Origin of the sequence: Rhodococcus sp. YH3-3, from assembly GCF_001653035.1 — a bacterium.
Lineage (GTDB): Bacteria > Actinomycetota > Actinomycetes > Mycobacteriales > Mycobacteriaceae > Rhodococcus_F > Rhodococcus_F qingshengii.
Map to the genome: position 1 here is coordinate 56,706 of NZ_BCWH01000002.1, position 56,979 is coordinate 113,684.

56 protein-coding genes (2 of these 56 running past the window's edge) are annotated in these 56,979 nt (G+C 61.8%); 27 read left to right on the top strand and 29 right to left on the bottom strand.

Going from position 1 to position 56,979, the window contains the following annotated elements:
* Positions 1 to 639 carry the 5' portion of a 2-keto-4-pentenoate hydratase gene (locus YH3_RS12930; protein ID WP_007735684.1) on the bottom strand. The gene continues 189 nt to the left of window position 1, outside the view, so only the first 639 of its 828 coding nucleotides appear in the window; it begins with the start codon at positions 637 to 639; its stop codon lies off the left edge, out of view.
* Positions 640 to 708: 69 nt separating this feature from the next.
* On the opposite strand from YH3_RS12930, the gene YH3_RS12935 reads away from it, so the two are divergent.
* Entirely contained in the window at positions 709 to 1,470 is a 762-nt protein-coding gene (locus tag YH3_RS12935) for an IclR family transcriptional regulator (protein WP_003942865.1), read from the top strand.
* Here the strand turns inward: YH3_RS12935 and helR are convergent.
* Positions 1,432 to 3,654 carry an RNA polymerase recycling motor ATPase HelR gene (gene helR / locus YH3_RS12940; RefSeq protein ID WP_082920585.1) on the bottom strand — a complete coding sequence of 741 codons (2,223 nt, stop codon included), beginning with the start codon at positions 3,652 to 3,654 and terminating at the stop codon, positions 1,432 to 1,434. The two genes, YH3_RS12935 and helR, sit on opposite strands and share 39 nt — an antisense overlap.
* 282 nt (positions 3,655 to 3,936) lie before the next feature.
* Between helR and YH3_RS12945 the strand changes: the two genes are divergently transcribed.
* The 4 genes from YH3_RS12945 to YH3_RS12960 all read left to right on the top strand — a co-directional run bounded on the left by YH3_RS12945 (position 3,937) and on the right by YH3_RS12960 (position 7,609).
* Positions 3,937 to 4,401: a hypothetical protein gene (locus tag YH3_RS12945; RefSeq protein ID WP_225320190.1), complete on the top strand. Its 465-nt coding sequence runs from the start codon at positions 3,937 to 3,939 to the stop codon at positions 4,399 to 4,401.
* 303 nt (positions 4,402 to 4,704) lie between these two features.
* Positions 4,705 to 4,941 carry a CsbD family protein gene (locus YH3_RS12950; protein ID WP_064443542.1) on the top strand — a complete coding sequence of 79 codons (237 nt, stop codon included), beginning with the start codon at positions 4,705 to 4,707 and terminating at the stop codon, positions 4,939 to 4,941.
* A 142-nt stretch (positions 4,942 to 5,083) separates the two neighbouring features.
* A complete protein-coding gene (locus tag YH3_RS12955; RefSeq protein WP_003943216.1) occupies positions 5,084 to 7,252 on the top strand; it encodes a catalase in 2,169 nt (722 codons plus the stop codon).
* An 87-nt stretch (positions 7,253 to 7,339) separates the two neighbouring features.
* On the top strand, positions 7,340 to 7,609 hold the full coding sequence (locus YH3_RS12960; RefSeq protein WP_003943161.1) for a Rho termination factor N-terminal domain-containing protein: 270 nt from the start codon (positions 7,340 to 7,342) through the stop codon (positions 7,607 to 7,609).
* 57 nt (positions 7,610 to 7,666) lie between these two features.
* Here the strand turns inward: YH3_RS12960 and YH3_RS12965 are convergent, their stop codons facing one another.
* Positions 7,667 to 7,972 (bottom strand): hypothetical protein, encoded by a 306-nt coding sequence (locus YH3_RS12965; protein WP_007735689.1) that lies wholly within the window; start codon positions 7,970 to 7,972, stop codon positions 7,667 to 7,669.
* 160 nt (positions 7,973 to 8,132) lie between these two features.
* Here YH3_RS12965 and YH3_RS12970 point away from each other — a divergent pair, with 160 nt between their 5' ends.
* Positions 8,133 to 9,281: a glutamate--cysteine ligase gene (locus tag YH3_RS12970; RefSeq protein ID WP_064443543.1), complete on the top strand. Its 1,149-nt coding sequence runs from the start codon at positions 8,133 to 8,135 to the stop codon at positions 9,279 to 9,281.
* Between the two features lie 77 nt (positions 9,282 to 9,358).
* Positions 9,359 to 9,886, top strand: a complete 528-nt coding sequence (locus YH3_RS12975; RefSeq protein ID WP_054826758.1) for a CinA family protein — start codon at positions 9,359 to 9,361, stop codon at positions 9,884 to 9,886.
* Between the two features lie 298 nt (positions 9,887 to 10,184).
* Here the strand turns inward: YH3_RS12975 and YH3_RS12985 are convergent, their stop codons facing one another.
* Both YH3_RS12985 and YH3_RS12990 read right to left on the bottom strand, forming a co-directional pair.
* Positions 10,185 to 10,805 (bottom strand): hypothetical protein, encoded by a 621-nt coding sequence (locus tag YH3_RS12985; RefSeq protein WP_238592610.1) that lies wholly within the window; start codon positions 10,803 to 10,805, stop codon positions 10,185 to 10,187.
* Positions 10,806 to 10,943: 138 nt separating this feature from the next.
* The gene (locus YH3_RS12990) at positions 10,944 to 11,642 is read right to left on the bottom strand and encodes a TetR/AcrR family transcriptional regulator (protein ID WP_225320187.1); all 699 of its coding nucleotides are present in this window, start codon (positions 11,640 to 11,642) and stop codon (positions 10,944 to 10,946) included.
* A gap of 219 nt (positions 11,643 to 11,861) precedes the next feature.
* On the opposite strand from YH3_RS12990, the gene YH3_RS12995 reads away from it, so the two are divergent.
* The 3 genes from YH3_RS12995 to YH3_RS13005 are packed head-to-tail and all read left to right on the top strand — an operon-like array spanning position 11,862 to position 15,363.
* Positions 11,862 to 13,232, top strand: a complete 1,371-nt coding sequence (locus YH3_RS12995) for an MFS transporter (RefSeq protein WP_007735697.1) — start codon at positions 11,862 to 11,864, stop codon at positions 13,230 to 13,232.
* A gap of 14 nt (positions 13,233 to 13,246) precedes the next feature.
* Complete coding sequence (locus YH3_RS13000; RefSeq protein WP_054826722.1) at positions 13,247 to 13,711, top strand: MaoC/PaaZ C-terminal domain-containing protein; 465 nt, start codon at positions 13,247 to 13,249, stop codon at positions 13,709 to 13,711.
* A 14-nt stretch (positions 13,712 to 13,725) separates the two neighbouring features.
* Positions 13,726 to 15,363: an AMP-binding protein gene (locus YH3_RS13005; protein WP_064443544.1), complete on the top strand. Its 1,638-nt coding sequence runs from the start codon at positions 13,726 to 13,728 to the stop codon at positions 15,361 to 15,363.
* Positions 15,364 to 15,370: 7 nt separating this feature from the next.
* Here YH3_RS13005 and YH3_RS13010 read toward each other — a convergent pair whose 3' ends face one another.
* The 3 genes from YH3_RS13010 to YH3_RS13020 form a co-directional block, all read right to left on the bottom strand.
* Entirely contained in the window at positions 15,371 to 15,733 is a 363-nt protein-coding gene (locus tag YH3_RS13010) for a hypothetical protein (RefSeq protein WP_225320185.1), read from the bottom strand.
* An 88-nt stretch (positions 15,734 to 15,821) separates the two neighbouring features.
* Positions 15,822 to 16,259, bottom strand: coding sequence for a hypothetical protein (locus YH3_RS13015; protein ID WP_007735701.1), 438 nt, complete (start codon positions 16,257 to 16,259; stop codon positions 15,822 to 15,824).
* A complete protein-coding gene (locus YH3_RS13020; protein ID WP_054826724.1) occupies positions 16,256 to 16,981 on the bottom strand; it encodes a TetR/AcrR family transcriptional regulator in 726 nt (241 codons plus the stop codon). Before YH3_RS13020 ends, YH3_RS13015 begins: the two co-directional genes overlap by 4 nt.
* A gap of 100 nt (positions 16,982 to 17,081) precedes the next feature.
* Between YH3_RS13020 and YH3_RS13025 the strand changes: the two genes are divergently transcribed.
* Entirely contained in the window at positions 17,082 to 17,459 is a 378-nt protein-coding gene (locus tag YH3_RS13025; RefSeq protein ID WP_054826725.1) for a glyoxalase/bleomycin resistance/extradiol dioxygenase family protein, read from the top strand.
* Here the strand turns inward: YH3_RS13025 and YH3_RS13030 are convergent.
* On the bottom strand, positions 17,447 to 19,063 hold the full coding sequence (locus YH3_RS13030) for an AraC family transcriptional regulator (protein ID WP_064443545.1): 1,617 nt from the start codon (positions 19,061 to 19,063) through the stop codon (positions 17,447 to 17,449). The genes YH3_RS13025 and YH3_RS13030 overlap by 13 nt on opposite strands.
* A gap of 105 nt (positions 19,064 to 19,168) precedes the next feature.
* Here YH3_RS13030 and fepB point away from each other — a divergent pair, with 105 nt between their 5' ends.
* From fepB to YH3_RS13055, 5 genes are read left to right on the top strand one after another with little or no spacing between them, the layout of a single operon-like run.
* On the top strand, positions 19,169 to 20,182 hold the full coding sequence (gene fepB / locus YH3_RS13035; protein WP_007735706.1) for a Fe2+-enterobactin ABC transporter substrate-binding protein: 1,014 nt from the start codon (positions 19,169 to 19,171) through the stop codon (positions 20,180 to 20,182).
* Entirely contained in the window at positions 20,175 to 21,233 is a 1,059-nt protein-coding gene (locus YH3_RS13040) for an iron chelate uptake ABC transporter family permease subunit (RefSeq protein ID WP_064443546.1), read from the top strand. Before fepB ends, YH3_RS13040 begins: the two co-directional genes overlap by 8 nt.
* Positions 21,230 to 22,285, top strand: a complete 1,056-nt coding sequence (locus YH3_RS13045; protein ID WP_082920586.1) for an iron chelate uptake ABC transporter family permease subunit — start codon at positions 21,230 to 21,232, stop codon at positions 22,283 to 22,285. The genes YH3_RS13040 and YH3_RS13045 overlap by 4 nt, the downstream gene beginning before the upstream one ends.
* 24 nt (positions 22,286 to 22,309) lie before the next feature.
* Positions 22,310 to 23,134 carry an ABC transporter ATP-binding protein gene (locus YH3_RS13050; RefSeq protein WP_003943123.1) on the top strand — a complete coding sequence of 275 codons (825 nt, stop codon included), beginning with the start codon at positions 22,310 to 22,312 and terminating at the stop codon, positions 23,132 to 23,134.
* Between the two features lie 21 nt (positions 23,135 to 23,155).
* On the top strand, positions 23,156 to 23,998 hold the full coding sequence (locus YH3_RS13055; protein ID WP_042448187.1) for a siderophore-interacting protein: 843 nt from the start codon (positions 23,156 to 23,158) through the stop codon (positions 23,996 to 23,998).
* Between the two features lie 17 nt (positions 23,999 to 24,015).
* On the opposite strand, the gene YH3_RS13060 is transcribed toward YH3_RS13055, so the two are convergent.
* A complete protein-coding gene (locus tag YH3_RS13060) occupies positions 24,016 to 25,365 on the bottom strand; it encodes a lipase family protein (RefSeq protein WP_064444187.1) in 1,350 nt (449 codons plus the stop codon).
* Between the two features lie 293 nt (positions 25,366 to 25,658).
* On the opposite strand from YH3_RS13060, the gene YH3_RS13065 reads away from it, so the two are divergent.
* Positions 25,659 to 26,300, top strand: a complete 642-nt coding sequence (locus tag YH3_RS13065; protein ID WP_058038428.1) for a TetR/AcrR family transcriptional regulator — start codon at positions 25,659 to 25,661, stop codon at positions 26,298 to 26,300.
* Between the two features lie 82 nt (positions 26,301 to 26,382).
* Here YH3_RS13065 and YH3_RS13070 read toward each other — a convergent pair whose 3' ends face one another.
* The 6 genes from YH3_RS13070 to YH3_RS13100 all read right to left on the bottom strand — a co-directional run bounded on the left by YH3_RS13070 (position 26,383) and on the right by YH3_RS13100 (position 33,307).
* Positions 26,383 to 27,120 (bottom strand): SDR family oxidoreductase, encoded by a 738-nt coding sequence (locus tag YH3_RS13070; protein WP_064443547.1) that lies wholly within the window; start codon positions 27,118 to 27,120, stop codon positions 26,383 to 26,385.
* Entirely contained in the window at positions 27,117 to 28,592 is a 1,476-nt protein-coding gene (locus YH3_RS13075; protein WP_064443548.1) for an aldehyde dehydrogenase, read from the bottom strand. The genes YH3_RS13070 and YH3_RS13075 overlap by 4 nt, the downstream gene beginning before the upstream one ends.
* Positions 28,593 to 28,744: 152 nt before the next feature.
* Positions 28,745 to 29,967, bottom strand: a protein-coding gene (locus YH3_RS13080; protein WP_085989823.1) for an IS3 family transposase whose coding sequence is annotated in 2 segments (ribosomal slippage) — positions 28,745 to 29,661 and positions 29,661 to 29,967 — 1,224 coding nt in all. Because the reading frame shifts where the segments join, the coding sequence is not laid out codon by codon here.
* 93 nt (positions 29,968 to 30,060) lie between these two features.
* Positions 30,061 to 31,245, bottom strand: a complete 1,185-nt coding sequence (locus YH3_RS13090; RefSeq protein WP_064443549.1) for a winged helix DNA-binding domain-containing protein — start codon at positions 31,243 to 31,245, stop codon at positions 30,061 to 30,063.
* Positions 31,245 to 31,886 (bottom strand): histidine phosphatase family protein, encoded by a 642-nt coding sequence (locus tag YH3_RS13095; RefSeq protein WP_064443550.1) that lies wholly within the window; start codon positions 31,884 to 31,886, stop codon positions 31,245 to 31,247. Before YH3_RS13095 ends, YH3_RS13090 begins: the two co-directional genes overlap by 1 nt.
* Positions 31,887 to 31,900: 14 nt before the next feature.
* A complete protein-coding gene (locus tag YH3_RS13100; RefSeq protein WP_064443551.1) occupies positions 31,901 to 33,307 on the bottom strand; it encodes an FAD-binding oxidoreductase in 1,407 nt (468 codons plus the stop codon).
* Positions 33,308 to 33,447: 140 nt separating this feature from the next.
* Here YH3_RS13100 and YH3_RS13105 point away from each other — a divergent pair, with 140 nt between their 5' ends.
* Entirely contained in the window at positions 33,448 to 34,347 is a 900-nt protein-coding gene (locus tag YH3_RS13105; protein WP_064443552.1) for a LysR family transcriptional regulator, read from the top strand.
* A gap of 22 nt (positions 34,348 to 34,369) precedes the next feature.
* On the opposite strand, the gene YH3_RS13110 is transcribed toward YH3_RS13105, so the two are convergent.
* Positions 34,370 to 35,449, bottom strand: a complete 1,080-nt coding sequence (locus YH3_RS13110) for a helix-turn-helix domain-containing protein (protein ID WP_228401475.1) — start codon at positions 35,447 to 35,449, stop codon at positions 34,370 to 34,372.
* 9 nt (positions 35,450 to 35,458) lie between these two features.
* Entirely contained in the window at positions 35,459 to 36,430 is a 972-nt protein-coding gene (locus YH3_RS13115; RefSeq protein WP_007735725.1) for an alpha/beta hydrolase, read from the bottom strand.
* A 93-nt stretch (positions 36,431 to 36,523) separates the two neighbouring features.
* Between YH3_RS13115 and YH3_RS13120 the strand changes: the two genes are divergently transcribed.
* From YH3_RS13120 to YH3_RS13130, 3 genes are all read left to right on the top strand, one after another.
* Entirely contained in the window at positions 36,524 to 37,117 is a 594-nt protein-coding gene (locus YH3_RS13120) for a hypothetical protein (protein ID WP_042448198.1), read from the top strand.
* 161 nt (positions 37,118 to 37,278) lie between these two features.
* Entirely contained in the window at positions 37,279 to 37,707 is a 429-nt protein-coding gene (locus YH3_RS13125) for a YciI family protein (protein ID WP_007735729.1), read from the top strand.
* A 3-nt stretch (positions 37,708 to 37,710) separates the two neighbouring features.
* Positions 37,711 to 38,985, top strand: a complete 1,275-nt coding sequence (locus tag YH3_RS13130; RefSeq protein WP_042922905.1) for an RNA polymerase sigma factor — start codon at positions 37,711 to 37,713, stop codon at positions 38,983 to 38,985.
* A gap of 30 nt (positions 38,986 to 39,015) precedes the next feature.
* On the opposite strand, the gene YH3_RS13135 is transcribed toward YH3_RS13130, so the two are convergent.
* Entirely contained in the window at positions 39,016 to 39,429 is a 414-nt protein-coding gene (locus tag YH3_RS13135) for a hypothetical protein (RefSeq protein ID WP_003942828.1), read from the bottom strand.
* 154 nt (positions 39,430 to 39,583) lie between these two features.
* On the opposite strand from YH3_RS13135, the gene YH3_RS36035 reads away from it, so the two are divergent.
* The 4 genes from YH3_RS36035 (at position 39,584) to YH3_RS13150 (ending at position 42,921) form a co-directional block, all read left to right on the top strand.
* Positions 39,584 to 39,754, top strand: a complete 171-nt coding sequence (locus tag YH3_RS36035; RefSeq protein ID WP_003943130.1) for a hypothetical protein — start codon at positions 39,584 to 39,586, stop codon at positions 39,752 to 39,754.
* 58 nt (positions 39,755 to 39,812) lie between these two features.
* Complete coding sequence (locus tag YH3_RS13140; protein WP_080712795.1) at positions 39,813 to 40,505, top strand: TetR/AcrR family transcriptional regulator; 693 nt, start codon at positions 39,813 to 39,815, stop codon at positions 40,503 to 40,505.
* Positions 40,506 to 40,650: 145 nt separating this feature from the next.
* Complete coding sequence (locus tag YH3_RS13145; protein ID WP_102999526.1) at positions 40,651 to 42,084, top strand: lipase family protein; 1,434 nt, start codon at positions 40,651 to 40,653, stop codon at positions 42,082 to 42,084.
* Between the two features lie 138 nt (positions 42,085 to 42,222).
* Positions 42,223 to 42,921 (top strand): type 1 glutamine amidotransferase domain-containing protein, encoded by a 699-nt coding sequence (locus YH3_RS13150; protein ID WP_030537402.1) that lies wholly within the window; start codon positions 42,223 to 42,225, stop codon positions 42,919 to 42,921.
* Between the two features lie 81 nt (positions 42,922 to 43,002).
* Here the strand turns inward: YH3_RS13150 and YH3_RS13155 are convergent, their stop codons facing one another.
* The 3 genes from YH3_RS13155 to YH3_RS13165 are packed head-to-tail and all read right to left on the bottom strand — an operon-like array spanning position 43,003 to position 45,802.
* Positions 43,003 to 44,307: an HNH endonuclease signature motif containing protein gene (locus YH3_RS13155; protein WP_064443553.1), complete on the bottom strand. Its 1,305-nt coding sequence runs from the start codon at positions 44,305 to 44,307 to the stop codon at positions 43,003 to 43,005.
* A 59-nt stretch (positions 44,308 to 44,366) separates the two neighbouring features.
* Positions 44,367 to 45,221 carry an alpha/beta fold hydrolase gene (locus YH3_RS13160; RefSeq protein ID WP_064443554.1) on the bottom strand — a complete coding sequence of 285 codons (855 nt, stop codon included), beginning with the start codon at positions 45,219 to 45,221 and terminating at the stop codon, positions 44,367 to 44,369.
* On the bottom strand, positions 45,218 to 45,802 hold the full coding sequence (locus YH3_RS13165) for a TetR/AcrR family transcriptional regulator (protein WP_230359246.1): 585 nt from the start codon (positions 45,800 to 45,802) through the stop codon (positions 45,218 to 45,220). The genes YH3_RS13160 and YH3_RS13165 overlap by 4 nt, the downstream gene beginning before the upstream one ends.
* Positions 45,803 to 45,918: 116 nt before the next feature.
* Here YH3_RS13165 and YH3_RS13170 point away from each other — a divergent pair, with 116 nt between their 5' ends.
* Complete coding sequence (locus tag YH3_RS13170; RefSeq protein WP_064443555.1) at positions 45,919 to 47,352, top strand: amidase; 1,434 nt, start codon at positions 45,919 to 45,921, stop codon at positions 47,350 to 47,352.
* On the opposite strand, the gene YH3_RS13175 is transcribed toward YH3_RS13170, so the two are convergent.
* Genes YH3_RS13175 through YH3_RS13190 form a run of 4 tightly spaced genes read right to left on the bottom strand, consistent with a single transcriptional unit; the run spans position 47,349 to position 49,321 of the window.
* Positions 47,349 to 47,984, bottom strand: coding sequence for a DUF5701 family protein (locus YH3_RS13175; RefSeq protein ID WP_064443556.1), 636 nt, complete (start codon positions 47,982 to 47,984; stop codon positions 47,349 to 47,351). The genes YH3_RS13170 and YH3_RS13175 overlap by 4 nt on opposite strands.
* A gap of 10 nt (positions 47,985 to 47,994) precedes the next feature.
* Entirely contained in the window at positions 47,995 to 48,639 is a 645-nt protein-coding gene (locus tag YH3_RS13180; RefSeq protein WP_054188290.1) for a TetR/AcrR family transcriptional regulator, read from the bottom strand.
* On the bottom strand, positions 48,627 to 48,890 hold the full coding sequence (locus YH3_RS13185) for a hypothetical protein (RefSeq protein ID WP_007730221.1): 264 nt from the start codon (positions 48,888 to 48,890) through the stop codon (positions 48,627 to 48,629). Before YH3_RS13185 ends, YH3_RS13180 begins: the two co-directional genes overlap by 13 nt.
* Complete coding sequence (locus YH3_RS13190; protein ID WP_054826733.1) at positions 48,887 to 49,321, bottom strand: hypothetical protein; 435 nt, start codon at positions 49,319 to 49,321, stop codon at positions 48,887 to 48,889. The genes YH3_RS13185 and YH3_RS13190 overlap by 4 nt, the downstream gene beginning before the upstream one ends.
* A 140-nt stretch (positions 49,322 to 49,461) precedes the next feature.
* Between YH3_RS13190 and YH3_RS13195 the strand changes: the two genes are divergently transcribed.
* Positions 49,462 to 50,790 (top strand): diacylglycerol kinase family protein, encoded by a 1,329-nt coding sequence (locus YH3_RS13195; protein WP_064075088.1) that lies wholly within the window; start codon positions 49,462 to 49,464, stop codon positions 50,788 to 50,790.
* On the opposite strand, the gene YH3_RS13200 is transcribed toward YH3_RS13195, so the two are convergent.
* From YH3_RS13200 to YH3_RS13210, 3 genes are all read right to left on the bottom strand, one after another.
* On the bottom strand, positions 50,771 to 52,156 hold the full coding sequence (locus YH3_RS13200) for an FAD-binding oxidoreductase (protein ID WP_064443557.1): 1,386 nt from the start codon (positions 52,154 to 52,156) through the stop codon (positions 50,771 to 50,773). The genes YH3_RS13195 and YH3_RS13200 overlap by 20 nt on opposite strands.
* 118 nt (positions 52,157 to 52,274) lie before the next feature.
* Positions 52,275 to 55,670 carry a BTAD domain-containing putative transcriptional regulator gene (locus tag YH3_RS13205; protein WP_082920587.1) on the bottom strand — a complete coding sequence of 1,132 codons (3,396 nt, stop codon included), beginning with the start codon at positions 55,668 to 55,670 and terminating at the stop codon, positions 52,275 to 52,277.
* A 76-nt stretch (positions 55,671 to 55,746) separates the two neighbouring features.
* Positions 55,747 to 56,979: the 3' portion of an MFS transporter gene (locus YH3_RS13210; protein WP_064443558.1), read on the bottom strand. Its footprint extends 213 nt past the window's final position; the window shows 1,233 of its 1,446 coding nt (coding positions 214-1,446); its start codon lies off the right edge, out of view; it ends in the stop codon at positions 55,747 to 55,749.

Genomic DNA, 56,979 nt, shown 5'->3' on the forward strand with positions numbered 1-56,979 from the left:
CGGATCGCCCAGGCAGGCGGTTCCGACGCCGGTGGACACCTCGGTGCCGTCGACGGACATCGACATGACGACGCCGGCGGGTTCCACCTCGTCGAGGGTGCGTCGTTCGGTTCCCAGGACGTACACGCCCGAGGACGCATTGTCGGCGACGGTGTCACCGAACTTGATGTCCCACGACTCGATGCGGCTGTCGCAGATCTCGATCGCGGCGACGGCGTAGTCGATCGCACCGCGCACCTGCGCACTGTCCAGCGGTCCGTCCACGAGGTCGGCACCGAGCACGAAGGCAACTTCCGCTTCGACCTTGGGCTGGATCAAACGGCTCATGGGGATGGCGCCGCCGGCGGGGAACTCCATGTCGGCGTACAGCACGCCGAGGTCGGGCTGGTCGACACCGAGCTGCTGCTGGACTGCCACCGAGGTCAGGCCGATCTTGCGGCCTACGACCACGGCCCCTGCCTGCCGACGGATTTCGTCGACGCGGCGCTGGACGGCGTAGGCGGCGACGAGGTCGTCGGCGCCGATCAGATCGCGCACGGGCGCGCAGGGAGTGCCGCTCGCGATGGCGGCTGCGAGGCGGTCCGCAGCAGCTGCGATGTCGGTCTCGCTAGCTGTACTGGTATTCGTGGGCTGGCTCATGGCCACTACTTTCGCCGCGGCACCGAGATTGCGCCAGGGAACTGTCTCACTCAGCGATACGCTGGGGAGGTGACTGGCAGCGCAAACCTCGACACCGTGCTCGGCAAGGCGGTGACGATCCTGCGCGCCTTCCGGGCCGACGACCACGTGTTGCCTCTGGCCACCCTGGTCCAGCGGACGGGCCTGCACAAGGCGACGGTGCACCGCCTGGCCAACGAACTGGTCGCGAACCGGCTACTCGACCGTATCGACGGTGGCTACCGGCTCAGCGGCGGCCTCTTCGAACTCGGCATGCTCGCCTCTCTCGAACGTAGCCTCCTGGAGATGGCGATGCCGTTCCTCCAGGACCTGTACGAGCGGACCCACGAGACAGTCCACCTGGGGGTCCGTGACGGCCACGACGTCGTATACGTCGCGAAGATCGGCGGACACCGGCAAGCCAACTCGCCGTCCCGGACCGGTGGCCGGATACCGCTGTATTGCACCGCAATCGGCAAGGCGCTCCTGGCATTCTCCGACAACGAGTTTCGCCGCGAGGTGCTGTCGGAGCCGATGACGCGCCGAACCCCGCACACAATTGTTGCGCCCGGCATTCTCAACACCCAACTGAACCGAGTGGTCGAGACCGGTATTGCGTTCGAGCGCGAGGAATCAGCGCCGGGTCTCGCATGCGTTGCGGCGCCGGTATTCGGAACCAATGACAAACCCGTCGCGGCCATCAGTGTCACCGGTCCCACCAGTCGCTTCGTCCCCGAGAGCCAGGTGTCCTACGTGCGCGCTGCTGCCGAAGGCCTACACAGCACGATCGCTCGCCGCGAACGATTGCGGTGATCTGGCCGTCCCGACCCGGACGAGCCCGGTCAATGCGTGCGGCAATGGCCTCTCGTGTAGGACGCCGAGACGTTGGGTCGCGCGGGTGAGGGCGACATAGAGTTCAGACGCACCGCGTGGGCCGTCGGCGATGATTCGCTCCGGTTCCACGACGAGCACGGCATCGAACTCGAGGCCCTTCGTTTCCGAAACCGGCACAGCGCCGGGCACGTCCTCAGGTCCGATGACGACGCTCGTACCCTCGCGTCCGGCCTCGTCCTGATTGAATTCGTCGATGGCGGAGGCTAGTTCGTCGGCGGAGATTCGCTTGGACCACGGTTGGACCCCGCAGGCGCGGACGGACTCGGGCGGCTGGACGTCTGGCGCGAACTCGGCGAGCAAGGCGGCGGCGACGCTCATGATCTCGGCGGGGGTGCGATAGTTCACCGACAGGGATCGGTAGATCCAGCGGCCGGGGACGTACGGCTCCATCATCGTCGCCCACGAGCGAGCACCTGCGGGTGAACGTCGTTGCGCGAGATCACCTACCACCGTGAAAGACCGGTCCGGGCAGCGGCGCATCAGGACTCGCCAGTCCATCTCGGACAGCTCTTGTGCCTCGTCGACCACGATATGCCTGTACGTCCAGTCTCGGTCAGCAGCAGCGCGTTCGGCGAGCTCCCGGGTATCGCGTTCGACGAAACGATCCGCCAGGTCCTCGGCGTACAGCATGTCCTGGGCGAGGAGATGATCCTCGTCGTCCATCAAGTCTTCGCGACTGATCATCATGTCCAGCACGCCCGCTGCATACGCAGCCTCGTCGCGGCGTTCACGTTCGGCACTCTGGTCGACGGGCTTGTCCCGGCCGAGCATGTCCACCAATTCGTCGAGAAGCGGAACGTCGGACACCGTCCAGGCATCGCCCTCTCGGCGCAACAGTGTCTCGTCTGCGCCTGCCTTGCGTAGGCGTTCCGGCGAAGTAAACAGCTGTGTCAGTAGCTCTTTCGGTGTCAGGATCGGCCAGAGTGCGTCGAGTGCGGCGGCGAACGCGTCATTCTCCGCCAACTCTGCGGTCAGATCTGCGCGCACTTGTTCCCAGGCTTCACGGTCACTGCGTGTCAACCATCCCTTGCCGATCCGCGCTATCGCCCGCTCGGTCAGTGCCCAGGTGACGATTTCGGTGAACACAGTGCGAGCGTCGTTGTGGGGGAGTCCGCTCGAACGAGCTTCTTCTCGGGCCCACTCCGCCGTTTCGGCGTCGATTCGCACTGTGACGTCCGCCAATTCGATCAACAACGGGTTCTCGGGCAATCGCTGATGATCGGCAATCGCTGCGCCGAGAACGTCCAGGATCTTCAGCGAGCCTTTGAGCCCAGCGGCCTCAGGAGCGTCCTCGGCGGTGACGCGTAAACCCGGAACGAGATCACCGGTGGTCATGAACACCACGTCGGACTCGCCCAGCGAGGGCAGTACGCGGCCGATGTGGTTCAGGAACGCCGGGTTCGGCCCGACCACGAGAACGCCGTGACGTTCCATTCGCTCTCGCTGCGTGTAGAGCAGGTAGGCGACGCGGTGCAAGGCGACGACGGTTTTCCCGGTACCGGGGCCACCTTCGATCACCAGAACCCCGGGGTGTTCGAGTCGGACGATGTCGTCCTGCTCGGCCTGGATCGTGGCCACGATGTCGCGCATGCCCTCACCTCGCGGTGCGTTAACCGCAGCGAGCAAGGCGGAATCGCTGTGGGTGTCGTGTTCTGCGCCGTCAGGGCGCCCGAGTACCTCGTCGGTGAATTCGACCACGTGTCGACTGCGTGTGTGGAACTGACGGCGTCGACGCATGTTCTCCGGGTTTGCAGCGGTGGCAACGTAGAACGGGCGAGATGCCGGCGCCCGCCAATCGAGCAGCACCGGTTCGTAGTCGTTGTCCGCATCGAGAAGGCCGATTCGGCCGATGTACGAAGTCTCACCCGACAGCGAGTCCAACCGGCCGAAGCACAGGCCGTTGTCGGCTACGTCCAGCCTCTTCACCTCTTTGGCGAGCGCGCGCACCTCGGCGTCGCGTTCCATGAGTGCTTCGCCGTTTCCGCGCAGAGCGGTGTTGTACCTGCCCTTGACTCGGGCGCGCTCCGCATCGAGGCGAGCGTAGAGCCCCTCCACATAGTTCCGCTCGGACCGCAGTTCTTCTTCGTATCCCTGGGTTGGCACGTGCCCTCACTTCCGCTGGCTGTTCCGATCCCGTAGTGGGTCGTGCGGGATCGGAAGAGCCATTTTGCGGCACTACCCGGGCCTTGCCGCAAGGCCCCCGGTGCGATATACATTGGTAGTGGAAGGGAGTGTCGATCCTCCCCCGGCTTTTTCCCACAGATCCTCTCGCGACCCCCCCAGCTTGATGCACGGCTCCCAGCCTGGTCGATGTTTGGACCCCGAGTGTCACGGGTACAAATCCAGTGACCGGTGTTCCAAAATCGGTTCCCCTCATGAACTTACGTGGATCGAGGGATTGTGAAGGCGATACTGGCAACGGCCGCGAGCATCCTTCTGGTGGTTGCCCTGGCCGTCGCCGTCTTGCTTCTCCTTTCCGGATCACCGCGCGAAGGTACTTCGCACGAGCTCGCCGATACGGTTCACACGATCGGTGGGAAGCCGACAACCTGCACCGAGTTGTTCGGTGAAACATGCAGCTTTGCTTTGCAGTCGGACTACAACCAGTGGGGACAAAACCTCGAGGGTTTTGTCAATGCCGGGACCCTCGGACCTTTCGCCCGCAGTATCGGCTTCGTGGCGGAGGCGAAACTGAGCTTGCAGGCATGCGAGGTCAGCGCAACCGCCGGGCGGACGATTCTAGATTTCTACACTCTCGCCGAGATCGACCACCCCACGGCCACCACCACCGACCTCTTCCCCTTCTGGAACGAGTCCCGCCAATTCCTGTGCCCGGTAAACAGTTTCTGAGAATGCTGTTTGCTATTTGAGATGTTCGAGACGCGTCGCTCGCTCGGAGCCAGGTTGGGCGCAAGCGCGCGAATCGTGGACAGCGTTCCGCCCACGGGGGGGATCGGTCTGTAACTGGCTCATGAGCACTGAATAACACACGAGAGTGAACGGCACTCCCCTCGGTGGCCGCTTCTTGTACGCGTTGCGGAGTGTCGGTGCACGGATGTTTATGCGAATTTCGACGGGGTAGGGCCTTCTGTGGGGGATTCCTACCTGTGTGGGATTCCTGAGCAACAATCCGAAACGTATTGGAGGGTCAACGTGCCAGATGACAAGAGCGGTCCCGGCGAGGGAATCAAAGGCGTCGTAGAGGACGTCAAGGGTAAGGCCAAGGAAGCCGTGGGTGCGGTTTCCGGAAACGACAGTTTGACCCGAGAGGGCCGCGCCCAGCAGGACAAGGCCGAAAGCCAGCGAGAAGTCGCGAAGAAAGAGGCAGAAGCCGAGAAGGCTCGCGCAGAAGCGGCCGCGGACGAAGCGCGACAGAAGTCCGAGCAATAGCCCTGACGCACTCGTCACCCTCGGCCTGGGATTGATCCCAGCCGGGGGTGAGTCGTGGCTCCGCGTTCAGTTTGAAATCTCTACTTACATAAGGCGTAACAAGATTCTTGCGCCCAGCATGACGATCAAGAGGAGCTGTTCGATGCCTTCATCTCAGTCCGTCCCAGGTGCACCGGCCCCGAAAGCGCCGGACCTGAAAGAGCCGGTCAAGCCTCGACAGCCGTTGCCGCCCAAGGATGACCAGCGGCAGCCGGAGGTGCGTACCGTCGCGGGTGCCGAGGAGAAGGTGAAGGGAAATGGTCGCGGCCAGCGGGGGGAGTACCTCACCACCGCAACCGGTACACGTCTCTACGAGACCGACCACTCACTCACTGCCGGCGAGCGTGGCCCGACTCTTCTTCAAGACCACCACCTGCGTGAGAAGATCACACACTTCGATCACGAGCGAATTCCGGAGCGCGTCGTCCACGCCCGCGGGGCGGCCGCACACGGAACGTTCCTGGCGAATGGCGCGGCCGAAAACATCTGTAAAGCATCGGTGTTCGCTTCCGGTGCTCGAACCCCGGTGTTCGTGCGGTTCTCGACGGTGCTGGGTTCACGAGGTTCGGCGGACACCGTACGCGACACACGCGGTTTCGCCACCAAGTTCTACACCGACGAAGGTGTCTTCGACCTGGTGGGCAACAACATCCCGGTGTTCTTCATCCAGGACGGCATCAAATTCCCGGACATCATCCATGCCGCGAAGCCCCACCCGGACCGCGAGATCCCGCAGGCGCAGAGCGCGCACGACACATTCTGGGATTTCGTGTCGCTGCACACCGAGGCCACGGCGCACACATTGTGGAACATGTCCGATCGCGGCATCCCGCGCTCCTATCGCATGATGGAGGGCTTCGGTATTCACACGTTCAGGCTCGTGAATGCCGACGGCGAGACGAATCTGGTGAAATTCCACTGGAAGCCGGCCGCCGGAGTGCATTCACTCGTGTGGGAGGAAGCGCAGATCGCCGGCGGTGTGGATCCGGATTTCCATCGACGCGATCTTGCCGACGCCATCGAGGCGGGTGCGTATCCGTCCTGGGATCTGGGCGTGCAGGTGTTCCCTGATACCGAAGACGAAATGTTCGAAGGCATAGATCTATTGGATCCCACCAAGATCGTGCCCGAAGAACTCGCGCCGGTTCAGGTCATCGGAACGATGACACTCGACGCCAATCCGACGAACTTCTTCGCCGAGACCGAGCAGGTTGCATTCCATCCGGGCCACTTGGTTCCGGGTGTCGACATCACCAACGATCGTCTCCTGCAGGCACGTTTGTTCTCGTACCTCGACACCCAGATCACGCGACTCGGTGGCCCCAATTTCGATCAGATCCCGATCAACCGTCCTCACGCGCCTGTCAACGACATGCTTCGCGACGGCTTTCATCAGGACGGTGTACATACCGGAGTTGCGCCGTACCATCCCAATTCGTTGGACGGTGGGTGCCCGTTCTTGGCCTCGGCGGAGAGCGCGGCCTATATCGAGGTGCCCGAAGAAGTTTCAGGGCGAAAGGTGAGGCAGGCGCCGGCATCGTTCGACGATCACTTCTCGCAAGCTCGACTCTTCTATCGCAGTCTCTCCCCTGTCGAACAGGAGCACGTCGCGCAGGCGTATACCTTCGAATTGGGTAAGTGCTACGAGGAGAACATCAAGACCCGGAATCTGGGCATCTTGGCAAATATCGACGCGGGTCTCGTGTCGATCGTCGCAGGGGGGCTTGGCCTTCCGGTTCCCGAACCGACCGAGCCGTTGAGTGATCCGGAGCTCAGCCCTGCACTGTCCCAGGTTGGTGCGGAATGGCCGGTAGACGGAAGGATCATCGCACTACTGGTCGATGAGAACTCCGATCTCGAAACGGTTGTCGCCGTTCGAGACAAGATCTTCGACGCCGGCATGGTGCCGCTGATCCTCGGCCCGCACGGCGGAACCATCGGGGACGGTGACGACGCGGTGACGGTGCAGCGAACCTACCTCACAGCTCGTTCGATCGAATTCGATGCAATCCTGCTGAGCGGCGACGTTTCTCGGATCGGCGAGGGCAAGTTGGATCCACGGGTGGAGACTCTGCTGAACGAAATGTATCGTCACAGCAAGGCGATTGGTGGTTGGGGAGAGAGCATGAGTGCGCTGGCTGCGGCCGGTATCGACGAGTCTGCATTGGGAGTCGTCGTCGATGCAGACGCGGAAGGAGCGCTCGCCTCGCTGGCTCAGCTTCTGAAGACGCACCGCGTGTGGGGGCGTTTCGAGGTGCCGCCTACATCCTGAGTGCCGACGTACGTTCGAACCTGCGGTGTGGCCGAATTGCCAGTTCGGCCACACCGTCGGAGTGAAGACGAGTGAAGGGACGAAACAGTGGCTCGCAAGGACTCACAACCTCAACTCAAGGATCAAGAACTCTACGAAGAGCTACGCGAGAAGGGCGATTCCAAGGAGAAGGCGGCCCGAATCTCCAATGCGGCCGCCAATCGAGGGCGGTCGAATGTCGCCAAGTCCGGCGGACAATCCTCGCCGTACGAGGAGTGGACAGTCGACGAGCTGAAGAAACGTGCCAAGGAACTCGATCTGCACGGCTATTCGAAGCTGAACAAGGGTGAGCTGATCGAGCAACTCCGCACTCACTGAGCTGTGTTCTGCTCGAGTCGTATTCTGCTTGTGCAGAATACGACTCGAGCGGTCGGTTCAGTGCCCTTCTTGATCGAAGAGTTCCTGACCTTCCAGTCGTTTGACCCGTCGGTGTTCCATCAAGATGGCCAGTGTTCCGACGATGAAGGACACCACGCACACGACGCCGGCAATGACTGCCCAACCACGAAATCCGTAACCTGCTGCCACCAAGGTCAATCCGAGTGTTGCCAGACCCAGCCCGATCAGCAGGTATCCGGGATAGTTGCGACCGTCGCTGATTGCCTCCCCTACGTGCGATCGATTTGTGTGTTCGTCATCTACCGGTGAACTTTCGCTCGCGTTTGTCACGGCACACTCCATCCTGAGCTCATGAAGACTTGCGATTCTTCGCTCGTCGTCGGTTCACAGGGCAACTACCCGATCGGCCACTGGATGAAACGGTTGGAGTAGTGCCGAAAGGGGTAGAAGGTCGTACGCTCGAAGTATCGGATGTGGATGAAAACCGGTGCGAGGAAGCCCTATGAACGCGAAGCCGACTCCCGACATATTCTCGGTAGGTACACCGACTCTCGGTGTCGAAGAGGAGTTCTTGCTCTGCGATCCGCAGACTGGACATCCCACTCTGCGCAACTCCGAGGTTGCTGCCGCCGGGCGGGAACTCGGTATCTCGCTGCAACTCGAACTGACGCGCTGTCAGGTGGAGACGTCCACGTCTATCGGAAACCATATTCGTGATCTTCGTGATCAACTCTGTGAGTCGCGTGCCGTCACCGCCGACGCCGCTGCCCGTGTGGGTTGTCAACTCATCGCAGTCGGGACGCCGTTCTACGATCCGCCGGTAGACGAGATCACTCAAACGTCGCGATACCAGCGAATGGCCGGTCAATTCAGAGCGATCACCGAAGGTGTGATGTGTGGTTGCCACATTCATGTCGGTGTGGAAGATCGAGAACGATCGGTCCAGATCATCAACCATCTGCGCCCTTGGTTACCGACCTTGTTGGCACTGACGGCGAACTCTCCGATCAGCGCCGGTCGCGATACCGGTTATGCGAGTTGGCGTTACGTTCTGTTCGGCCGATGGCCCAGTTCGGGTCCGCCGCCCTACTTCGAGTCCGTGGCGCACTACGAAGATGCTGTTGCAGCAATGCTGGAGACAGGGGTCATTCTCGATCCACACATGGTCTATTGGGATGTGCGCATGTCGGATCACCTTCCCACCGTGGAGATTCGGATCAGCGACGTGCCCGCCACCGTGGAGGAGACGATGACTCTGGCCACACTGGTGCAGGCACTCGTCGGTACCGCATCCGCCGCGATCACGAAAGGTGAAGCAGCGCCTGCTGTCGATCACGAGCTACTCCGCGCGGCTTGCTGGCGGGCGGCGCGTGACGGACTCGACGGGAGGTCGCTGGACGTGGAATCCGTGCGCTTGCTGACTGCACACCAGTCGGTTCGGCAATTGGTGGATCACGTCGAACCTGCGTTGACTGCATTCGGAGAATTCGAGCAGGTCACGGCCTCCTTGGACAAGGTGTTCAGCAACGGAAACGGGGCGATCGTGCAGCGCCGTCAACTCACGCGTCGGTCACGTGTAGCTGATGTGATTGACGAGTGCGCTCGACGCACTTTCGAAGGGTGCAGTTCGCAAGGGGGCAGTGAGCTGTAAGGCACGGTTGGAATGGGCATTCAAGAACTTTCAATGTCTTGTCGAAGTCACCGATCGGACTGCAGGAGGAGGAACATATGAATGGCGATCCACGACCCGAGCTTCCGTCGGACAAGGATCTCGACGATATGTGCAGGCAATTGGCTGCGGCAGTAGAGGAACACGGTCTGTCGGTGGCGACGGCGGAATCGTTGACTGCCGGGAACATCGCCGCACATCTGGGAAAGGCGCCGGACGCCGGATCGTGGTTTTGTGGTGGGATCGTCGCGTACACCCGCGAGGTGAAACATTCCGTACTTCATGTTCCGCACGGGCCAGTGGTCTGCGAAGAGGCTGCCCGGGTCATGGCGCACAGCACCGCCACACTGATGGGTGCGTCGCTGGCGCTGGCCGTCACCGGTGAAGCCGGACCTGATACCCAGGAGAACGTTCGACCCGGAACTGTGTGGTTCGGAATCGTCGACCATGGGACCGCCGAAACGGAGAAGCAGGTTTTCTCGGGCGACCCCGAAGCTGTCCTCGGTGCAACTGTCGAGCACGCGATCCAACTACTTCTGCGTCACGCCTCCGGTCGCCTCACACCGAGTTCGAGAGTTGTGAACTAGTCGAGTTTTCAACTCTTCGAACGGTTCTTCTTCTGACGACCTGTGTGTTTCGCAGGCGCCTGCGCGGTTGGAACCAGATGACCGTCGGCCGTGTATTTTTCGACTACGAGGTTCTTGCTGACTCCTCGGTTCGCATCCACTGCGCAAGTGATTGCTTCCTTGTCGGAATTGAAAGGTTCCTCGGTCGAAGAGCCGTCGGGCATCGTGATTTTGTACCGATCCATACATCGACTATTGCGGGTTGATCCGTCTCCGACAACCCGAGCTCACGGAAATATCGGTCTGGGAATCAGGCGGATCAGCGGGTCCAATACTCTTCGGGACGTTGACCCGGACGGAATCCGTAGTGCGCGAGCATCGCGGTCGCTTCCGGAAAATTGGCTGCCAGAGCTTCGGGCACATGTGCATCGCTGCCGAATGTCACCGCTTTACCTCCCTCTTCGCTCCACCATTGGGGTATCCAGGGCCACAGCCGACGGGTGTTCATCTCGAGGATCCGGTCGCTGTCGGCGATGGCGCGCATCGCATTTCGGAATCCCTCTTCGAATCGACGGGGATCGAAAGGTCCGGCACTTTCGATCGGCCATGCACGCACCGCGTAGTCGATATGGGTGAACACCTCGAAGGTCCGAGAGTCAGCCACCATACGCGGGATCTCATCGAGGTATGCCCACATGACTTCGTCGGCGCTCCACGTTCGAAACAGAGTGTTCGGTTCACTCCGATCGTCGCCGACTTCGAGCGTGTGCAAGGAACCCAATATCCGGTCGATGACACCGAGATCAAGGAGGTGCGACGCCTGCGCTTCGTGCAGGTGCGGTTGTCTGAACTCGACGCCGGTGAGTATCCGCAATTCAGGAAAACGGTGTCGGCATCGTTCGATGCTGTCGAGATAGCCGTCGACGTCGAGGATCGGCACGCGCGCAAGTCTGTTGCATTCGTCCGGATGCGTGCGAAAGCGGTCCGCCGGTGTCCCACGACCACTCGCTGTGAACATGACTGTCCGCGGGTAGTTGCATGTTCAGTTCGTACCAGAGCCGGGAGTTTCGAGGGGCGGTTAAAGCTCGGACTGTCGCGCGAATTCGCTCTGTGCAGTGGTTCCCCAGATCTCGGAGGACTGAGTCTCGGGCTCGCTGTCCAGCTTTCGGACGTCGTGAATGAACTCCACACCGTGCAGTTCGTCGGACGGAACCGACAGAAGCTTGCACGTGGTGCTGACGAAGAATCGCTGGACATCTTCCAACTCGAGACGCCCACCGGGCCGGTACCAATGCGCGACCCCGGTACACATCTCGAGTATCGCGAGTCGGCTCAATGCCAGATCTTCGATGTCGAAGGCGCCCACGCGTTGTCCGCGTTCGAGGATCTGTCCGAAAAGTTGCTCGTACTCGTCGCGCAGGGTCTGCAACTCGATGCGGTTGTCTCCGGTCAACCCGCGCATCTCGTACTCGGCGACGCGGGCAGTCAGTTGGTTGACGGCGGTAATGCCGACGTGTGACGACACCAGGCCGGCGAGCTGGACTACGGGATCGGCGCTTCGGCGCATTGCCCGCTCTCCCGACTGCGTCAGCTCGTCGAGGCAAGACCGAATGATCGAGGCCAACAGTGACTCTTTGCTGCCGACGTAGTGGTAGAGCGTTGCCGAGTTGATGCCGGCTTCGGCTCCGAGCTCACGAATGCCGGTGGCGGCGAATCCTTTCGTCGCGAACAGCGTGACTGCCGCCCGTTGAACGCGCCCCAGGTCCATGATCCTCATTTCGGTTGGTTGCCCAATCATGCTAGCATCGCCGCCGAAATCGACCGGCTGTCAATCAGTCGATTGATAGCTGTTTGTGTACTGGCAAATTGCATCTCAACTAATCAATCGATCGATTGAAATACGCTTGACTGTGCCCTGGGTCACTGCATAGTCTCCTTGTCGAGCCTCCCTCTCGGTGCGAGAGCTAACAGGGCACTCCATACAAGGAGCAATGACATGAACGACGCGAATCCCCCATCTCCCGCAACTGTCGACAGGCCTGCCCTGCGGCGTGTGGCCGGATCGGTTCTGGTCGGCACCACGATCGAGTGGTACGACTTTCAGATCTACGGCGCCTCCGCCGCGTTGGTCTTTGCGCCGCTGTTCTTTTCGGGCGCAGACCCCGCGCTGGCGACAATTCTTTCCTTCGCCACCTTCGCTGTCGGCTTCCTGGCGCGGCCACTCGGCGGTGTTGTGATGGGCCACTTCGGCGACCGCATCGGACGCAAGAAGGTCTTGGTGCTCGCACTTCTCTTGATGGGAGCAGCGACGTTCCTGGTCGGCGTCCTTCCGACCTCCGCCCAGATCGGTGTGTGGGCCCCGATTCTTCTCGTATTGCTGAGACTGATTCAGGGCTTCGGCGTCGGGGGTGAGTGGGGCGGTGCAGTTCTGACTGCTGTGGAATACGCACCCAAGAACCGCCGCGGTTTCTACGGCAGTATGCCGCAGGTCGGTGTGCCTGCTGGCCTTCTGCTGGCGACGGCCGTCATGTTCGGCACCAAGGCGCTCACCGGGGACCAATTCCTGGTGTGGGGGTGGAGAATTCCCTTCCTGCTGAGTATCGCGTTGGTCGCCGTCGGGCTTTACATTCGCACCGCGTTGGAAGAGACTCCCGCATTCGCTCGCGTGAAGCAGCAGAACACTGCGGTCAAGATTCCGATGGTCGACGCGTTCAAGAACTACCCTCGTCAAATCATTCTTGCCGCAGGTTCGATGATCAGCACGGGCGCTTACTTCTACATCCTCAACACCTACAGCCTGACCTACGCCGATCAGTTCGATCTGCTGTCCGGAAACCTCATGCTCGGAGCGGTCATGGTGTCCGCGCTCGTTGCAGTCATCTTCATTCCGATCTTCGGTCAACTGTCCGAAAAATTCGGCCGACGCCGGATCCTGATGGTCGGCATCACCGGCATGGGAGTGTGGGTCTTCGTTGCATTCGCCGCGATAGATACCGGCAACTTCTGGATCACCACCGGCGCATTGGCAGTCGGCGCATTCATGCTCAGCATCTCGTACGGGCCGCAGGCGACGTTCATCGCGGAACTGTTCGACGCACGGGTGCGGTACAGCGCAGCGTCCATCGCTTTTCAGATCGGGGTGCTCTTGGGTGGTGCAATCGCGCCGATGGTTGCCGCCATGTTGGTTCGCGCAACCGGTGGATCGCTTGCGGTCGCTGTGTATATCGCTGCCCTGTCTGTTATTTCGCTGATCAGCGTCTACTTCGTCCGTGACACCGACCTCGACGAAGGAAGTCGCGACATGTACATCGATGACAACGGGGCGTATCTGCCGCCGGTCGATCAACGCTCCACGGTTGTCAACTAATAGAGGAAACTTCAATGATCACAAAGAGTTTCGAAGAGATCTCTGTCGGAGACATTGCGGTGACGGACCCGCGGGTCGTCACCGAAGACTATGTGCGAAGTTTCGCCGACCTCACCTGGGACCGCCATCCCCTTCACCTCGACCCCGACTACGCGCAGCAGACGCGCTTCGGTCGCCAGATCGCCCACGGTGCCCTCATGTTGTCCACCTTGCTCGGTCTGGTGGAGTTGGACCCCCGTTACCTGCAGTGCTTCTACGGGCTCGATCAGGTCAGATTCCACCGGCCGACTTACCTCGGCGACTCGGTGCATGCGGTGTCGGAAGTGCTGTCGGTGCGCCCTCGCTCGGACGGTGAGACCGCGATCGTGATGTCGAAAGGCTCACTCGTCAACCAAGACGGAGACCTTGTCTTCTCCGGCGAATTCTCATTCCTGGTAGGCGAGACCCATTCCCTCGACCTCGAAGTGGGTGCTCGGTGAGTTCTCGGCGGCATATGTCATGGTGGCAGGACCTCGAAGCAGAACACTTCGAATGGGCTGTGCCAGAGCACTTCAACATTGCGCACGCATGTGTCGATGTACAGAATCCCGATGATCTGGCCCTCGTCGTAGACACCGGTGGGCACTGGGCGCGGTACACATTCGGTGAAGTCGCCACGATGAGCCGAAAGTTCGCGACCGTGCTCGCGGATCTCGGCCTGGTCTCAGGCGATCGCGTCGGTGTGATGGTCCCACAGGGAATCGAGGTTCTGGCGACACATCTGGGCGCCTTCCGATCCGGAATGGTGACCGTTCCACTTTCGGTCAAGTTCGGATCGGATGCGTTAGTACATCGGATGCGTGACTCCGGCGCGAAAGTTCTTGTGGTCGAGAAGGACTGCTATGAAAGAGTTGCCGACGGAATCGGTGAGATACCGGGTCTCGAAGCCGTAATCGTGGTCGGAAGGCGCGATCGGCTCTCCGATTCGACGCCCGTGCAAATCCTCGATTTCCACAGCCTCGTCGACGATGCCGCAGAAAGTAGTGAACTGGTAGCCACGGGCCCCGATTCACATGCCATCATCATCTACACCTCAGGGACGACCGGGAATCCGAAAGGCGCGCTCCACGGGCACCGAATTCTCCTGGCGCACATGCCCGGTATGCGGACGGCGTTCGACAATGCTCCGCAGCTGGGAGACGTCTTCTGGACGCCGGCAGACTGGGCCTGGATCGGTGGTTTGTTCGACGTACTGTTCCCCGCACTTGCGTTGGGGTGCCCCGTAGTTGCGACGCCCGACAAATTCACGCCTTCGCGTGCGGTCGAGATTCTGAGCCGTCACAAGGTGACGGGCGCCTTCATTCCTCCCACTGCCCTCAAGCAGATGCGAAGCATCGGCGTCGACAAGACTGCTGCGCGTGGTATTCAGCTGCGGGCATTGGGAACCGGTGGTGAGGCACTCGGTGACGCGCTGCAAGCCTGGGTTGCGAGCACTCTCGGCGTAGCTGTCAACGAGTTCTACGGGCAGACGGAAATGAATCTGACCATCGGCACGTCGCGGTCGAAGTGGAGTCCCGCCAGCGGTTCGATGGGCCGCGCCTTCCCCGGCTTCGAAGTCACCCTCCTCGATCCACTCGGCGAGCCGGTCGAGATTGGTGAGGTAGGCGAGATCTGTGTGAAGGCAGGCAACCCCGGACAGTTCCTCGGATATTGGAACCAGCCGTCGAAGACCGATGAAAAGGTGTACGACGGTTGGATTCACACCGGTGATCTGGGTCGGACTGATGACGCCGGGAACTTCTGGTACCAGGGACGTGCCGATGACGTCATTTCGTCCGCGGGGTACCGAATCGGCCCCGGAGAGATCGAAGAGTGCCTGCTCTCGCACGACGAGGTAGCCATGGCAGGTGTCATCGGTGTTCCGGATCCGTTGCGCGGCGAAGCGGTTCACGCTTTTGTCGTACTGTCCGAGGGGTCGAACTCCTCGGAGGAGCTCCGTCAGGAGTTGCAGACCCACGTGAAAAGTCGCCTTGCTTTCTACCAGTACCCGAGGGAGATCACGTTCATCGACAGCTTGCCGCTCACCACTACCGGCAAGATCCTCCGACGTGAACTCCGAGCGCTGGCCACCTCCGCGAACGGACTCGGCTAGCAGAGGGCTACATGTTGGGTAGGACCACGACGAAGAACCAGCCGCTCAGTGCCAGACCGATGAATCCGGTGAAGAGGCCGACTATTGCATCCCATGGCAGCTGGCGGGCATTCGAGAGCAGATGCCCGCCAGACTTCTTCGGGTGACGTCGGAGCGCGAAGATTCCTGTTGTGATCGCGCCGACGCCCAGCAGGATGCCGAAGCCGAAAGCCCAGAACAGGAGTACCGACAGCGCGCCGAGCATCTCAGACCGCTCACTCCAGCGTGCGATGCGCTGTGTTTCGGTGGGCGGAGGCCACTTGTGTGAAGGCGACAGAGCTGCTCCGAAACGGCGGGTGTGGTGACGAATTGACTGGTCGCTGAGAAACATTGTCCACCACGCCTGGAGTTGAGTCGATGTGCCGCTGGTATGTACTCGTCTACCCCGTCTTCGCGGATGTATTCCGCTGATTTCGAGGCTAGGTGGTTGCCGCTTCTTCCCAGGAGTTTCCATTCCACACGATGGAGATGGGGTATTCGTTGTTGACCCCGTTTTCCCAGTAGTCGATGACGCCGTGGCGCTCCGATTCGAGTTCGATCCAGCCGATGCTGAATCCCCCTCGAAGTACGCGTTGAGCCCGGCGGTCGATCTTGTCCAGGGAACTGCAGAGTCCTCGCACGCGGGAGTCGATCCAGCCCGCAGAGGCATCAAGAACGGTGATCTCGACGATGCTCGCGTCGCTCAGCGGAATCTCGATGAGAAGCTCGCCGGAATCTCGTACCTCTCGAGTCGATCGATTCTCGTAGGCGTGCAACAGCTCTCGCGGTTCGAACACCGAAGGGTCGCCGTCGGACCGTCGAGACCAACCGAAACGCTGCACGGACACATTGTCTCCCACGAATTGCAGGAATGTCATTCGATGTGAATGAGGCCGTCCAGGGCGTCCAGTACCCGGTCCAGCCCGAACTCCCAGGCCGCCTCGGGGCTGTACGGGGAGTTCTTGGCCTCGCCGGCCGCCCCTCCGACTCGCTGCGCCAGCGGGAAGTCGTCGCCGAGATAAGCAGCCAGACGCTGGTTCCAGGACGACCACACCTCGGCCATGTCGGCTGCTCGGGGGTCAGGGCGCCGCGCTTGCGCCGAGGATCGGGCGAAGTCGGCGACAAATGTCAGGGCGGAGTCCCGGTCGATGTCGCTCAGTCCCGTGCCGTCGAAGGCGTGAAGTTCGTGGTCGTACTTCGCGATAGTTCCCGGACCCAACGCGGAGCGCTGATCGGAGATGTCCAGGAGCCACCAATGCTCCGTATAGAGGACAAGTTCTTCCTCGGCGACCCGACGCACACGTTGGCGCCAGGTCATGTTCCCGTACGGCAGGAGTGGGCTGTGTCCGTGTACGGCGTCGACCATGAGCACCAGCAGATCGTCGCGGGATCCGACGTGGGTGTACACCGCCATGCCCGAGATTCCGAGTTCGGCGGCCAATCGGCGGACCGTCACGGCGTCGAGGCCGTCGGTATTCGCGACGGAGATCGCGACGCCGACCGCCTGTGAGGTGGTGACCTTCGCCCGCGGGCCGCGGGTGCCACCCTTCGGCGCGAGGGGGTGATCGCGCCAGAGCAGGTCGATCAGTTCGCGGGCCATCAGTCGTCTCCAGAAATCGGGAATACCTCAACGGTGGTATACCTTATACGGTGCATACTGTATGCACTGCATAAGGTTTATCGATCATGGGAGGCCCACGATGAAAATCACCAGCACTGCTCTGTCCTTGAACGTCGCCGACACCGACGCATCGGCAGACTTCGCGACAACCCATTTCGGTTTCACCGAGGCCATGGCCGATGACGGCTTCGTTTCCCTGAATCATCCGGATGCCGGGGTCAACGTGGTCTTCCTGCGCACCGGGCTCGGGACGTTCAAGCCCGACTTCGTCGCAGGTCCGGCCGGTCAAGGCTTGCTCATTGCATTCGTGGTCGACGATGTCGACGCCGAGTTCGCCCGCATCGCTGCTGAAGGTGCCTCCGTCGTCACCGAGCCGGAGACGGAACCGTGGGGTGAGCGTTACTGCCAGTTCGTCGACCCCAACGGAATCGTGTGGCAACTCGTTCAGTGGGTGTGAAGAACCCGAGCGCTCGGCTCCGCGGCGCGCGGCACAGAACGTAACCAGAGGGCGCGTTCGACGGACTGGGCTTGGAAGCGCTGCGGTGAGATCCCGTGCGCAGTGCGAAACGCTCGGCTGAATGCGGGCAGGTGCGCGTAACCCAGGTTCCTCGACACCGTGCCGGGTGCAACCCCGAGTTGGAGTTGGGTGCGTGCCTGGGTCATCCGTGAAAGCGATCGCCACTGCGGATACGTGGTGCCGGTTTCGATACGGAACTCCCGGCGCAGCCTGGCCGCGTCGGTACCGAACTCTTGCGCCCACTCGTCCAGAGTGCGAGGGTCGGCCGGCCGGGCGGCGATCGTCGCTGCCAGTCGTGTGGCAATCGAATCGGCGGGCGAGGTGTTCGAAACCGGTTGTGCAAGAGGGCCGGTGGCGATGATGTCGAATGCCATGGCGCTGTCGTGGCCGCGCGGGCGCAAGGGCGTGTAGGCGGCGACGAAAGTGTGCAGCAATGCCAACTCGTCAGCGGGGGAGAACTGCACGGTCTCGAGGGCGTCGGCAGATACGGTCGACCCGTTCGAGGAACGGAAGCCGAGCGGCAGAAGCAGTGAACCAGTCGGAACCGTGACGGTATTGAGGACGCCTGCAGGAAGAATCATGGCCTCTCCGGTGCGCAGTTCCCAGCTGCGGTCCGCGACGTCCACCCGGGCTTGGCCTCGGTAGACCCACACGGCGACGTGGGCGCCGTTGACGCGCGGCCACGTCGCATTGGCCGGTATCGGCGGCGCTGTTTCCCCGGGCTGCCTGGTCTCTGCGAGCATGCGGACCAATGCTTGATCGTTGTCGGTGTCCACGCTGCGATCGGTTGGACCGGAGAGGGCCCGGCGGCGATAGTCGCTCGGGCTCTCTCCCATCTGGGACCGGAACGCACGCGTGAATCCGCTGCCCGTTTCGAAGCCGACTTCGTTTGCAATCCAACCGATCTCGCGGTCCTGCTTCAGGTACTCCAACGACGCGGCGATCCGAGCTCGAAGCCGCCAGCGCGTGAAGGTGAGGCCGGTTTCTTCCACGAAGTATCGCTGGAGCGTTCGAATGCTGATCCCGGCACGCTTCGCGAATTGTGCCTCGGTGTCGTCGGTGCCAGGTGTTCGCAACAGGGCGTGCGCGATCTCGAACGCTTCCCGTGATTGCGGCAATTGCGGCAGCGAGGTGGCCCCGTCGTCGGCCCGGGTAATCATTTCGAACAAGGACGACGGGTGTGCAGCGTCGCCGCGCAGATAGCCCAGGTTGTGAACGAACTCGTGGATCAGTCTGTCTTCCCATCCGGGCGGAACGCGCAGACGCGTCACGGTAGCCGGCCCGGCGCTGACGCCGTTCGAGGGCGGAAGCAGGATGGGAAACGCGACGGAATCCGAGTCCGTCTCCATCGAATATCGCACGCTCGCCGGGATCCACAACAACTCGCCCGCCGGCACCTCGTAGACGGTCGATCCGGTCCTGACGCGTCCACTACCTGCGAGAACCCAGAACAACAGCGGTGAGCGGCCGATGCTTGGCTCGGTGCGGCAGGCGCGGATCGGCCCCAAGTCGATTGCGTCCGACCTTCCCGATAGTGGTAACACGTTGGCGCTCCTGGACAACCCTTGCGACTTAAGTATGGCTAACTTTACCTCTGCCGACTGTGTTCGCAGCGGCGCACTCTCGTATCTTCAGAAAGCCACATACTCATGCGCAGATCTCTACGCCCGACGGCGGCAGTACTCGCCGCGGTCGTCGCCCTCGCTCTTGCCGGCTGCTCGAATTCGTCAGGTAGTGACACCGGAACCGAGGGCACCCAGGAAACCTCCGGGGCCACCGAGGGCTGGCCGCGCACCGTCGATCACGGCGGCCGCAGTACCGAGATCACTGCAAAGCCGACTCGGATCGTGTCCACCTCGCCGTCGTTGACCGGCACGCTGCTTGCGATCGGAGCGCCGGTGGTCGCGAGTGCGGCGACAACGCCGTCGGGAATGACCGATGACCAGGGGTTTTTCTCCCAGTGGTCGGGCGTGGCGGCTGATCGTGGCGTCGCGGTGCTCTACCGAAATCTCGAGCTGGACCTCGACGCGATCGAGACCTTCGAGCCCGATCTGATCATCGGCTCCGCTAACGGCGGCGACTCGACACTCGATGCCTACTCACAGCTGAGCGACATCGCACCCACTGTTCTTCTCGACTACGGCGCCAGCTCCTGGGAGGAGCTCGCTGATCAGCTCGGGACTGTCACCGGACTCGAGAGCGAGGCCGCCAAAACCGTCGACGAATACGACAGCTGGGTCACCACCCAAGCCGCGAAGATCAAACTTCCCGAGCAGCCGGTGACGGCACTGGTCTACATGGGTGCCGACGGTGTCTGGACGTTCCGAGCCGACAGCCCGCAGGGCAATCTGCTGGCCTCGCTCGGCTTCACCTATGCCGAGCCCGCTGAGCAGTTTGTCGCTCCGGACAAGCGGGGTGCCTCCGGCGTCGCGATCGTCAGCTCCGAAAACATGTCTGCCGCACTAGACGGGGCGCAGACGCTGTTTGCCGTCTCGATGGGGCCCAAGGACGTGGAGAAGCAACTCGCGGCCGACCCGCTCCTTGCGAATCAACCTGCGGTCAAGGGTGATCGGGTATACGCGATGGGAACGGCAGCTTTCCGTCTCGATTACTTCAGTGCAAAGCAGACGGTCGAGTCGCTGGTGTCCACGTTCGGTGGATGACCGCGTGGGCGTTTCTGCGCAGTCCCGGACCGAAGCGCCACCGCGGTCCGGGACGGCCGCGCGTGCGGGGTTGTTGGTCCTCGTCTCCATCGTTGTAATCGTGCTGGCATCCGTCGGCGGACTCGTCATCGGCTCACGCAACATCCCCGTCTCCACTGTCCTCGATGCAGTTCTTTCCTACGACGCCGGTAACAACGAGCACCTGATTGTGATCGAATCACGTTTGCCTCGAACAATTCTCGGGCTTGTGGTCGGGGCCGCGCTCGGTCTTGCCGGCGCGCTGATGCAGTCGATCACCCGCAACCCTCTGGCCGATCCGGGACTACTCGGTGTGAACGCCGGAGCATCAGCAGCAGTCGTCATTGCGATTGCCTATCTGGGGGTGACTTCGGTCGGCGGCTATCTGTGGTTCGCGCTTGCCGGCGCGGCCGTTGCCTCGGTAGGTGTGTACATGTTGGGGTCGGCGCATCGCAGCGCCGCGACCCCAGCGCGCATGGCGCTTGCCGGTGCCGCTGTTGCGACGGCGATCACGGCTCTCACCAGCATGGTTCTCATCAGCAACGAGGCCGCATTCAATCAGTTCCGATTTTGGGCAGTGGGTTCGTTGCAAGGCCGCGGCGGAGACGTGATCGTCACTGTTCTGCCCTTCGTCATCGTCGGTATCGTGTTGTCGTTGTTGCTGATTCGTCCACTCAACGCAATCGCGCTCGGCGAGGATGTCGCCAAAGGGCTCGGTGCCAGCACCGGACCCGCACGGGTCGGATCCGCTGTCGCAGTCATTCTGCTGGCAGGGGCCGCAACTGCGGCGGCTGGACCGCTCGGATTCGTGGGCCTGGCTGCGCCGCACATCGTGCGCGGCGTCGTCGGGCCGGATCTGCGATTTCTTCTGCCGTGCGTGCTCGTTGTCGCCCCGGCATTTCTGCTCTTGGCCGACGTTCTCGGTCGCGTTGCCACCGCGCCGGGAGATCTGCAGACGGGGATCGCCGTGGCGGTGCTCGGTGGACCCTTGTTTGTTGCGCTCGTTCGCTCGCGTCGGGTGGCGTCGCTGTGAACGCGATTGCGGCGCAGCCGGTTCCACCGCTGTTCCGCGGTTGGGTGGTTCGAATCGGGCCGTACTCGTGGCGGATAGTTCCGCGAGTGCTGTTCGTAGCCGTGACAATCAGTGCGGCATTGGCGGCGCTCTCGTTTGCCACGCTGATGTACGGAACCTTGGATCTGTCCTTGGGGGATGTGTGGCGTGCCCTGCACGGCGAAGGCACCCCAGCGGCGGTTCGGTCCGTCCAGAATCGCCGACTGCCTCGACTGATCACGGCGATCGGTGTGGGCGGAAGCCTCGGTGTGGCCGGCGCGGTTTTCCAGACGCTTTCGCGCAATGTTCTCGGCTCGCCGGACATCATCGGTTTCACCACCGGCGCTGCGACTGCAGCCGTGGTTCAGATCGTCTTCTTCGGAGGCGGGGTACTGCAGACCGCGGGCGCCGCTGTTCTCGGCGGCATGCTGACGGCGCTTCTGGTGTACGCGCTGGCACGCAAAGACGGAGTCAGCGGCGGTCTTCGACTTGTCCTGGTCGGTATCGGTGTGGGCGCGATGCTGAGCGCCGTGATGTCGTTCCTGGTGGTGCGTGCGGATATCGACGACGCCACCGTTGTGCAGCAGTGGACGGCCGGCTCGCTGACCGGGCGCGGTTGGCCACACGCGGTCAGTGTTGCGATCGCCGTCGGTGTTCTCGTTCCTGCTCTCGTCGTGGTGTCCCGGCGCGTCACCATGATGGAGATGGGCGACGACGCAGCGTCCTCGCTCGGGATCTCCGTGGAGCGATACCGATTTGCCGGCATTCTGCTTGCGGTCGCGCTCACCGGCGCGGCGACCGCGGCCACCGGCCCCATCGCATTTGTGGCGCTCGCCGCTCCCCAGATCGCACGACGGTTGGCACGGCGCAGCGGTGTTCTTGTCGCGACTTCCTTTCTGCTCGGCGCAGTTCTGCTGGCGGGCGCCGACTTGATCGCGCAAGCGGTCGAGGTCGGTCTCCGCACTCCGGTCGGTCTCGTCACCAGTCTGCTCGGTGGTGCCTATCTGATCTGGCTGCTCGCTCGTCAGGCCTGAAAAAACTCGCTACGAAAGAGATTCATGACTACTGCCACCCCAACATCGCGGCTGCGCGCCGAGAAGATCGAACTACGGTACGCCGATCGAACCATCGTGGACGAGTTGAGTCTCGAGATCCCCGATGGAGGGTTCACCGTCGTCGTCGGACCGAACGGGTGCGGCAAGTCGACATTGTTGCGTGCGCTCGGCAGAATGCTGACACCTCGATCGGGTCGTGTTGTGCTCGACGGTAACGATATTCGGTCCTATCGAACCAAAGAAGTCGCCCGGCGAATCGCCCTGTTGCCACAGTCCCCGCTCTCGCCTGGAGCAATCAGTGTCGCAGACCTCGTATCCCGCGGCCGATATCCGTATCAGAGCATGCTGCGCCAGTGGTCACCCGAAGACGAGCATGTTGTCTCCGAGGCCCTGAATGAAGTCGGAATGCGATATGCAGCAGACCAATTGGTAGACGAGCTGAGTGGGGGACAACGTCAGCGGGTCTGGATCGCCATGACGCTTGCGCAGCGCACCCCGGTGTTGTTGCTCGACGAACCGACCACCTTTCTCGACATCGCCCACCAGATCGAGGTTCTCGACCTCTGTTCCCAACTCCACCAGTCCGGTCGAACATTGGTCGCGGTCCTGCACGACCTGAACCTCGCGGCCCGATATGCCACGCACGTAGTTGCCATGCGGTCCGGAAAAATTGTCATGCAGGGCAGTGCCTCGGACGTCTTCACCCCTGAGTTACTGCGCGAAGTCTTCGACCTCGAGGCGCTGGTTCTCGAAGACCCGGAAACCGGACGGCCACTTGTTGTTCCGCGTGATCGAAGACCTGTCAGTCAGCTACCCGTCCACAACTGAACCACCGATCAGGAGATATCAATGACTACCGCATCTCGACCTGAAGAAACTGAAACGTCTGCGTCGGCAAAGGCGCCACGCGGAGAAGACCACGACCGCGGTCTCAACGACGTGGTTGCCGTCGTCGAACGCGTCGAACGGCCGACCGAGAGCATCTTGCGCATCGCCGTCCAGTTGACTTCGTCGGCGGACGACCCGAATTGGTTGCGGCCCAACGTCGCATTTCGCATCCAGCTCGGTCCGCAGTACGGCGACGTCTCTCGCGTCTACACGGTGCGCACCTGCAACGCGCCGAGCAGTTCGATGACCTTCGACGTAGTGCTGCACGGCCACACCAGCCCGATGATGAGGTGGGCCGCCGACCTGCGTGTGGGTGACACGTTCTCACTCACCGGTCCTCGCCCGCACTTCCTCGTTCCCGAGATCGCCGGGCGCCGCGTCGCACTGTTCGCCGACGATACCGCGATACCTGCCCTCTATTCGATTCTGCTTCAGTGGCCCGAGGGACTGACCGGCGTCGGCTGGGTCGCCACCGGTGACGCCGAGGCTTTCGCGGAACTACCCGTGATCCCCGGCCTCGAGCTGCACCATGTCGAAGATGGCCTCGCCGAGTACGCCGTCGAACTCGAAAACCCAGGAGACTACGCGGTGTGGGGTGCCGGGGAACGGGACGAGATGCGAGCCATTCGAGCGCATTTCCGCAAGACAGTCGGCCTGGCGAAGGACGATGTAGTTGTCTTCGGGTACTGGAAGCGAGGGGTCAGCACTACCGAGATAGATCAGAACAGACTTCGGAACTACACGAGCATCCTCGAAAACGGCGGCACGCTCGCAGACATCGACGATCTGGCAATCGGTATCTGATGCGACTGTTGGATTTGTCAGCCCGCCGCGTGTTCTTCCGGCGCCAGGGAATTGCCCGGTGCGATGTTCGAGCAGTTGTTCGGCAACTGACTTCCGTTGAAACGGTCGTTGAGCCAGGTGATGGCGCCGGGGAGCCACAGCGCGCCACCCGGAACGTGACTGATGGTGTCGTACTGGTCGTACTGGATGGACAAACCTGCGTCGCAATAGCGAGTGGCGAGTGAGCGGACGTCCCCGGCAACCATGACTCCGTCGCCAGGGCCGACGCCCGGTCCACCTGGCTGGGTACCCTCGAGGACTCCGTTTGCGGCTTGAGCGATGAACATCGGGATGGTGGGTATCGGCGCGTTGCCCATGTTGATCTTGTTGGCGACGTCGACGTACTCGGGCACCGAGTTGGGGTTCGCATACTCTGGTTTGGCAAGGTCCTGCCAGGTCACCCCCGGGTACTGCAGGATGACGTTCCCGATCGAGGCATCCTCGATCCGAGGTAGGAGTTCGCGTCCGCGATCGCCGAGATACGGATCGAAATCTATGTCGTAGGCACGGGCAAGTCCGACGACGGCCATTCCGACAACGCCTGCCCAACCGATGCTTCCGTTTGCGTACCGGAGGTTGTTTGCCGGGTTGACCAACAGACCACCCTGGGCGGCGCCGATCAGGTCCTCGTTGATGTCCGGGGCGTAGTCCGGAGCGAGGATGGACGCCCAGTTGGTGGCGATTGCTCCGCCTGAGTATCCCATCAGACCGATCTCGGCTGAGTCGGAAATACCTGTCTCGGGAGTGTTGCGAGCGGCACGGAGGGAGTCGAGAGTCATCATTCCGTATTCGGGTCCTGCCGCGAAGTCCGCGTTCGGGCCCTCGGTGTCGGGAATGACGACGGTGTAGCCCAGTGCCAGTAGAGGACCGAACATGACGGCTTCGCCGGAAGCGAAAGTCCCGCCGAAGGCGACATTGCGCCCGCTGGCGGTAAGGCTGCCGATCGGGGTGTCCCGCGCGATTGCTCGTGACGGCCCGTCTTCCGGGTTCAGCGAATCGTAGGCCGACTGGAACGAGACAACTTTGTCCGGCTGGGCATTGGGTGGTCGAAGAATCGATGTGACATTCGCAGACGGCCGGCCGAGAGCGTCGGTCGACCGGTACAACACCTGTACGGCTTGCAACGGGGTAGGAATGTTGACGACGTGATAGGGCAAGGTTCTCGTTTTGAGCACGGCCCCAGGCTGATACGACGACAGCGGTGCCGAACCGTTGTACTGATAGAAGGAATCCGCCGACGGTTGCGCGGCGACAGTAGGTGCTGTGATGCCTGTGAGTGCAATGGCTGTCAGCGCCACCGCTCCCTGAAAGAGAATCTTTGATGCCACGATCGACCCTTCGGTTTCGTATGTCTCTCGGTACTTGACGGGCTGATGTGATGACGACCACACGCTATCTTACTTTTGAGTAATAAACGAGAGTCTTGCGCTGGTTGTTTGAATCATGCATGGACGCAATATGATTGAGATCTTTGAAGTGGCCTTGCTAATTCTGCTCAGGATGCCATGTGTACGATACGACTAGTAGCTGTCGCGACGAACTGCTGCCTTGGGCTGTTCCGGGTCGTCCGATTCCGGGAAATGTTCTGTGCTGCACGGTCTTGAAGGACGAAGGAGTGGACATGGGTAAGCGCGCTCCCGATGACGGCGTGTTTCGAGACTCGGCCGGCGCCCAGGCTGGACTGCTCACTCCTCCGAGCGGTGCACGTAGCGAGGCGGCCCACGAGAAGGCCCTTCGGTCAGCGGAAGCGCTTCTGAAATCCGGGGGAATGAAGGCGGCGACCATCGATGCGATCTCCGAGCAATCGGGCGTCAGCAAAGTCACGCTGTATCGGCACTGGCCGTCGCGGCAGGCGATCGCCGCTGAAGCGTTCGGTGTGCTCATGGCCCGGCACTTGACGTTTCCGGAGACCGACAGTGCGCAAGACGATTTGAACGATTACCTCGAGGACATCGGAAGGTTCTACCGAGGTCCACTCGGGTCGATCTTTGCCGAACTTGTCGGCGCGTGTGCCAACGACCCGACGACGGCTGCATACTTCCGTACCTTCTTCCTCGACGAACGTCGTCGCGGCTTCGCCGAACTGATTCGACGATGTGTTGAGTCCGGATACTTCCGCGACGACATCGAGATCGAGGAAGCGATCGATCTCTTCTTTGGTCCCTTGATCTACCGGATGTTGGTGGGGCACGCGAGTATCGACGACAACACGGTGCGCTCGATCATCGATCATGCGGTTCGTGGACTCCGGAACGGTGTCTAAAGGGAATATTCGCTGAAATCCTTTGTGCTGGAGAGGGTACTGCCCTCTCCAGCGTTGCGCGATGTGTGTCAACTCGGCACTGTCAGCTGAGCATTTTCAGCACGTTCTGGTACTCACCGTTGATCTCGGCATGACGAAGTGGCTTGGCCGCTTCGACCACAATCTCTGTGGCGTTGTCGTCAGCTTTCAGTAGAGCAATGGTTTCTTCGATGTAATCATCAAGGGGTAGAGCCGATTCAGAGTTCTCCTGGTTCATCAGTGTGGTGCGGACGCCCGGTGGGATGAGTTCGATGCACTGGATCGAAGTATCGGCGAGTTGAACGCGCATGCTCTCGGTGAAGAGATGAACGGCAGCTTTCGTGGCGTTGTACGTGGGCGTGATGTGAAGTGGGACGAAGCCGACGGCGGATGACACAGTGGCGATGGTGGCGGTCGGCTTCGTCAACAGATGCGGAATGAACTGGCCGACCAGTCGAATAGTCCCGAGTAGGTTCGTCGTGATCGTTCGTTCGGCGACGTCGAGGAAGTCCGGGTTCTTCAGGTCCTCCGGGTACATGATTCCCGACATCGTCACAAGGACGTTCAGATCGGGAAAGTCCTCCGTTACGGATTCATACGCCGTTCGAATGGATTTCGGGTCGTCCACATCGATGACGACCGTGCCGATGCCCGAGTACTTGTCCGAGATCTCTTGCAGCAGAGCGGATCGCCGCCCACCGATGATTACTTTGTTCCCCTCGTTCTGCAGGCCCACTGCAAGTGCGAGTCCGATACCGGAGGTTCCGCCGGCAATGAAGATGGTATTTCCCGAGATATTCAATGTGTGTTTCCTTGGTTTGTCGTGGGCGTCGACGTGGCGACAGTGATGGATTTGAGTTGGGTGTATTCGTTGAGCGTCTCGAGGCAGAACTCTCGCCCGAGACCGCTTTCCTTGAATCCGCCGAAGGGGACGCCGCCTCCCAGATTGAAGTACTGATTGATCCAGACGCAGCCCGCATCGAGATGGTCCGCGGTTTCCATGGCGTTCTTCAGGTTTGAGGTATAGATCCCAGCAGCGAGCCCGTATGGAGTGTCGTTCGCTTCTGTGATCACTTGCTCGTAATTGTTCCATTTGAGGACGCACAAAACAGGTCCGAATATTTCGTCCTGCGCAATTCGCATCGAGTTCGTGACCTCCAGAATTGTCGGTTCGACGAAGTTTCCGGCTTCGAATCCCGGCACTACCGTTCGTTTGCCGCCGGTAAGTAGTTGTGCGCCTTCTTCGATTCCGGAATCGATCATCGAGATCACACGATCGGCATGTTCTTGGTGAATCAGGCCACTCAGTTCGGTGTCTTCACTCAGAGGTGGCCCGACTCGCAACGATCGGAATGCGGCGACGAGTTTTTCCACGAAGGCGTCGTAGATATCCTCGTGGATGAACAGACGTGTTCCGGCTAAGCAGGATTGACCGTTGCACATCAGGACGCCGGAGGTCGCGTCTGCGACTACCGCATCGACGTCGTCGATGTCAGGAAAGACGATGCTCGGACTCTTGCCGCCGAGTTCGAGAGTGGTCGAGATCAGTCGGGATGCTGCGGCGTGTGCCACCAGCCGGCCGACTTCGGTGCTCCCGGTGAAAGCGAGTTTGCTGACTTTCGGATGACCGATCAGGGCTGCGCCGGCCTCTTCGCCGAGGCCGGGTACAACATTGAGAACGCCTTTCGGGAACACTTCGGCGGCGATCCTCGCCAGTTCCATGACTGAAACACAGGCATTTTCATCAGGTTTGAGTACGACGGTGTTTCCGGCAGCGAGAGCGGGAGCAATCTTGAATGCCGTCATCACAACGGGATCGTTCCAGGGAGTGATCTGTCCGCACACGCCCAATGGTACCCGTTTCGCAACCAGATACCCCGAGGCCAATTCGCGGCCGAAACCGTGGTGCGCCAACGAAACTGACGCAAAGTATCGTAGGTGCGACACTGCGGCCCGATAGTCTTCTCGCATCTCCCTGATGTGTCGCCCGGTGTCCATGCACTCGAGTTGGGCAAGCTCTTCAGTTCGTTCCTCCACCAGTGCGGCAAACTGCAAGATTTGTGCGGACCGTTCTTCGGTCGTCAGGCCTGCCCACGCCGGAAATGCCCGTCCGGCGGCTTCGACCGCATCATTGATTTCTTCTGCCCCGCATCGGGACAGTGTGGCGAGCAGAGCGCCGGAAGCGGCGTCACGCGCCTCGAAGGTGGATGTGCCGATGGCTCGGAACGCTCCATCGATGTACGCGCCGTATTCACGAACTGCTTGACCTTCCATGGATCCTCCTAGATCGGTCAATCGGTGAAGTTCGAAGTGTACTGTACGTTTCGTACACTTGTCGATGGTTGCCTTGCCGCGCATGGATGGCGTTAGCAGAAAGACCAGCTAGAACGGGCCTTGACCCCGGAAACTGGACACGGGGTTTGTGATTACGCGGCTTTCTGCAGGCTATCGGATGTGTGAGCGTTTTCGTAGTCGGCAGGGCTGAGATAGTTGCAGTACGAGTGCCGGCGTCGGGTGTTGTAGCGGGTGATCCACCGGAACACCGCGAGCCTTGCCGCCCGGGGCGATTCCCAGCGGGCTGCGCCTTGCAGCGTTTCGCGTTTGAGTGTCGCATTGAACGACTCGGCCAGGGCATTGTCCGCGCTCGTGCCCACCGCTCCCATCGATTGCGCAACACCCAAATCCGCGCAGATCATCGCGAAACCCTTTGAGGTGTATTGACTTCCGCGATCGGCGTGGAACACTGCACCGGCAAGACCGCCGCGGGTCAGTGCTGCGGCACCTAAGGCATCTTCGACGAGTTCGGTACGCATGTGCTCGGCGATCGACCAGCCCACCAGGCGGCGGGAGAAGCAGTCGATCACCGTGGCCAAATACAAGAACTCATTGTCCCCGCATGGCAGATACGTGATGTCACCGACGTATCGGGTATTCGGTGCGATCGCGGTGAAATCACGGTTGAGCAGGTCCGGCGACGGAGTGTCGGCTGGTTCGGCGATGGTGGTGCGGTGTTTTCGGCGCAGTCGCAGGCCCTCGATGTTGTTGGCGCGCATGATCCGTGCGATCCGTTTGTGATTGATCCGCTGGTCGGCGGGTTGTCCGTGATTGATCTCGGCGGTGATCCGGGGCCGCCCGTAGGTGTTGTCCACCGTGTGGACGGCGCGGATCTTGTCGGCGAGTTCAGCGTCGGCTGCGGCCCGGGCGGCTCGTTTCTCGGCGGCGTTGATCCATGCGTAGTACGACGAGCGGGCGATATCGATGACCTGGCACAACCGCTTCACCGGGTAGGTGTCGGAGTGGTCTGCAACGAACTGGAAGCGGTTCACCAATTCGTCTCTCCGGCGAAATATTTGGCCGCCGACCGCAGGATGTCTCGCTCAGTTTCGAGCTTGGTTTTCTCCGCGCGTAGGTGTGCGACCTCGGCGCGGAGCCTGGCGGCTTCCTGCTCGGGTGTCTCGCCGGTGCCGGGCCCCGGAGCGGTGGCGGCGGGTCTGCGGATCGGGATACCCGCATTTCTCAGCCATGTGGTCAGGGAGCCGTGGGATACGCCGAGATCGGCGGCGATCCCGGCTACGGTCGCGCCGCCGGTGTCGCGGTACAGCTCGACTGCGTCGCGGCGGAACTCTTCGGAGTAATTTTTCTTTGCCATCGGGTTAGATCTTCTCGCTTTCCCTGGTCTGAGACCAGGATCAAGCGTGTCCAACCCGCGGGGTCAAGGCCCAACAGCGTTCTGGTCACATCGTCAAGGCGTGGCTCCAGCAATTTCAGCCGCCTGCTTCATAGCCTGTGAGACGTACCCCGTGCCGATTCTGACGCCGCCCAGCCACTCGGTGAGGCGCGCCGCCTCGGCATCGAGAGAACGTCGCGCAGACGCTGACACGGTCTCGAGCAATCGGACGTGCACCACACCGGTTTCGTCTTGGATCCAGCACCCAACGACGCGACCGTCGACCCAAGCGGTGGCGCCGGCATTACCGCGGGTGTCGAAGAGTTGGTTGCGGTGCGGGCCGAGGTAGAAGTCACGGTTCTTCCACCCCATGACCGTCGGGTCGAGCACCGGTAGGAGTGCCACCCAAGGACCTGGATCAGGCACCGTGGCGACGTCATCGGGTAGCAACCAGCCGGTGTCGCCTCCGTCGAGTGAGACTGCAACGGCGTCGAGTTCGGCGAGGGCGGCCCGGACGACCGTCTTCGTCGAGCCCAGCCACCAGACGATGTCGTCTTCCGTGCCCGGTCCGAAGGTGTAGAGCCAACGGCGGACCATTTCTCGATAGCCGTCTGCAGATTCGAGATCGAAGGGGGCGTCGTCGAGCCAGTGTCGAGTGAGAGTCCACAGTGGGCGTGAGACGGGGAAGCGGGCGGTGTTGGTGCCGCGCATGATGTCTGCGGTCGCCCCGAGATGCGTGAGAACCCTGGGTGCCGACCAGATTTCACCTGCCGAACCCTCGACCTTGACGTCGATCATCGGCACGGCCTGACGAATCTCTACCGCTGAAAGCCCTTCAGGCCTATCGGTGAGCAACTTCAGCACTTCCGTCCGTGCGCGATCGAGCCAGTCGTTGCCGTCGACGGCGAGTCCGGCCTTGACGACATCCTTGGCCATTCGTGCCCGCTCGGTGTTCGCGACGCGGGCGGACGCACTCGACCACGCGGCCGGCAGCAAGTCGCGGGGAAAGGTGAAGAGTGTGCGGCGCATTGCCAATTGCTTCACGAGACTGCGTTGGTCGTACAGGGCGCGGTCGACGTCGGCGGCGTCCACGGACCGAACCCTCGCCCAGCAAGACAGATAGACCGTCGCTGACTCGGTGGCGTGCAGTACCGTCATCGCCCGCGTGGCAGCTTCCGGCGAATCGACGTGAAACATTGGCTCCAGCGCATGACGTACTCCTATGCGAGCACGGCGTTCGTCGTCGGAGACATGGCGCATCAGGCCATCGTGCCACAGTCCAGGTGCGTCGTATCAGCTAGTTGCACGAGGGTTCGGTTGCGCCAGTAGTCGTCGTGTCGGAGATGTGTGATTGCACCCGGGGTGGTCGCGAAGGTCGCAAATCCTGCGGCTTCGACGGGAATCTGTAGCCAGGCGGAGACGACGAATGTGTGTGCAAAGCCGTGGGTTACGACGATGTGATCGTGATCGAGATCGTCCATCAGTTCGTGAACGCATTCGTGAACCCTTGATGCGATGTCGCGGCGGGTCTCGGCACCGGCAACGGGGCCACGGTGATCGAGGCGGTTGTTGTCAGGGGCCGGGACCTGCCGCTGGGCCAGCCACGAGTTCGGGCGTCCTTCGGCTTCGCCGAAGCTGATTTCGCGCAATCGTGAATCCGTTGTCGCCGGAGCATCGAGTGTCCGGGCGATGATCGTGGATGTCTCGGTGCAACGATTGAGGTCGGACGAGGTGATGCGGACCGGGCGCGAAGTTCCTGTGCGTCGTCGTTTCAGCGCTTCGGCGATCAAACCTGCATCGCGCCGACCAGCGGGGGTGAGAACCGAATTGTGCCAACCGCCGACTACGTCCTGCGCTGTGTGTTCGGCATGAGGATGAGAGACGACGTAAAGATCCTGCACGAGACCCCTTTTGCTTACCCGACTTTTTCCGGCAACAGTATTCCAGGGTTGAGGATTCCACGGGGATCCCAGGAGGATTTGATCAGCTGCATTGCGGCAATGTCGGTTTCAGTGCGCCCCAGCGATATCCACGGCGACTTCGCGCGGCCTATCCCGTGCTCGGCGCTGATGCTTCCATGGTGGGCGGCGACGAGTCGGAACACCATATCGGTCAGTTCGTGTGCGACCCTCGGCTCGGCATCCAGAAGGTTCACATGAATGTTTCCGTCGGCGAAGTGCCCGAACAGGATTGGCCGCACGAGGGGGAATCGTTGTGCCAGGCTATCTCGGAGGTTGTCGATGAACATTCCCATCACGGACAAGGGGACGGAGATGTCGAGCTTGACTACCGGCGTCGTCGACGACGCGCTGATGCTTTCGGTATGGCTTTCCCGCAGAGTCCACAGTTTTCGAGCCGGCCCAGGCTCGACCGTCGCGTCCTCGATGAGGTCGGCAGAGTCGGAGAGTACTTCGAGGAGCGACTCTTCCGTTTCGCGCGGTGATGACACCTCGATGAGTGTGTACATCGGTGAAGGGGTGCCGAACGGGCGACGGGCATCGGTGTGTGCGCAGACGAGGGAGATGCCGTCGTCAGTCATGATTTCGGCGGCTTCGACGGTCAATCCGCTCTGACGCACGCGATTACACAAATGAAGCGCTTGATCGACGTCGCGCACACCCGCGAGCACGACCTGGGTGTCGGTCGCCGGGGTGACCAGCTTCATCAGGACCTTGGTGATGACTGCGAGCGTTCCCTCGCTGCCGGCAAGAAGTCCTGGAATATCGTATCCGACATTGTCTTTGACGAGTGGAGTCCATCTACTCAGTACCGAACCGTCCGCGAGCACGGCTTCGATACCGAGTATCTGTGCGCGTGTATTTCCGTATCGGACCATGCGCGTCCCACCGGCGTTGGTTGCGACGATGCCGCCGAGTGTTGCGGATTCCTTTGATGCCAAATCGATTCCGAAGCGGAGACCGTGTGCAGATGCGGCCAGGTCGGCGCGAGCAACGGTCACGCCGGCGCCGGCTGCGATTGTCCGACCGATGGGGTCGACGGCTTCGATCGTCTCCAGACGTCTGGTACTCAGCACCACGGACCCAGTCGAGGCGATTCCACCACCGACCAGTCCGGTGTTGCCGCCTTGCGGTGTGACGGGAACCCCCGCGTCGAAGCATGCTCGAAGAACCGCAGACACTTCGGAGGTGTTGCCGGGGCGGATGACCGCGATCGCGTCGCCGATCCAACGTCCCGTCCAGTCACGTGTGTAGCCCTCGATCAGTTCGGGATCGGTAAGCACATGCGTGTGGCCGACGATCTCTGCGAGGGCGTCGATAAGCCTCGCGTCTGTTGCAGGTTCAGTGAGTGCTCGGGGATTCATGTGCAACCTTGTGATCGTTCGGGTGACAATTTTCGGGAGACAGACGGTGGATCAACGTGAACTCGATCCTCCGACCTCAGGTGATGCCGTGTCCAAGACCAAGTAGTGACACCACCATCTGTTTTTCTTATAATAGCCGTATGAACCTGCAGCGTGCCCGTTATCTGATCGCTCTGTCGGATCATGGGAGCTTCACTCGAGCCGCTGCGAACGTCCACGTCGCGCAATCGGCCCTCAGTCAACAGATCAAGGTTCTCGAGCGCGAACTCGGAGTTCCGCTGGTGGATCGTCGGGGTCCGCAGTTCACCTTCACGGAAGCCGGCAAGGTGGCGGTACGAGAGGCGCGCTTTTTGATCGGGTGTGCGGACCGGGCTGTCGAACGAATTCGGTTGGCCGCGCGCGGTGTGGACGGAGAACTGCGCATCGCGTACACCCGTTCGTGGGCGGGCGGCGCAGTCGCGGATCTGGTCAGCACCTATCGAAGGCTCTACCCGGGCGTCGAAGTTGTCGTTCATCGTGGCACTTCGGCGCAGACTGTCGACCTCGTCCGAACCGGAGCCGTCGACATCGCGGTTGTTCGCCCGCCGCTCGATGAAGACGATCGAGAACTTCCCCTGATCGTCCTCGATACCGAACCTATCCTGGTCGCTGTTCCCGTGGATCATCCGTTCGGTGGTCGAGCGACGCTCGAACTCGGAGATCTGGTGGACGTCCCCGTTGTGTTCTGGCCGGAGGCCAACGCCCCGGGGATGTATTTGCGTACGCTCGACCAACTTTGGCCAAACGGGGCGCCCAGCATCGTTCGATTCGAGGCCGACGACGAGCAGGTGCTGCATGCCGTCTCGGACGGGGTGGGTATTGCGCCGATCCCCCAGGGCAGAGCGCGGATGCTCCGCATCCCGGGTGTCCATCTATGTGAGATCGCTGGTGAGCAACCAACTCTCGACGTGGCAGTGACCTACCGGCCGGATAATCCGAATCCGGCGCTTGCGCCGTTTGTTGCGCTCGCTGAACGCGAAAGATCGTCAACCACTGCGTAGTACCTGTGATGCGCGGTGGGTCCTATCCGCCATCGAGGACCAGCATCATGGCCGTTGCGCGTGCTCGGTTCTCGATGGAATCGACGTGGAATCCGACGTGCTGGGACAGTTTCGCCAATCGGTGCGCGACGCTGCTGTGGTGAAGATGCATGGAATCTGCTGCGGCCCTCAAGGTTCCGGACTGCAGGTATGACCTCAAGGTTTCGAGTAGTTCTAACCCCTGTTTGGTATCGCCGATCTCTTCGGCACGAACCAGATCCGGTATTCGCGAGTGATCGATGTGTGGTCCCGGCGCCAAGAGGTTGAGGGCGCCGAGATTGTCGGCGTTCACGATCGGTGTTGTTGCCGACGCCTGTGTACGAGCGAATCGTGCAGTGCTCAGTATTGTGCTCACTTCGGAAGCGGGAGCAGTCAAAGATATTCCGGCGCGAATGAATGACGACAGCGCGGCCTCGGACAGCTCGGGTGTCGCCGCGAACGAACCCGTCACGAGATTCAGATACTCGCCGTCAGCGTCTATCCCAGTGGCTTTGCCAGGTTTGTAATCTGGCGAAATGACAAGGTGTGCAGCACCTTCGGCCGTGCCTGAGACTGCCTTGGTTGCCATTACACGGACTGGGGTATGGGGTTCGACACCGAGACCGGCGCAGGAGGTGAGCACCGCGAGTTCATCCATCGGGAACAACAGATTTCGAGTGTGCTCGGCTTCGGTAGGCAGGCGTCGCGGTTGCAGAATTATCGCTGCGGTCAGGGCCATCCGGTCGACGAGCATTTCGTCGAGTGGCAAGCTGGCCCCGGGTCGTTCGATCCATACCGTTCCGAGAACCTCGTCGTCTACGGCAATGTTTCTGGTCATGCTCGGTGGGAGCTGAGGATCGGGTGACCATCGGCCGCGCGGATCGCAACGGCGCAAATTCTTCTTGCTTCTGCCGCGCTCGACGATCTCGATACCCACGACGCAGTCCGCCAACTGCGCGCTCGCACGAAGCAAAGACGCGGTGTCGGAGCCGTGCCGCACGAGGGCGTCGAAGTAATCGATGACACGTACCAGGCCTGCCGAGTCTGCATCGAGCTCGGCAAGCCGGTACATCAGTCCTTGCATCTCGCAACGCTACGAGACCGGCGAGAGCGAACGCAACCCTCTCCTGAGCGCAGTGAGGGCTTCGGCGGCACCTCTTTCGCTGACCGCGGCGGTCGCGACCAGTGCCGACCCGTGAAAGGTTCCGGGGAAGGAGTGCAATTCGACGCTGACTCCCGCTTGCAGCAGCCGAAGGGCGTATTCGATTCCTTCGTCGCGGAGCGGGTCGAGTTCCATGGTGGACAGGTAGGTCGGCGGCAGACCGGTGAGGTCGGTAGCCCGGGACGGCGCAGCGTAAATGGACACGTCAGGATCTTCGGGACCGGAATACGACTCGCCGAGATAGTACTTCCACGACAGGATGGCGTTAGGGCGGTGCCACAAGGGGGTGTCGACGAAGTTCGTCATCGAGACCGTCGCCAGACGGTCGTCGAGTTCAGGGATTTCGAGGAATTGGAAGGCCACGGGCACAACGCCCTCGTCACGGGCTTTGAGGACAGTGCCTGCGGCCAGTCCACCGCCTGCGCTCTGCCCTCCCACTGCGATGCGGCGTGGATCGACCCCCAGCTCCTCGGCATGGGCGTGGATGTAGAGGAGTGCGGCGTAGCAGTCGTCGACGGGGCCGGGGAAGGGGGTTTCGGGGGCGAGGCGGTACTCCACGTTCGCAACGGCGAATCCGAGTTCCCGCGCCACCTCGACGCAAAATGGATCGCTGGATTCTGCGGTGCCGATTGCGAATCCGCCGCCATGGATCCAGAGCAGAACGGGGACAGGGCCGGCAGTGTTGTCCGGGGTGAAGAAACGAATCGTGACCTCCGGATCGCCGTCCAGGCCGGGTGCCGACAGTTCACGAAGCGAGACTCCGTCGAATGACAGGTCGGCCAACATGGTGCCGACCAGAGCGTCGTAGGTGGCCCGTGCGTTGGGGAGGTCAGCGAAGTCCACCTTCGGGAGCATGGTGAGTGCCGCGGCGAGTTCGGGGTCGAGAGTCGGGAATGTTGTCATGCACCCATCATCGAGCCTGAATGTGGCCTACGTCACCAGCGGATTGTAGGAAATCGGAGAGTCTCCCTCCGACACCCGTCGGATCTCCCTAGGATGACGCCGGTGGACAGGGTACATCTCGGGGTGGGTTCGAGCGATTCGAAAAGTGGGGCACGGATTGGTGGACGACCTCCGCAAGTTTTCGCTGGTCAGGCGATTCTGCATTCGCACGAGTACCTTCTGACGCTCGAGGCACACACGGCGCCGTGGCTCGGCGCGCGAGAGCTTTCGGTCTTCATCCGTCGAGGTTTCTCCATCGGCGACGACGACCTCGAATACCCGGACATCGGGGTTAGGGCAGTCCTGCACCCCTCGTCGTCACGAAGTGCGGAATCGGCGGGCAGCCATGCGGGCCTTGGCAGCGCGGCGTTGATCAGGATTCCCTCGGACGACGAGGTGATGCCGTTGGTGTTGATAGCTCCGCAACCGGTGCTCATTCAGAACGAACCGTCGTATGCCGAATCCGTGGAGGCGGATGGACACAGCTTCCTGTTCCAGATCAACGAAGAGGGGTGGCCGGTGGTTGCCGAGTCCCACCCCGATTTCGTAGAGGAGTACCTATTCGGTTACGGGTCGGTGTATTTCTACGGGAGCACTGACGCGACCGGGCTCGTTCGCGAAGTTGTGCCGGGATTTCTCGACTTCTGACCGGCCCGACGGCCCGTCCGCCGATACCGTGGGCAGCGTATCGCGACCGGCGGTTATGTCCTCGGAAAAATTGTTTCGGAAGTTTGTCGATCGGTGAGTGCGCCGTTCGACGTGTAAGCAGAGGGACCGAACAGAGCGGTCCACGAACGAAGGAGATTCTCATGAAGTACATGCTGATCATGCGTTCCACCGATGAGGCTATCGAAGCATCCAAGGACATGGACTTCGACGAGATCATCGCGGCGATGGGGCAGTACAACGAGTCCCTGATCAAGGCAGGTGTCTTGCTGGCCGGTGAGGGACTGGCGATGGAGGAGGGATTCATCGTCGATTTCGAGTCCGATCCTCCGCTGGTCTCCGACGGCCCGTACGGGGAGACGAAGGAGTTGTTCTCGGGATTCTGGATCATTCAGACGTCGACCAAAGACGAAGCCTTGGAATGGGCGAAGCGCTGCCCGCTCGGGCCCGGAAGCAAGCTCGAGGTACGCCGCGTGAGCGAGATGTCGGACTTCGATCAGGACAACGAGTACATCCAGAAAGAGGCAGGCTGGCGTGAAGAGCTCGGTACCGATCGTCCGGTCGCAGGCTGAACCATGACCGACGAGGCGGTGCGAGAAGAAACGAGAAAGGCTGTCGACGCGGTCTGGCGTATCGAATCCGCGAAGATTGTCGCCACGTTGACTCGCACCGTCGGAGATCTTGATCTCGCCGAGGATCTGGCCGCGCAGGCTCTGCTCGAAGCCGTCGAGCAGTGGCCCGCGACGGGGGTTCCGAGAAACCCCGCTGCCTGGCTGACATCTGTGGCGACACGACGAGCGATCGACGGGTGGCGACGACGTGAGAGGTTGGACGAGCGCTACGCCCACTTTGCGCGTGAACTCGAGAACGACGCTTCACATTTCGACGACGTCAGCTGGGATCCGGACCGCATCGACGACGATGTCCTTCGCCTGATGTTCATCGCCTGCCATCCCGTGTTGAATCGAAAAGCGCAGGTGGCGTTGACGCTTCGGGTGGTGGGCGGTTTGACCACGGAAGAGATTGCGAAAGCGTTCCTCACGCCGACGGCGACGGTGCAGCAGCGGATAGTCCGCGCGAAGAAGGCGCTGACCGCCTCGAAAGCGGTTTTCGAAGTTCCAGGGCGAGAAGAGTTTTCGAGCAGATTGAGCGCGGTCCTCGGAGTGCTGTACCTGGTGTTCAACGAAGGCTATGCAGCCAGTTCCGGGGACGAGTGGATGCGGGCGGAGCTCAGTGCTGAGGCTCTGCGGCTCGCGCGAATACTCGCCGAATTGGTCCCCAGGGAGTCCGAGGTACACGGCCTTGTCGCTTTGATGGAGCTGACAGCCTCGAGATTCGGCGCTCGGACAACCTCGACCGGTGAACCCATCCTGCTGGCTGACCAGGATCGGACGAGGTGGGATCGCCTACAGATCTCACGTGGGCTTGCCGCGCTGGAACGAGCTGACGCCGTCGGGCGTGGACGAGGCCCGTACGGCCTGCAGGCGGCGATTGCCGAATGTCATGCGCGAGCAGCAACTTTCGAAGACACCGATTGGAAGAAGATAGTGATCCTCTACGAGGCTCTGGCGCAACTGGCGCCATCGCCCGTGGTCGACCTCAATCATGCGGCGGCGGTATCCATGGCATACGGTCCTGGCCCTGCGCTCGAATTCGTCGACAAGCTTGTCGCTTCAGGTGAACTGGCCGACTACCACCTGCTTCCCAGCGTTCGGGGGGAGTTGCTCAGTCAGCTCGGCCGATCCGAGGAGGCTAGAACCGAACTCCTCGAAGCGGCTCGGCTGGCCGGGAACGAGCGTGAGCGCGCTGTGCTGGTCGCGAAAGCCGATGCGCTGCTGCCGGATCGGTAGTCACGCGATTGTTAGTCACGCGATTGTTAGTCAGGGCTGAGTCGGATCATCATTGGGCACCATGGGCGGCATCCCGACTCCGTAGGGATCGAGCATGTCCGATACACGTCGACCCCACCGTTCATGCGCGGACTGACGGGTCATTCCCGCTGCGCGGCCGATGGTTGACCATGTTGCGCCGAATCTACGCAGGCTCATGACGCTTGCCGTCGAATCGATACCTGCGGCCAGCTGAATCCGGAAACAGGCCAACTGCCACGCCATCTGACGCTGCGCCGGGATGTCGGTGTCCTGTTCTGCCTCCCACTCAGGGCTGCCAGGTAAAGGATCTGTTCCGACAATCTTGTCTGCCTGAGTGCCGGCCTCGGTGATCGCGGCGTTGACCGTGGTGATCGCGGCGGTCTCGATCTTCGCAGTCAGGGCGCGTTCGATCAGGTCTTCCATGAGAAGTTCTCCTTTCGTCAGGACTAGCCTGACAGGCGCTGTTGAATTCTGTCAAGAATCCCCTGACAGACTTTGAGTTTAATTAATGCACGATTTATTTGTGTACTATCTAAATAGTCTCCGGTTCTGTTGACCGTCGTCGAAGGGGTTGCTGGTGAAAATCGTGGTTTTGTCGTTCCTGGTGGCATTGACTTTGATAACGGTCGGAATCATCGCCGCGCGCAACCGCAGCACTCGACCTGCCGTGACCGGGGCAGTTACTGCGGCGTCAACGGTTCTCGCTGCCGCCTGGACACTTTTTGCCGTGGCCTTCGTATTGGCCTGATCGTGCTGCAGTGCCGGTGCGCCGGTAGTGGTGGTGAAGGAACTTTGCAGCAGGTCAGATGCGTTTTGTGTGCGGCGCGATGCCGCATACTCTGGCAGACGTGGCAATTGCTGAAACAGACAGAAACTACGGCGGAAGGTCGGTCGCGGCTCGCAAGGCCGAACGCCGTTCTCTCTTTTTGAATGCTGCTCTCAGCGTGTTTGCGGACCAGGGGTATGCCGGAAGTTCGGTGGCGGATATCTGCGCGTCCGCGAGTCTGGCCAGAAGGCAGTTCTACGACGAGTTCGGTAGTCGCGAGGATCTACTCCTCGCGCTGTATGACCAGATTCAACTCGACGCCAGAATTGCAATGGTCGACGCACTCGATGCAGAGCCTTCGGTCAATCTCCGTGACAAGGCAGCGACGGCCATGGCCGCCTTCGTCGAGTCGGTCGGAAGTGACCCACGACGCGCACACGTTGCCTTCATCGACGTCGTAGGTGTCAGTCCCCGGGTGGAAAAGCATCGTGTGGACCAACGTTCGGTCTGGGCAACATTTTTCGAGTCGATCATCAAAGGGATCGTGGGCGAAGATTACGAACCGCCGGGTGGTTACCGGTGGGCGTCCACCGCCTTCATCGGCGCGCTTACCGCGCTGGTGCACCAGTGGAGCACTGCGGAGCCTCGTCCTCCCGTGTCGGTACTGGTCGATCTGATGACGGTGCTCTTGAATGCGTTGATCGACGACGCGCCCCTTCGCACCGACGAATAGGTCACGAACACCAGGGGATTGTAATCCGGCCCACAACGCTCTACTCTCGTCCTCAATGTGTTAGACACTCGCATCTAACTTGTGTGCTCGTGATGAGAACTGCGGCAACACAAGGCAATCTGTGCTTTTCCGGGGAGGAATTGGTATGGGACGACGCTGGACAACTGACCGAAAACGCGGGGGCCTCGCAATTGCCGTGATTGCAGTAATCGGGCAGATCGGACTTTCGGCACCTGCCTCAGCGGCACCGGACGAAGGTGTTCCCGCCCAAATTCAGGTCCAGCCTGCCCTGCCGCCTGCGGTCGCACCGCCTTTGCCTGAACTGGACCAGGCCTTCTATGAACCGCCTGTCGAGGTCGTCGAATCCAGGGAACCGGGTGAGATCATCGCCGCTCGTGCGGTGAATCTCGGTACTCTCAACCTGATTCCGACCAACGTGGATGCGTGGCAGATCTCGTATCGATCCAATAATGCTGCGGGCGAGGCGATTCCTGCTGTCACCACAGTGATCAAGCCGCGTGGCGACACTCGCGATGGAGGCCCGCGCCCGCTGCTGTCCTTTCAGATGGCAGAGGATTCACTCGGAAACTACTGCGCACCTTCGTATGTCATGCAGCAAGGCGCGTTGCCGTGGCTGGTGACGGGCGCTGCGACCGGTGGGGCTCAATTCCTCGAAGTGCAGGCGGCACTGGCGCAGGGTTGGGCATTGTCGGTGCCCGATCATCAGGGACCCAATTCTTCCTTCGCCTCCGGCCCCGTCGCGGCCCGGATCACGCTCGACGGTATCCGTGCTGCTGAGAACTTCGAACCCATGGAGCTACAAGGGCGGTCAACTCGCGTAGGGCTGCTCGGCTACTCGGGTGGATCGATTCCTACTGGTCACGCAGCTGAAATACGGCAGGCGTACGCGCCGGAACTGAATATCGTCGGAGTCGCCGAAGGTGGTGTTGCCGCGGATCTCGGCGCTTTGCTCGACAATGCCAACAACGCTCTAGGGGCCGGGATCGTCGCTGCCGGTGTAATCGGAGTGAGCCGAGAAGATCCTGAACTTGCAGGCTTCATCGATCAGCACATAAACCCTGCCGGCCGAGCGCTTTTCGCTGCCAAGGACAACCTGTGCATGCTCTGGACGTCAGCTGCAGTGCCCTTCCTCAACATCAAGGGCTTCCTCGATGTCCCGGGAGATCCCGTCCAACACCCCACGGTGAGAGCTGCGCTCTCCCGAGCTGCCATGGGTAAGTCGGTTCCTGACGTGCCGATGTACATTTATCAGTCGAATCCCGACTGGTTGGTGCCTGTTGGCCCGGTGAACAAACTTGTCGATACCTATTGCCAAGATCCTTCTGCGAGTGTCGTTTACACCAGAGACCACTTCAGTGAGCACGTCAGCATGGAAGTCGTCGCATTGCCGAGTGCTCTACTGTGGCTTCGTGATCGGTTCGCTGGTGTGCCTGCTCAGCAGGGATGCAGCACCTTCGACGCTGGATCCATGGCGCTTGATCAGAGGACCTGGCCAGTCTGGGTGGATGCGGTCGGTGAACTCGTCGCAGGACTGTTCGGCAAGCCGATCGGGACCTGACGGGTGACGTGATTCTGCGGTGGTGAGGAATTCTCACAAGGGCAGCGTGTTGCACTGACTGGACGTTATTTCATTGATCGGGCCTTGAAGATGGTGTCTTGTCACCAATGGGTTCCTTTACCGACGAAAGGTTGCGCGATGACAAAGCTGTTGTTTGCGGTCACTTCTGCAGATCACTGGACGCTGAAGGACGGAACACCCCACCCGACCGGGTACTGGGCGGAAGAACTGGTCGAGGCGCATCGCGTTTTCGTCGACGCCGGCTACGAGATCGTGATCGCGACGCCTGGCGGTAAAGCTCCCGTTGTGGACGAGGGAAGTCTGGCGCCCGAGGTGAACGGCGGGCAAGAAGGCGCCGACCGTATGCGCAAGTACATCGCCGATCTGCAGCCGGTGCTCGATTCGCCGGAGATTTTGGAGAACGCCGATGCTGCCGATTACGACGTGGTCTTTGTACCGGGTGGACATGGACCGATGGAGGATCTTGCGGTGTCGGCATCCTTCGGTGAGCTTCTCGTGAACTTCTTGGACGCGGACAAGGTGGTCTCGGCGGTCTGTCACGCGCCGGCGGCACTCCTGCCGGCCCAGAGACCCGATGGAAGCTGGCTGTTCGACGGCTATCAGCTGACCGCGTTCACCAACGAAGAGGAGACGCAGGCTGGTCTGGCGGACAAGGCTCCGTGGCTGCTCGAAACTCGCCTACGCGAATTGGGCGGCAAATTCTCGAAGGCTGAGGCGTGGTCGCCTTATGTCGTGGTGGACCGCAAGCTCTACACCGGTCAGAATCCGGCGTCGTCACGGCCTCTCGCCGAGCGGATTGTCGCCGACTTGGGCTGAGCATGTTTTTTGGCGCCGCATCGAGGTCTCCTCGATGCGGCGCTGGTCCGTGTTCTGTTGTCGCCAAAGAGGTTTGACCTCTCAGGTTTTGAAGGTGGTGTTCGCCGGCCTGGGTTGCTGTCCGGGGTCGATCGAGGGTGGCGGGATGAACCACGGTTTGTTGTCGACACCGATCCGAATCGCCCACTTCCCGACTAACCCTGATTTCCGGTGCATCAACCGGTGGTGCGAACGGCACAGCAGGACCAGGTTGTTCATCACCGTCGGGCCGCCGTTGGCCCAGTGCCGGATATGGTGCGCATCCGTCCAGGCCGGTACACATGTGCAGCCCGGGAACGCGCAGCCTCTGTCTCGGGCGATCAACGCCACTCGCTGTTCGGGGGTGACCAATCGTTTTCCGGGTTTCGCATCCAAGGGCGTGCCGTGATCGTCGAGCAGCACGGTGGAGAGGAAACAATCACACCCGAGGAGTCTGGTTTGCGACACGGACAGTGGCCCGAGCCAGGGCATGTGCCCGACATCAAGATCCGACAGAGACTCTTCACCATCAGCCATGGAGGGTGTTGCGGCGCAGTCCCGGTGCTCCGCCAGATCCCGAGCATTGATGTGCACATTCACATGCGGACGCTGACCACCATCGGTACCAGTCTTGGCGCAATCGAGATAACGCCGGATCAGTTCGGTGAACCCGTCCGCGGTCCGTTTCGCCGCCGACCGAGCATCGGGAGTCCCGTCCGGTGCCGGGGTCGGCATCGTCAGATTCGACAACGCAGACAACAGCATTTCCCCGGTGAGGGCATCGAAATCACCGCGCATCACCACCCGACCATTGAGCGTCGACGCGATCCGCAACTCATTGAGATCGACATCTTCGGCGGGCGGAATCTCATCCGATTCGAACAACCGCTCCAAGGTCGCGATCACGTTCCGCACTTTCGTCGTCGTCGCCTCCACACCCGACGCAGCAGCGAGCAACAAATCGATGCACTTCGGTAGCGCCTCCTCCGGCATGCCTTTCGGTGGTGATTCACAGAACGCCACGATCAACACGGCGTGCTCGAAGGAGCAATCCCCGCCATCGAACCGAGCCGCCACCGCCGGAAACGGCCGCAAAGCTGCACCCAATGCGGCGATCTTCTTCCCGTCCCGAACCTGCAGCATCGTGTTAGCCGCCAACCAGGACCCCACGCCGCGGCTGGCAATCACCTGATCATCCGGGCGCATCGAGAGTTCGTCGACCACTGCCACCCGCACAGCCTCGAGACGAAGAATCTCCGCGCTCGCCGACACCGCAGCCGCACGTAACTCAGCAGCCGACAACTGCCACAGACGTCCACGTAACCCCACCGCAGAACCCGAAACCACGTCCGACAACAAGACACTCATTGAATCCCCCGATCCCCTCCCCAAATCATACTCGAACACGCGTTCGAGTCAATAGGGAATTAGGCGAGGGCGCGAAGGAGTGGAGTGGGGTCCGCGACGACGAACAGATGGCCGCCTCCGTTGATCTCTTCGAAGCGAGAGTCGGGAATCAACGAGTGTGCCCAGCGGGCTACTTCGATGGGTACGTTTCCGTCGTCGGTTCCGTGTAGGAAAACCGTTGGTACCGAGATCGATTGGAAGAGTCCAGGCATCTCGTGGCGATACCGAGCCAAGTCGACAACCCCTGCGGATCCGCCCTGTGCGATCCCTTCGGATGAATCCAACTGGAGAGCGGGGCGATGTACCTCGTCGGTCATGACTGCCTGATCGGCGGCCGGCCAGATCGAGACTGAGTCGCTGCGTAGCTTGGAGAACACTCCGGTTCCTGCGAGCATTGCGCCGGCCACACGGGGAGCCCAGGTGGCGGCAAAGTACAACGCAGATACCAGTTTTATTCTGCGTCGCAAAGTATCTCGCGGTGCCCCGGGGATCATGGCGCACGCCAGCACCAGTTTCGAGACTCGTTCGGGAACGGCTGCAGCGACTGCGAGCGCGTAACCGCCGCCTCCGGAGAAACCCATCAGTGTGGCCGAGCCCAACTCGAGGTGATCGACCAGGGTGACGAAGTCGTCGTCCCAGGAATGAAATCCCTTGTCCGTGTACGGATCCGTGCGTCCGAAGCCGGGTCGATCGGGGACTATCAGCCGTATGCCTGCCGTCGAAGACGCGTTGTGGAGTGAGAGCCCTTCGTATCGGCTGCCAGGTGATCCGTGGGCCACGACTACCGGGTGGCCAGTCGGATCGCCGTACTCGCAGAATGCGATACGACGCCCCAACGCGTCGCGAATTTCGGTTGTGGTCACGCCGCTCGTCATGATGTGGTTCCTTGCTGCGCGATCGACGCCACACCGTCCAGGATGAGGGCGACTCCGAACTCGAACCTTCGGGTGGGATCGTGATGAAGTGCGAACACCGATGCCTCGCGTCGATCGGCAGGTGCGCTGTCGAAAGCGCCGCGTCCCAATTGAATTGCGACGTGTCCGGTGACGAAATCATGCAGCGCGCCGTATGCGTACGTGGCCTGCTCGTCCTCGAGGCCGGCCAAGGAAAGGGCGCTCACGACTCGGTGGGCGGTATCGTCGGCCCCGGGTGCTTCCAGTGATGCCTGCCGATGGGCTTCCAGGACCAGGGGATGGCGCATCAGGAGGTCGTGGAGGCCGTAGGCGAACGTGCGGGCAACCCCGCGCCAGTCGGTCGGCCAGTCGATCGACGAGACGGCTTCGCCTACGAGAGTCGAGATCAGATCTCGCCTCAAGGCGTCGATGCCGCCGGTTGTGCGGTGGACGGACATCGGCGATATGCCGAGTCGTTCGGCGAGCACTCGAAATGACACCGCATCCAGGCCGTCCGTATCGGCGATCTCTGCCGCGGCATCAAGAATCTGTCTGTGACTCAATGCTTTTGGTCGACCAGCCCTTGCAGAGCTGGTGGATTCGGATACCATGCTGACAACAATAGCGATACGCGTATCGAAATTACAAGTGTCCATCGACCTCCAAGGAGCGCTGCCCGATGACCGATCTCCATCAACTGTCCGCCGTCGAACTTGCCGGTGTTATCGCCGCCAAACAGGTCTCGATTCCCGAAGTCACCAGGTACTTCGTCGACCGTGCGACCACTTCCGATGACGTCGGCGCCTTCACGACGATCGCCGGGGAGCACGCAGTCGCCCTCGCCGAACAAGCGCAGCGCAGGTTGGACGAGCGGGACGCCGGGCCCCTTCCGCGCCTGTTCGGCGTTCCGACGGCAATCAAAGACCTCGACGCAACGCGCGGCATTCGCACGACCTTCGGATCGGCGCTCTTTCGCGACTTCGTGCCGGACGCTGACGACGAGATCGTCGAGGCGATCCGAGAAGGTGGGTTGATCGACATCGGTAAGACGACGGTGCCCGAGTTCGGGGCAGCCTGTTACACCGAGCCGGAAGTCGCTCCGCCTGCTCGCAGTCCGTTCGATCGCACGCGGAGTGCCGCCGGCAGCAGTGGCGGCGCTGCTGCCGCCGTCGGCGCTGGTCTGGTGCCGTTTGCGCAGGGAAGTGACACCGCCGGTTCGTTGCGTTCGCCGGCAAGTACGTGCGGAGTGGTGGGCCTCAAGCCGAGCCGCGGTTTGATCACGATGGGCGTGGCGGGGCATGACAACTTCGGATTTGCGAGCAAGGGGCCGATCGCCGGGACAGTTCGCGATACCGCTGCGCTGCTGGACGTTCTGGCGACGCGACCTGGCGCCGGAACTATCCACCCGTCTCGGCCGAAGTCGTTCGAAGAGTTCGTCGTACAGGCTGGGGGAGTTCGGGCTCGCCCCTTGACCGTCGCTCTTGCTCACGGATCGGTCTCCGGCGGAGCCGTGGATGCGCAGCTCTCGGCTGCTGTATCGAAGGTTGGGTCTGTGTTGGAGGGTCTGGGTCACAACGTGTTCGAGCGACCGCAGGCTCGCGATGACATTTTCATCGATGCTTTCGTCAAGATGTTCTCGTCTTTGGCGGGAACCAAGCCGATCCCGGAGGAGTACGAACACCTTCTGCGTCCGATAGTGCAGCACTTGCGAGTTCAAGCAAACCAGGTGTCTTCGGGTGAGCTGGCCGCGGCAATCGGTATTGTTCAGGCCTGGGCGCGGCGATGGAGTCTCGACTACGCCGACGCCGACCTTGTTGTCACTCCGACTGTGACGAAGCCGCCGCTTGCGATCGGGGAGTTGCGCAACGACGAAGATCCCGCGACCGAACTGATCGACATGGTCGCTTTCACCGGAAACACCGTCGTCGCCAATGCAACCGGTTTCCCGTCGATCAGTCTGCCACTCGGTTGGACGGAAGACGGCGTTCCACTCGGCGTGATGATCTCGGCGAAATGGGGTTGCGACGCGGAATTACTTTCTGCCGCTGCAATGCTCGAGGCCGAGATGCCGTGGAAGGATCGGTACCGATTCGACCGCGCAACCGTGCTCTAGTTCGGGAGCGGTACCCGGTCGCTCGCCGATGCGAACCCCAACCACGTGTGGCGGTTACCCCACCAGCACCACCCGACTTTCGGGGCGTTGCGGTTGTCTTTGCCGTCGCGACCGGTTCCGTTGCTGATCCACACGGCGGGAGTTCTGGTGTCGAAGGATCCGTCAGGTTTGCGCAGTCGGGAGCCGATGGTCATGAAACACTTTCCGCGTTCGAGAATGTCGGGGCGCTGCAACAGCCAGTGGATGCCTTCGGTAAGCGTCAGCGGCGTACGGTCTGCGTCGACGATTGCGGGCAATGCTTCGTCCGGGCTCCAGTTGGCCAGGTGATCCCCGCGGTCGACTCCACTGAGCAGATGTAATGGGCTTTCGGGCAGCGTTGACTGCTCGGTGGGGGTGAACAGATCGACGTCCGCCATGTCGACGACTATGAATCCGCGCTTGTTCTCGAGCTCGAGCAGCGGAGTCAGAACTGAAGCCGGAGCCAGTTTTTCGTGCACGGTGAGTAGTCCGACATCACCGTGCCCGGTTGCGGCCTCCCTGACATCGCCGGCAGAAATTCCGGCCATCTCGTGAACACCGAGTTCGATCAATCGCTCGGCTTGCTGATCGATGGGCGGGAGGTCGAAATGCATATCTGCGATCCTACCGATCGTGAGCAGAGCGATCGGAGGGTTCGGCCGCGAGGGAAGTCGGCCACGCAACGCCCAACGCGCGCATGATGAACGGGACGGTGGTCGCTACGACGGCGTCCACTCGGTCGCCGGCCATGAGCATCGGGCGTCGGCTTTCCACGCAGGCGAGGATGAGTTGCGCGGATGCGGCAGCATCGGAATCGACAAAGACACCGGCGTCGACACCTTCCTGGACGAGCTGTTCGACCAGAACCGACAGCGGGACAATATGTTCGAGGAAACTTTCGCGATCCTGCGCTGACAACAATTCGACCAACGCGATTCCTGTGAATCGTTGCAGTGAGAACTCGACGAGTGTCAGTTTGACGAGGATTTCGAGTCGGTCCACAGGATTCTCGCGGTCCGCGAGTTCACGCTCGGCCAGGAGTAGGAATCTATCCATCTCGCGGGTGGACCAGGCGAGCAGTAACGCGGATTTGTCGGGGAAGTAGTTGTACACCGCTGTCCGCGAGACGCCGGCCGCCTGGGCCACCGTCTGCAGCTTCACGTTCTGCCAGCCCTGCTCGTGAAGTTCGCGAATGAACGCGTCCAACATGGCTTCTCGGGTGGCGATTTTGTGCTCAGCGGTTGTCGCACCACCGGTCAACTTCGGCATGGTCGATCCTCCTGGGTCTGATTCACGGTCACGGGGAGGTCGAACAGGTCCGCAACAAGGCGCGGATCACCTTGCCACATCGAGACGGGTGCGAGCATCATCTGCTGCGCGATCGAGCGTACGGATCGGCAGACCTCTTGCTCTTCGGCGAGTGTGAGCGTCGTGCGTTTGCGCAATCGCTCCATCTCCGCGGTAGTGAGATCAGTGATCCATTCCTCAGCTGCAAGCGAGAGGGGTGAATCCGGTGTCACGACCGATCCAACTCGGCACTGGAGAACCGCGAAGTCATCACGGACAGCGTGATGACGGCGACGACCGAGACGGCGTGTGCCGCCGCCAGCCAGAGCGACTCGGGTGCGTGTTTGTGAAGGGTGGGCGCCATCAGCATGGCCATGAGGAGGGCGAGACTCGACAACATCGCGGGACCGTTGGGGCGGCCGACAAGCAGGCTGACCAGAAGAACGAGCGCGACGACGCTGCACGCCACATCTACAGGCGGGTACGTGGCCGGAACGATTCCGCTGACAGTGTCGGTGAAGTTCAGCCCGATCGACACCAATTGTGCGAGACCTGTCGCGCCGGCCAACCAGGCCGTCCAACGCAGTCCGTGGAGTCCGGCTTTCCGAATGCCGGTCAGGGTTCCTTCGGCGGATTCCCACGCTTCGGACGTCGGTGTTGTCACGGCTACTCCTTTTTATGACGAGGTGTCGTCATAAAGTAGCAGTGCGCGATCGCGAGATTCTTGCCGGTAGGTGACTGGCCTGCTTCGAAGGGATAGCGTCGAAGTACCGGCCGAAATGACAATCGCGGGGAGGTGGCTCGATGACGACCTCTGCCCACACGGATCGGCCCTCGTCGAAACAGAGTTGGTTGGCGCGCGCAGCCTTCGCGGCCCTGGTTCTTGCAGTCGCGGTGCTCCTGATCTTCGCCGGACTGAAAACCTTGACCATGCTGATCCTGGGAATCGGTGGGGTGGTCGTGTGCGTCGTAGCCGTGTACTGGTTTCTGACCACCCGCGGATTCCTCCGCTGGCTCTCGTTGGCCGTGGCGGTTCTGACGCCGATCGTGGTGCTCACCTTCCTGGTCCGAGAACGCCTCCTGTGGGTGGTGCTCCTTGCGATCGGGTTGTTCGTCGTAGCCGGTATCTTCGCTCGCACCGCCTTGGAGGGGGAGGAGAAGGAATTGCCGGTTGTCGAGCGAACTGCACCGCCGCCCGTCAAACCGTTCTTCGTGATGAACCCGAACTCCGGTGGTGGCAAGGTCGAGAAGTTCGACTTGAAACGCAAGGCCGAGGAACGGGGGGCCACGGTCGCACTGCTCGAGGGGCCCGAGAAGATCGACGTGACGGCCTTGGCCAGGCAGGCGGTCGCGGACGGCGCCGACCTACTCGGTGTTGCCGGTGGCGACGGAACGCAGGCACTGGTTGCTGCTGTCGCGGCCGAACACGACCTGCCCTTCCTCGTCGTCAGTGCGGGAACGCGCAACCACTTCGCCGCGGATCTGGGGCTCGATCTCGAGGATCCATCTCGGTGCCTCGACGCGCTCGTCGACGGCGTCGAGGTCACGGTGGATCTGGGAAACGTCGGCGGTCGAACTTTCGTCAACAACGCATCGTTCGGGGCGTACGCCGAGGTAGTCCAGAGTCCGGAGTACCGCGACGCCAAGACCAGCACCTTCTTGCAGATGCTCCCGGATCTCCTCGCCGGACGTGCCGGAGCGGTGCTGACCGCGCGCTCCCCGAGCGTGTCCGCGGTGGGTCCACAGGCTGTGCTGGTCAGCAACGGCCCGTACGAGATGAACGACCTGGCGGGGCTCGGTCATCGGCCGCGATTGGACCGGGGCACTCTCGGAATCGTCGCGATCTCCGTCAGCAGTGCCCGTCAGGCCATCGGGTTGCTCCATCGGGCGCATCAACACGGTCTGGCTCAGGGCACCGGATTCGAGGTGATCGTCGACGCCGACACCGACGAGATTCCGGTCGGCGTCGACGGCGAGGCGCTGGTGATGCCAACTCCGGTCAGATGCACGGTCAGTCCGCAGGCGCTGAGGGTCAGAGTCCCCCGAGATCGACCGGGTATCCGTCGCCCCCGGCACGCCTGGGATCTGGTCCGGTTGCGAGAGTTGGCGAAGTTCAGGAGATCCGGCGCATGACCTGACCGACGGCCAGGACTCCCTGCGGATCATGCGTGTCCGCCAAAGCGCTCAGCCAGTGAGCGGTGTCCTCGTCGTAGGTGCGGGCGATCTTCTCCGGGTCGACGCTCGGCGCGAAGTTGGGCAGTGCATGCCCGTTCGTCCATGGCGCCATCGTTCGTCCGAGAGTCTCGGCGTGCGGGACTACCGCGTCGACCATTGGTGGGGCAAGAACTCCGACGGTGAACAGCGAGAAGGCAGCGTCACGATGGCAGAAGGCGCTGCGGTGCTCAGGTTCCCGTGCGAGGGCGCCCCCGAGGAGACGTAATTCGACGACGGTTTGGGGTGAACCGGATCCGGGGCCGGCAGTGGCCAGCAATGCGTCGACGGCCTCGTGTGACAGCTCGTTGGTCAATGCCGTGGATTCGTGCGTCGGCATCGGGTCGACGGGATCGGCGTGCACTGCCCCGAGGGCGGCATAAGGCAGCACACCGACTGCGTCGATCAAGGGCGTTGCGATTGAACGGATTCGGTCGATCAGTGACTTGGCATCGGATTCCTCGGCAAGACTTGCGAATCTGACCGCGACGGTGAGCCTGCCGGCCAGCGGTGGCGGAACCTGTGGAAGGGGTGGAAGTTGCAGAAAGGCAAGAGAGGTCGAGCTGTGCTCAGGCAGGTCGGCGCACCAGTCCAGCCAGGCGTGCGCGACCGCGCTTGCATCTGCGCCGTCGAAATAGAGTGCACCGCCGTAGAAGTGGGTGACCGGTAGTAGGTCGATCTCGATGGCTATGACAATGCCCAGTGTGGCCTTGCCGCCGCGCAGTCCCCAGAACAATTCGGCATGTTCGTCGGGGGTGACATGAATGAGTTCGCCACTGCCGGTGACGATGTCGAACGAACGAACGTGATCCGACGAGAGCCCGTACGTGCGCACCATCGGGCCGATGCCGGCGCCGGTGAGGAAGCCGGCGACTCCGACCGTGGGTGAAGAACCTGCCAGTGGCGCCAAGCCGTGGGGTGCGGCAGCGTCGATGACGTCCTGCCAGATCAAGCCCGCGCCGATTCGGGCAGTGCGGTTTTCGGGGTCGACGACGCACTCCGTGAGCCTGCCGGTGTGGACGAGGAGAACGTCACTGCCGAGAGGGACCGCGCCGTGGCCGGTGCGCTGAACACCGACGCGCAGACCCAACTTCGCCGCGAATCGCACCGTTGCGACAATGTCTTGCGCGCTCTCGACTGCCACCACAGCGCCAGGCGCGACGGGAACCGCTGCATTCCACGGAATCGCCAACTCGTATCCCGTTTCGCCAGGCAGGGAAACGGAGCCGGTCACCTCTGCGCGCAGTGATTCGACCGCGGCGTCGAGCGTGGGGGTTTGAAGGTTCATGGTCTTCCTTTCCTCATCCGTCTTTCGGTCAAGGGAAGGATGTCCGAACAGGCTTGGGTGGTTCTTGACGTATGTATCCCGAGCGGATCCAAGTTTTATCCAAGCGCATTCTCGCAGTTCAGGGCCATGTCGATCGCGCTCGTTCAGCTACGCCCCGCATACCGAGTGTCTCCGATTCGGCCGCCACTTCCGTCAGCTCCCGTTCACGTTCGGCGGACGGCTCTCGGAGCTGCGCCCGAAGCAGTCGACAGCGCAGCAGTGTTGGTGCTCCGCCGGAGCCAGTTGCGATCTTCTCGGCCTGATCCAGGAGAGTCGATGCCTGCTCGACGTGACCGAGAAGCGCGTGCAGCCGAGCGGAGGCTTCGGCGACCGAGCCCAGTTCACCGACATGGCCCACCGTTGCGATGCAGCCGGTGTGTGGCGAGAGTAGGTCGATGAACGTGTCGGCGTATTCGACCAGTTCCAGATCTGCCACGACGCGTGCAAGTAGTGTCTGGTGTCCCAATGTCGTCCACGTCTGTGGCCCGCGATTGATCAGCCACTTCTTGATGCCTTCGGAAGTGGCCTCGCGCTCGCCTCGGGCGGCGTCGATGGCGATGGTCCACGAATCAGGTTCCACGACACCGGGATCAGATTCTGCCAACGCACCTCGCTCCCATTCCAGAGTGTTGAACGCCAGATCTGCGCTGCCAGCCGTGTACAACTCCGTTTGCAGATGGATCTGCCTGGCCGTCTCGTACTGCCGGCGGGCTTGCGCGAAGTCTCCGTACCATTCGGCGAGAGTTGCTTCCATCCAGCGTAATTGGACCCGAACCACCGGGAGTCTCAGTAGCTCGCAGCCGATGATCCCCTGCCTGACGTGTTTGACGGCAGCATCGACATTGGCCAGATTCATCTCCGTCATGCTCGCGACGGCGTGTGCGACGACGCTGTCGACACGCGATTGTTGGTGCGGCAGTTCGAAAAGCTCGCGCAGTAGGCGCATGGACTCCGCGCTGTGCACCGCGACTCCGGAGAAAAGCAGAATCCGTCCGAGCAGCGCGTCCGCGATCACATCCGGATCGTCGAGTTCGCGGGCGATGTCGAGAGCACGGGCGCTCCATCGATTCGGGATCTCGGCTTCGGGGTGGTAGCAACTTCCCACCGCCAGCGCAGCAAGAACCCGTGCGTGAGCTGACCTGTCGTTCTCGACCAAGGGCTCGACCGCCGCGAGCCGTTCGAGCAGTGGTCCCGGATCGGTACCGTAGGAAACCCACGGCCACGCACCGGCGGCCCGAAGTAATGCGCCTGCCAATCGTCCGACGGCGGAGGTTCGCCCCTCCCGAACAGCCTCGAGGAGACCGGCATTGACGACGTCGAGAACTGTCTGCCCTCGACCTGCGCGGGCGAGGGCCTCGACTCTGGCCACCAGCAGGTCGTCCCGATCGTCAGCGGATTGCTGGGACACCGGAAGTAAGTCGAACGCGCGGACAGCTGCCTCCCACCACTCGGCCGCGGTCTCCGAACTCCACCGATCGGTCGCATCCTGAGCTGCAGCCGTGCATGCCTCCAGAACGACGAGTGGATCGACCAGGGGAAGTGCCGACATCAGATGTTGCGCGCGGCGGCTCAGCCGGTCCGGATCGGAGGAATTTTCGAGCACTTCGGCAACTCGGGCATGTATCCGCTGGCGACGAAGCGTGGGCATCGCTTCGAGGACTTCGTCTCGGAGAAGGCCGTGAGCAAAGACGTAACCGCCGTTTGTCGAGTCCGCGACGATGATTCGTTCGTCAGCAGCCGCGTCGAGATGGTCGGCGAGAGTGTCGACATCGAGACGGGTGGCTGCGGCCAGTGTGTACACCTCGATGGCGTCGCCGATAACTGCGGCAACCCGAAGAGCGTGCAACACTGCCGGTTCCACTGCGGCAAGCCGTCGACCGAGGACAGATCGAACGGCGACGGGGATGCCGTCGCCCAGTCGCTCGTTCCGGGGAAGCCTGGCGTACTCCGAGACGAACAGCGGGTTGCCGCCGGTTCGTTCCGCCAGGGTTCGCGCCTCCGCGTCGTCGAGCGTGTCCCCGGAGACGCACCTTGCGAGTGTTGCAACCTCGCCCTGCGCGAGCGCCGGCACAATCATGGTTCGGTTTCCTTCGCCGTGGAGTACGGCTTCTTCGAACTTGCGCACTGCCGGCCCGACTTCCGAGTCTCGGAGCGTCGACACGAACCAGACTCTGGCACTGGTCATTGCGCCGACCAGGTAGGTCAGGCAACGAAGGGACGTGGGATCGGCCCATTGAATGTCGTCGATGACGACGGTCAACAGTGCATCTTTCGCCGCAGCTTCGATGGTGGTGCGAACCCGTTCGTAGACGGCAAATCTCGCTTCGTCCGGATCGATGTCCGTCGGCGGCGTCAGTACGAAATCGGCGTCGGCTCCGAGTTCCCGAACCAGTCGGCGGATCGGCCACCACGGCGGCGTTCCGTCGTCCTCCGGGCAACGTGCCCAGACGGTGGCTCCTCGAATGGACGTTGTTCTCGACGAACACTCCTCGGCGAATCGTGTCTTGCCGATGCCGGCGGGGCCGGTCAAGATCAACCAGCGAGGTGAGCCACGGCGAACGTCGTCGAGCATCTTGTCGGCGACAATCGTCTGAGCGTCGCGCCCGACGAACAAGCGTGAGGAATCCGTCTCGGGCATCGCTGCTACGGCTGGGGGAGAAGCCGGGACCGAAACTTGTTCGGCCCCCGTCCATCCCGGAGTGCGCGGCCAGGCGGCCAGGCCGGGTTCGTGGCGCAGGATCGCGCCTTGCAATGCTGTCAGCTCCCCGCCGGGCTCCAGTCCCAGCTCGGCGTCGAGCCGAGACGCGTGTAATCGAAACTGTTCCAAGGCTTCCGGTGACCTGCCCGCCCGATGCAGGGCAACCATTCGCAGCCAGCAGGTCCGGTCGCGGAACGGGTACTCGCCACAGAGTTGAGCAGCTTCGACCAGCGCGGGTGCCAGGCGCCCCAGAGCCAGAAGCGCCGTTATCCGGGTCTCCCGGCACTCGGTCCGCACTTCCTCGAAGGCTGCGGCTTCCACCTCCACCCAGTGCGCGTCGTTCAGGTCGTCCAGAAGCTGCCCCCGGACCGAGGCGAGGGCACGGTCAGCGGTCGTCAAAGCCTCCTGCCACCGTTCGTTCTCAGCGTGTTGTCGCGCCGTTTCGGCGTCGTCGAGAAACACCGACAGATCGACGTCTGCCGGAGCGACCTCGAGGACATAGCCCGGCGATTGACGCACTATCGGTGACGCCGTACCGGTTTCGACGCGTAGCGCTCGGCGCAGGTTGGAGATATACGCCTGGATGCTTGCCATCGCACTCGCCGGTGCGTCGTCGTGCCAGAGAGCATCGATCAGCCGGTCGGTGGAGACGACGCGACCACGGTTGAGCAGTAGAACGGCAAGGACCGTTCGTTGTTTTCGAGGGCCCAGATCGATCACGTCGCTCGTCGCCGGACCCCGTGCGACCTCCAACGGCCCGAGCAGTCGATAGATCATCCGTTTCCCCTCGTACCTGCGGACGCAGGACGGTTCGATTCTAAGGAGCGAAATTCATACATGCAGGACAAAACGGTCAACTAGTTCTCGTCAACATCTGCTCGGATTCCTCGGAAAGAGTCTGGTTGACGCTGGTAGTGCGCAGCGTCGCCGCACAGACCAACGCACCGAGAGCTGCGATGAAGGCTGCGACAAACAGAGCCAACCGAAGTCCACCGACAAACTCGTCCGGTGATCCGCCGGGCAGCATCGACTGCGCCGGAAGGAAGGCGCCGAGCACGGCAACCCCGACTGCGATGCCGGTCTGCCGGAACGCGTCGTTGATCCCTGCGGCCAATCCGGAATGGTTCGAAGTGCTTTCGCCCAGAACCAACCCACTCATGACGGGGTTGAACACCCCGGCCCCCACGCACGCGACAACAAATCCGGGAAGTATCGCGTACGGCGAACTGGTCACGTCGACGACGGTCATCATGACCAGCCCCACCGAGACGAGTAGAAGCGAGCACGTCAACGAGACCGAGACGGGGATGCGCCCGTCCAATTTCGCGGTGGCGCCCGCGACGACGAACATCGCTATCGTCGCCGGTAGATACAGCAGGCCGGCGTCCACGGGAGACAGATGCAGCACGTTCTGCAGGTAGATGGTCGTGTAGACGAACACCGCGAACAGGGAGGCGGAGATCGAGAACGCTGCGATCTGCGCTCCGGCGAAGGCCCGATTGGCGAGCAGATGCGGGGGCAGCATGGGCTCGGTGGTACGAAGCTCGTGCAGGGAGAAACCGATCATGGCGGCCGCGGCGATCACCGCGGCGATCATCGGCTGCGGCTCGAACCACCCATCCTCGTTACCGCGTAACAAACCGAACACCAGAGCTGCCAGGCCGGTGGACACCAGAATCTGCCCGGGCACGTCCGCGCGGCGAGGCCGAGGATCGCGTGACTCGGGAACCCACCGCACCGTCATCGCCAGTGTGATCAACCCGATCGGAACGTTGATCAAAAAGATTGCGCGCCAATCCAACAACTCGGTGAGCAACCCGCCCACCAGTGGGCCGACGGCAAACGCGCCCCCGATCGTGGCGCCGTATGCAGCCAGAGCAGTCGCGCGCTGGGGACCCTTCTCGAACACGTCCGCCAGCAAGGCAAGTGAGCAGGCGAAGAGTACGGCACCGCCGATACCCTGAGCGGCCCGCGCGAGGTCGAGCACCCAGATGTTCGGCGCCAGAGCGCAGAACAGAGATGCCGTGGTGAACCACAGGATGCCGATGATGAAAACATGGCGTCGACCCCGTCGGTCTGCCCACGA

Bases quoted from the DNA above. Each gene is read 5' to 3' on its own strand.
- YH3_RS13065 (WP_058038428.1), top strand. From the start codon at position 25,659: ATGGGTAAGCGCGCTCCCGATGACGGCGTGTTTCGAGACTCGGCCGGC.
- YH3_RS13140 (WP_080712795.1), top strand. From the start codon at position 39,813: ATGCGTTTTGTGTGCGGCGCGATGCCGCATACTCTGGCAGACGTGGCA.
- YH3_RS13150 (WP_030537402.1), top strand. From the start codon at position 42,223: ATGACAAAGCTGTTGTTTGCGGTCACTTCTGCAGATCACTGGACGCTG.
- YH3_RS13000 (WP_054826722.1), top strand. From the start codon at position 13,247: ATGATCACAAAGAGTTTCGAAGAGATCTCTGTCGGAGACATTGCGGTG.
- YH3_RS13025 (WP_054826725.1), top strand. From the start codon at position 17,082: ATGAAAATCACCAGCACTGCTCTGTCCTTGAACGTCGCCGACACCGAC.
- YH3_RS13145 (WP_102999526.1), top strand. From the start codon at position 40,651: ATGGGACGACGCTGGACAACTGACCGAAAACGCGGGGGCCTCGCAATT.
- YH3_RS13130 (WP_042922905.1), top strand. From the start codon at position 37,711: ATGACCGACGAGGCGGTGCGAGAAGAAACGAGAAAGGCTGTCGACGCG.
- YH3_RS13135 (WP_003942828.1), bottom strand. From the start codon at position 39,429: ATGGAAGACCTGATCGAACGCGCCCTGACTGCGAAGATCGAGACCGCC.
- YH3_RS13110 (WP_228401475.1), bottom strand. From the start codon at position 35,449: ATGCAAGGACTGATGTACCGGCTTGCCGAGCTCGATGCAGACTCGGCA.
- YH3_RS13020 (WP_054826724.1), bottom strand. From the start codon at position 16,981: ATGGCCCGCGAACTGATCGACCTGCTCTGGCGCGATCACCCCCTCGCG.
- YH3_RS13175 (WP_064443556.1), bottom strand. From the start codon at position 47,984: ATGCATTTCGACCTCCCGCCCATCGATCAGCAAGCCGAGCGATTGATC.
- YH3_RS13075 (WP_064443548.1), bottom strand. From the start codon at position 28,592: ATGGAAGGTCAAGCAGTTCGTGAATACGGCGCGTACATCGATGGAGCG.
- YH3_RS13200 (WP_064443557.1), bottom strand. From the start codon at position 52,156: ATGAACCTTCAAACCCCCACGCTCGACGCCGCGGTCGAATCACTGCGC.
- YH3_RS12965 (WP_007735689.1), bottom strand. From the start codon at position 7,972: ATGGAGTGTGCCGTGACAAACGCGAGCGAAAGTTCACCGGTAGATGAC.
- YH3_RS13205 (WP_082920587.1), bottom strand. From the start codon at position 55,670: ATGATCTATCGACTGCTCGGGCCGTTGGAGGTCGCACGGGGTCCGGCG.
- YH3_RS13105 (WP_064443552.1), top strand. From the start codon at position 33,448: ATGAACCTGCAGCGTGCCCGTTATCTGATCGCTCTGTCGGATCATGGG.
- YH3_RS12975 (WP_054826758.1), top strand. From the start codon at position 9,359: ATGAATGGCGATCCACGACCCGAGCTTCCGTCGGACAAGGATCTCGAC.
- YH3_RS13005 (WP_064443544.1), top strand. From the start codon at position 13,726: ATGTCATGGTGGCAGGACCTCGAAGCAGAACACTTCGAATGGGCTGTG.
- YH3_RS12990 (WP_225320187.1), bottom strand. From the start codon at position 11,642: ATGAGGATCATGGACCTGGGGCGCGTTCAACGGGCGGCAGTCACGCTG.
- YH3_RS13180 (WP_054188290.1), bottom strand. From the start codon at position 48,639: ATGCCGAAGTTGACCGGTGGTGCGACAACCGCTGAGCACAAAATCGCC.
- YH3_RS13170 (WP_064443555.1), top strand. From the start codon at position 45,919: ATGACCGATCTCCATCAACTGTCCGCCGTCGAACTTGCCGGTGTTATC.
- YH3_RS13160 (WP_064443554.1), bottom strand. From the start codon at position 45,221: ATGACGAGCGGCGTGACCACAACCGAAATTCGCGACGCGTTGGGGCGT.
- YH3_RS13010 (WP_225320185.1), bottom strand. From the start codon at position 15,733: ATGTTTCTCAGCGACCAGTCAATTCGTCACCACACCCGCCGTTTCGGA.
- YH3_RS12995 (WP_007735697.1), top strand. From the start codon at position 11,862: ATGAACGACGCGAATCCCCCATCTCCCGCAACTGTCGACAGGCCTGCC.
- YH3_RS13195 (WP_064075088.1), top strand. From the start codon at position 49,462: ATGACGACCTCTGCCCACACGGATCGGCCCTCGTCGAAACAGAGTTGG.
- YH3_RS13055 (WP_042448187.1), top strand. From the start codon at position 23,156: ATGACTACCGCATCTCGACCTGAAGAAACTGAAACGTCTGCGTCGGCA.
- fepB (WP_007735706.1), top strand. From the start codon at position 19,169: ATGCGCAGATCTCTACGCCCGACGGCGGCAGTACTCGCCGCGGTCGTC.
- YH3_RS13050 (WP_003943123.1), top strand. From the start codon at position 22,310: ATGACTACTGCCACCCCAACATCGCGGCTGCGCGCCGAGAAGATCGAA.
- YH3_RS13090 (WP_064443549.1), bottom strand. From the start codon at position 31,245: ATGCGCCATGTCTCCGACGACGAACGCCGTGCTCGCATAGGAGTACGT.
- YH3_RS13015 (WP_007735701.1), bottom strand. From the start codon at position 16,259: ATGACATTCCTGCAATTCGTGGGAGACAATGTGTCCGTGCAGCGTTTC.
- YH3_RS13115 (WP_007735725.1), bottom strand. From the start codon at position 36,430: ATGACAACATTCCCGACTCTCGACCCCGAACTCGCCGCGGCACTCACC.
- YH3_RS12970 (WP_064443543.1), top strand. From the start codon at position 8,133: ATGAACGCGAAGCCGACTCCCGACATATTCTCGGTAGGTACACCGACT.
- YH3_RS13120 (WP_042448198.1), top strand. From the start codon at position 36,524: ATGACGCCGGTGGACAGGGTACATCTCGGGGTGGGTTCGAGCGATTCG.
- YH3_RS12955 (WP_003943216.1), top strand. From the start codon at position 5,084: ATGCCTTCATCTCAGTCCGTCCCAGGTGCACCGGCCCCGAAAGCGCCG.
- YH3_RS13100 (WP_064443551.1), bottom strand. From the start codon at position 33,307: ATGAATCCCCGAGCACTCACTGAACCTGCAACAGACGCGAGGCTTATC.
- YH3_RS13155 (WP_064443553.1), bottom strand. From the start codon at position 44,307: ATGAGTGTCTTGTTGTCGGACGTGGTTTCGGGTTCTGCGGTGGGGTTA.
- YH3_RS13125 (WP_007735729.1), top strand. From the start codon at position 37,279: ATGAAGTACATGCTGATCATGCGTTCCACCGATGAGGCTATCGAAGCA.